Raw genomic sequence first — 43,583 nt, 5'->3', positions numbered from 1 at the left:
CCACAATCCCGCACATCTTCGACTCCCTTGGATCGCCTCACCAAAACGCTAGCACCATCCCGAACACACATCAACTACGAAGAAACAAATATTAAGGATAGGAAAATAATCGGCGCGTGAAGATCGGCGCCCTTCGCAGAGTAAGGCCCGGGCGGAGGACCGCCCGGGCAGGGTGTTTCGGCTGGCTTACGCCAGCTGGAAGATCTGGTTGGCGATCACCACGACGGCGATGCCCGCGGCGATCGTGAGGTAGGGCAGGAAGCCTGCCCTGCGCTTGCCGTGGTCGGGATCGACGCCGCCGACGGTCAGGTCCTCGAGCATCTCGTGCGGGAACTTGCCCTTGTCGATGACCCAGTGCCGCCAGGCGAAGACCGGCACGATCAGGAGGATCGCGAAGATCGCGGTGCGCAGCGTGCCCTCGCCCCAGACGTTGGCCCCGGCGCCGATCAGCAGCGCGTTGAAGAAGGCGAGGATGCCGCCGAGCCACAGCAGGATGTTCGGCGCCTTCCAGGGCCGCTCGACATGGCCGCTGTCGATGCGGTGGATCCAGCCGGAATGCAGGTTGAGGAAGTTGAACACCAGGTAGCAGACGTTCGAGGCGGCGAGGATGAAGAGGTAGTCCGACATCATCAGCAGGATCAGGTTGAAGCCGAGGTCGGTCCACATCGCCTTGGTCGGCGCGCCGTGCTCGTTGACATGGCTGAGGTAGCGCGGCAGCCAGCCGTCGACCGAGCCCTGGTAGAGCGTGCGCGAGGAGCCCGCCATCGAGGTCATGATCGACAAGACGAGCGCGAGGCAGAGCATCACGACCATGATCGCCGCCACCGCCGAGCCGCCGCCGACCATGTGCGCCATCGCGCCGGCGACAGCGGTGCCGTCGACGATGCCCGGCTGGAGGATGCCCTCGACCCCGAGCACGCCCTGGAAGGCCAGGGGCACGAGCGAGAAGATCACGATGCAGACGAGGCCGGCGAAGAAGATCGAGCGGAAGGTGTCGGTCTTCGGGTTGCGGAACTCGCTGGTGTAGCAGACAGCGGTCTCGAAGCCGTAGGTCGACCAGGCGGCGATGAAGAGGCCGCCGAGGAAGAGCGTCCAGCCGTTGGTGTCCCAGGCGCCCGAGCTCGGCAGGAGCGGCATCAGGTTGGCGTTGAGGACGTCACCGGTCAGCAGCGGCACGAGGCCGACGATCAGGAGCGGGATCAGCACCGCGAGGCCGATGAAGGTCTGGATCTTGGCGGCGCGCGAGATGCCGTGGTGCTGCGCGGCGAAGACGGCGAGCAGGATCACCGTGCCGATGATCGAGGTCGCGTTGATCCGCAGCGTCAGCCCCTCGTTGACGAAGCCGAGATCGACCAGCGTGATCTGCCAGGTGCTGATTGCTGCCTCGGCGCCGAAGAAGGAATTGAGGATGTAGCCCGCCGCGAGGCCGGAGCCGATCGCCAGCACCGGGGTCCAGGCGAGCCAGTTGCACCAGACCGACAGGGGCGCGATGATCTTCGAATAGCGCACCCAGGCGGCCGCGCCGTAGACCGAGGCGCCGCCTGACTTGTTGGGGAAGAGCCCGGCGATCTCGGCATAGGTGAAGGCCTGGATGAAGCCGAAGGTCACCGAGAGCATCCAGATCACCCAGGACGGGTTGCCGACCGTCGCGGCGATGCCGCCGATCGAGAAGAGCACCAGCGCCGGAACGCCGGAGGCCATCCAGAAGGCGTCCTTCCAGCCGATCGTGCGAAACAGCATGCCGCCTTCGCCCGCCTTCGCCCCCGTGCCGGAGCTGTCAAAGATTGTGTCGGTCATCGCGTTTTCCTGTCCTGTTGGGTGACTTTGGTCTTCTCGTGGGCCATGTCGCGGCGGTTCGCCGGGACTGATCCGGTCCCCGCAAGCCGAAACCGATTCGCGATGTTTCGGCGGCGATAGGGGCCGGCTTCTTCTCCAGCCGGGGAGGAGGGCGGGATGGGCTGCGGCGCCGCGCCGCATTGACGGCGCGAAGTGATTCGGCGCGCCATAGCGCCCATAAGCGTATGTTTACCCAGTGCAATTTCGCACAACGCGGCGGCAGGGACCCGGAGGGCGATGTCACGCCCGCGCGCCGGCTCACCCTCGCCGAGGGGGGGATTGAGCAACGATTTCAGCCCGGAAGCCGGCATTTGTTGCCTCTTAGGAAAATAATATTCAGTTAAGTGTTGCTTTCGAAACCCGCCTTCTGTCAACATCAATCCATCCGAACCGCCGGCCCATCACTCGGCGGAGCAGCATCAGGGAGTTACGCATGACGGCATCTTGGCGATTCTCGACCCTCGGCGAGCGGCACCGAAAGCTCGGCTCGGGCCTCGAGGACTGGAGCGGAATGGGCACGGCCTGGTCCTATTCCGGCGATCCGGAGCAGGAGTACCTCGCGATCCGCACCAAGGCGGGTCTGATGGACGTGTCGGGGCTGAAGAAGGTGCATCTGACCGGCCCGGCCGCGAGCCATGTCATCGACCGCGCCACCACGCGCAATGTCGAGAAGATCATGCCGGGCCGCTCGGCCTATGCGGCGATGCTCAACGACGCGGGCAAGTTCGTCGACGACTGCGTCATCTACCGGATGGGGCCGAACAGCTGGATGGTCGTGCATGGCTCGGGTCAGGCGCATGAGCAGCTGACGATGGCCGCGACCGGCCGCGACGTCTCGGTCCGCTTCGACGACAATCTCCACGACCTGTCGCTGCAGGGGCCGCTCGCCGTCGAGTACCTGCAGGAGCATGTGCCGGGCATCCGCCAGCTCAACTACTTCAGCCACATGCACACGTCGCTCTTCGGCCTGCCGGTGACGATCTCGCGCACCGGCTATACCGGCGAGCGCGGCTACGAGATCTTCTGCCGCGGCCAGGACGCGCCGGCGATCTGGGACCGCATCCTCGAGGAAGGCGCGTCGATGGGGATCATCCCCTGCCGCTTCACCACGCTCGACCTCCTCAGGACGGAAAGCTACCTCCTGTTCTTCCCCTACGACAACTCCGAGATGTATCCGTTCGACAACGAAGGGCCGGGCGACACGCTCTGGGAACTCGGGCTCGACTTCACCGTCTCGCCGGGCAAGACCGGGTTCCGCGGCGCGGAGGAGCACTACCGGCTGAAGGGCAAGGAGCGGTTCAAGATCTACGGGCTGAAGCTCGAGGGCACGACGGTGCCGGAAAACGGCGCGGCGCTGACGAAGGACGGCAAGCAGGTCGGCGTGGTCACGCAAGGGATGTATTCGAGCCTCAACAAGCACAACATCGCGATCGCGCGGATGCCGGTCGAATGTGCGGTCGACGGCGTGCGGATGACGGTCAAGTGCGAGGCCGGAGAGATTCCCTGTGTCGCCCATTCCATGCCGTTCTACGACCCCGAGAAGAAGCGCCGCACGGCCAAGGGCTGAGACGGCGGCGCGGCGCGGGGCCAAACCCCCGCGCCGCGCTCCGGCCGCACCGACAGGGAGGAGCATCCATCAATGATTGAAACCACGATCACGCCGTCGATCGCCAGCCGACCGGTCTACAGCCGGCTGGAACCGCGGCCGGGCAAGGCGCATCTTCTCATCGCCGATGCCGAGGGCGCCGAGGCGATCCTCGCCCTCGCCGAAGTGGCGCCCAGGGACTTCTTCGCCCAAGCCCACATCATCCATATCCGCAAGACGACCGCCGGCACCTATACCGAGCGCCTGCGCGGCCTGAAGCCCTCGCAGTTCTATTCGGGACCGACCTACGAGGCCGCTGTGCCGCGCATCCGCCGCACGCTTCTCGGCGCGCATATGGGCCTACAGGTCTATCTCGCCGGCACCGAGAGCCTGATGGGCCAGGCGATGCAGGAGGCCGCGCAGGCCGGCATTCCCTATGGTGCGATTCAGGCCGAGCATCGCGGCTCGACCGCGCGGCGCATGCAGTGCGTCCACTGCAAGGGCATCACCGAGGACGTGACCACCGATCCCTTCGTCTGCTCGCATTGCGGCCTGCACCTCTTCGTTCGCGATCACTATTCGCGCCGGCTCGCCGCCTTCCAGGGCGTGCGCGTCGACGCCGAGGATCCCGGCAATATTCCCGAACCGGTGGAGCGTTTCAGATGAGCGCAGGAACAGAAAAGATCGACGTCACCGTGGCCGACGTCACCCCGGTGAACGAGCTTGTCACCCGGTTCCGCTTCGTCCGCAGCGACGGCGGGCCGATGCCGACCTTTTCCGGCGGCGCGCATACCGTTGTCGAGATGCAGGACGGGGGCCGCACCCGGCTCAACCCCTATTCGCTGATGAGCGATCCGGCCGACCGCAGCGGCTTCAGCATCTCGGTCCGGCGCGACGATGCGGGCCGGGGCGGGTCGCTCTACATGCACACCAAGGTCCATCAGGGCATGAAGATGGTGGTGAGCAATCCGGTCAACCTCTTCTCGCTCGATCTCAGGGCGCGCAAGCACCTGATGATCGCGGGCGGCATCGGGATCACGCCGTTCATGGCGCAGATCAAGCAACTCACCGCGATGAACGGCAATTTCGAGTTGCATTACGCCGTGCGCACCGCGGCACTCGCGACCTATGCCGACGAGCTGCACGCCACCCATCCGACGCGCGTGCACATCTACCACGACGACCGCGGCGAGGCGATCAAGCTCGAACGCCTGCTCGACGGCCAGCCCTTGGGCACGCATCTCTATGTCTGCGGGCCGAAGGGGATGATCGCCTGGGTGCGCAAGAGCGCCGAGGAGCTCGGCTGGCCGCGCGAGGCGGTCCATCACGAGGAATTCCTCGCCCCGGCCTCGGGCAAGCCCTTCGAGGTCAAGCTCGCGCTGTCGAACAAGGTGATCAAGGTCGGCGAGAACCAGAGCCTTCTGGAAGCGATCGAGGAGGCCGGCGTCGATGCGCCCTATCTCTGCCGCGGCGGCGCCTGCGGCCAGTGCGAGACCGACGTGATCGGCTATGACGGCAAGTTCCTGCACAACGACCACTGGCTGACCGACGACCAGAAATCCGGCGGCAAGAAGATCATGCCATGCGTGTCGCGGTTCGAGGGCAAGACCCTCGTGCTCGACCGATAGGAGGCGAGGATGACGATCAATTTCAACGACGAGACCTTCTACGGCGACTTCACGTTCCGCAACTCGCCGAAAGCGGTGCAACGGTTCCCGTTCCCGTTCCCCGAGGACAGCTACATGTACTCGGTCAACCTCGAGCCGCACAAATCCTACCGGCCGGGCAGCGTCTACGAGCGCACCTTCGACGTCGACGAGCACTATGTCGCCGAGATGAAGGACCGGGCGCGGGTGCTGGCCGACGATCCCTTGCGCTGCCAGTCGCTGCCGCACATGACGCTGGCGGGCTGGGACCTGGTCGAACTGATCATGACCGCGAAGGCGGAGGAATATCCCGATCTCTTCGAGCTCCATCGCGACGGCGACCGCTGGCGCTGGATCAACCGGCCGCTCGGGATCGACGACACCTTCACCTTCCTCGACGAGACGACGCTGCCCTACGGGCCGATGGAATACATCACCCGTCAGACCCAGGGCGATTTCGCCATCCTCGACCAGCGCGACGACAACCTGTGGATGGACGCCGGCATGGTCACCACCCAGGCCGACTGGTCGCTCGACTTCGACATCGGCATGAACTTCTTCGAATGGCATGCCCCGGTGCCGAAGGCGCATGAGATGGGCGTCTTCGTCCGCGCGCTGAAGTTCCTGCTCAATATCCAGCAGGGCGCGCCGGCACGGCGGCTGAACTGGACGATGACGATCAACCCGCTTCTGGACACCAGCCCCGAGAACTACCACAAGTGGGGCGCGATGAAGCAGGAGCTGACGGCCGAGAACGTGGGCCGGATGATGCATCTCAGGGTCGAGCTGCAGACGCTGTTCCGCCTGCCGCGCTCGAACGCGCTAGTGTTCCCGATCCGCTGCTACCTGATCAGGCTCGAGGACCTGGTGACGGTGCCGAAATGGGGGCGCCGCTTCCACCGCGTGATCCGCGACCTGCCGGTGGAGCTCGCGACCTACAAGGGCTTCGTCAACAACCGGCCGAAGATCGTCGAATGGCTGTCGAAATACGACGACGGCGCGCCGACTTCGCCGGGAATCTGGCCGGACTGAGGCCCGGTCCGCCCTCAGTCCGCCTGCGGATAGGTGATGATCGACAGGTAACGGGCCGGCAGCTTGTTCAAGCCGACCGGCCCGTGCGGCGCGTCGGCGTCGAAGATCAGGCTGTCGCCCGGCTGCAGGAGGTAGGTCTCGTCGCCGTGCAGGTACTCGACCTCGCCCTCGAGCATGTGCAGGAACTCGATCCCGTCGTGCTGGAAGGTCGGGAACACGTCGGACAGCTCGGTGAGCGTAATCAGGTAGGGCTCGACGATCACACCGCTCGCATTCGCGCCGATGTGGCCAAGGAGGTGGTATTGGTGGCCCGCGCGTGTGCCCGCGCGCTCCATCTCGACCGCCTCGCCGGCCTTGACATGCATCGCCTCGCGGTTTTCCTCGTAGCGGCGAAAGAAGGCGGTGAGCGGCACCGAGAGCGCGTGCGACAGCGTCTGCAGCGTCGTCAACGAGGGCGAGGTGACGCCGTTCTCGATCTTCGACAGCATGCCGATCGAGAGCCCGGTGCGCTTCGACAGTTCCGCGACCGTCATCGCCTTCTGGCGCCGGAAACTGCGCACCGCGCGGCCGATCGCCACTTCGAGCACCTTCTCGCGCGGTTCGGAGGTGCGGTGCGGATCCTGCTGCAGGGGCGAGGCGGCGGCGGCCGTCTTCGACTTCGGAGCGTTCACGGTATGACCTCTTCCTTTGGGCTGCGCCGCTGCGCTAGTCTGCCAGAACGACGCCAACGCAGGAAATCGCGGCCTTATATGGGGTAGAAAGATATTCCTGCAAGTGAAACCACCATACTCCGCGATGAAAAAGAATAGCAAGTACCTCGGCTTCCTGATCTTCCCCGGCTTCCCGATGGCCTGCCTGACCTCTGCGATCGAGCCCTTGCGCGCGGCCAACGAGATCGTCGGGCGCGAGGCGTTTTCGTGGACCGTGGTGGGCGAGACCGGCGAACGGGTGGGGTCGAGCGCGCGGGTCGGGTTCGACCCGGATGTGCGGCTCGCCGATCTCGACGGCGTCGACCAGCTGTATTTCCTCAGCGGTCCGGCCGGACGTTTCGTCAACCCGCGCGCCGCGAACGCTGCGGTGCGGAAGCTGGCAAGGCACGGGGTCGCGATCGGCGGCTTCAGCGGCGGGATCTTCCCGCTGGCGCGGAGCGGGCTGATGGACGGCCATACCTGCGCGGTGCATTGGTGCTACGAGGCGGCGTTCAAGGCCGAGTTTCCCGAGATCCGGGCCAGCGCCAACGTCATCACCATCGACCGGGGCAGGGTGACCGCGGCCGGCGCGGCGGCGGTCTTCGACCTGATGCTGGGGCTCATCGACGCCGAACTCGGCGCCGAGACCATGACCGAGGTCGCCTGCTGGTTCCAGCATCCCCTGGTGCGCGGCGAGGACGTGAGCCAGCGGATCCCGACGCATCGGACAGACCGGACCGAGGACATGCTGCCAGAGGCGGTGGCGAAGGCGATCCGGCTCTTTGCCGAACATGTCGAGCAGCCGATCCAGATCGCCGAGGTAGCCGAGGCGGTGGCGCTCTCGGCGCGCCAGCTCGACCGGACGTTCCAGCGCGCGACCGGGCAGAGCCCGCTGAAATACTACCGGATGCTCCGGATGAAGAAGGCGCGCCAACTCGCGCTCTATTCCAACGACACGATGACGCATATCGCGCTGTCGGTCGGCTACGCGAGCTCGACGCCGATGGTGCGCCACTACATCCAGGCCTTCGGCGTGACACCGCAGGAGGACCGCAAGGCGATCAACTCGATCCGCGTCCATGGGAACGCGCCGATCCCCTCGGTCTAGGCCACGATCCGGCCGGGAGATTTCGCGGGGAGTCCGGGCGCCTCCCCTCCCCCTCGTGGGGAGGGGATGGGGGTGGGGGGCTTCGCGGTCAGCCGCCCCCCTCCCTATCCCTCCCCCACGAGGGGGGAGGGAAGCGCCGAGGGGTCATCCGGCCCGTCAGGTCAAGGCCGCCTCAGATCGCGCTTGTCGCCGCCGCGACCAGGGCGTGGTGCAGCGAGGCCGCGGCCGAACGCGGGCCGAGCACGCTGAAGGCCTCGCCCGCGCGGTGGCAGAGGACGAAGGCGCCGAGATGCTCGATCATCGTGCGGTTGGCGCTGCCCGCCGCCATCCGGCGGGTGTCGAGGATGCAGAGCCGCTCGAACATGTCGGGCGCGCGGGCGCCGTCGATGTCGAAGCGCACCCAGGCGTCGGTCTGCTCGGTCACCGAGGCGGCGTCGCCGAGGCCCGCCTTGACGATCCGCGAGATGTCCTCGTGGGTCGCGAAGGGCGCGGTGGCCATCCACTGGCCGGGGCCGGTCCAGAAGAGGGCCCAGTCGCCCTTCGCCGCCATCTGGCCGGGCCCCGGCAGGGCGGCGCCAAAGAGCGCCGCGGCGGCCTTCGCGAGATCGGCGTCGCGGCCCATCCGGCAGGCGACCGAGGCGATCGCGACATCGGGGTTCTCGGTGATCGTGAGGCCGGCGAAGGTGTCGCGGCGCGGGGTGGCGCCGCCGAGCGGCAGCAGGGGGGCGAGGCTGTGATCAGGCACGGAGGCGGTCTCCTTCCGGGTCGATGAAGTGGGCGCTGACCACTTCGACCTCGACCTCTTCGTTGTTCAGCGGGTTGACGGCGCGGAGCGTCTCGCCCTTGCGGGCGCCGCCGCTCTTGAGGAAGCCGAGCCCGACCGAATGGCCGAGGTTCGGCGAGAAGGCGACCGAGGTCATGTAGCCCTGGTCGTTCGCGGCAGTGGCCTCGGCGCCCACATTGATGAAATGCGATCCCGCGACGAGCGGCCGCGACCGGTCCACCGGCCGGAAGCCGACGAGCGCCAGCACGTCGCCGCGGTTCAAGCCTTCGCGTTCGGAAAGCGTCGAGCCGATCGCGTCCTTCTTTTTCGACACCATTCCGGCCATGCCGAGATTGCGCGCGGTCGTGGTGCCGTTGAGCTCGTTGCCGGCGGCATGGCCCTTCTCGATCCGCATCACGCCGAGCGCCTCGGTGCCGTAGACCACCGCGTCGTACTGCTTGCCGGCCTCGACCATGGCGCGGATCAGCCCGTCGCCATAGCGCGTCGGCACCGCGATCTCGTAGGCGAGCTCGCCCGAGAACGAGATCCGGAAAAGCCGCGCCCGCAGGCCGCCGCAGACGGTGATCTCGCCGCAGGCCATGTAGGGGAAGGCCTCGTTCGAGATGTCGTGTTCGGGGTCGACGATCTTCTGCAGGAGCTTGCGGGCGTTGGGTCCGGCGACCGAGAACTGCGCCCAGGCCTCGGTCGTGGAGATGATCTGCACGTCGAGGTCGGGCCAGAGGCACTGGCGGCAGAACTCCATGTGGCGGTAGACGCCGACGGCGTTCGCGGTCGTGGTCGTGGTGACGAAATGATCCTCGGCGAGCCGCGCGGTGGTGCCGTCGTCCATCGCCATCCCGTCTTCGCGCAGCATCAGCCCGTAGCGGACCTTGCCGACGGCGAGCTTGGCGAAGGGGTTGGCGTAGACGCGGTTGAGGAACTCGGCCGCGTCGGTGCCCTGCACGTCGATCTTGCCGAGCGTGGTCACGTCGCAGATCCCGACCGAGTTGCGGGTGGCCAGCACCTCGCGGTCGACCGACTGGCGCCAGTGGGTCTCGCCGGGGCGGGGCAGCCACTGGGTGCGCTTCCACATGCCGACCTCGACGAAGACCGCGCCCTGTTCGGCGGCCCATTTGTGCGAGGGCGTCTGGCGCACCGGGCGGAAGTCCTTGCCCGCCGAGCGGCCGGCGAAGGTGGCGATCGGCACCGGCGTGTAGGGCGGGCGGAAGATCGTCGTGCCGGTCGCCGGGATCGACTTCGAGGTCAGTTCGGCCATGACCGCGAGACCGGCCATGTTCGAGGTCTTGCCCTGGTCGGTCGCCATGCCGAGCGTGGTGTAGCGCTTGAGGTGCTCGACCGAGCGGTAGCCCTCCTGGTGGGCGAGCTTGACGTCCTTCACGGTCACGTCGTTCTGCTGGTCGATCCAGGCGCGGCCCTTGCCGTGCTTGACGTACCAGAAGGGTGTCACGTTCACCGGCGCGTCCTCGGCCTCGGGCAGGTCCGCCGTCTTGGCGGTGATGCCGAGCGCGTCGAGGGCCGCGACCGCGCCCGCGGCACCGGACGCGAGCGCGCCGGAGGTTGTGAGGTCGCCCATCGCCGCGCCGGCGACGCTCATGCCCGGCGGCAGGTCGGCGCCCGGCACGAAGGCGGCGATCTTCGCGTCCCAGACCGGGCGGCCGCGCTGGTGGCAGGTCAGGTGGACGTTGGGGTTCCAGCCGCCCGAGACGCCGAGCGCGGTGCAGGCGATCTGGCGCGTCTCGCCGGTGCCGAGCCGCACGGTGATCCCGGTCAGGCCGAGCCGGCCGGCGCTGTCGATGACCGTGGCGCCCTTGAGATGGGTGGTCCCGGCCAGCGTCTTGCCCTCGGGCCGCGTGTCGATCACCGCGGCGACGCTCACGCCCTTGTCCATCAGGTCGGTCGCGGTCCTGAGGCCGTCGTCGTTGTTGGTGAAGATCGCGACCGTCTTGCCCGGCGTCGCCGCCCAGCGGTTGGCATAGGCGCGTATCGCGCCGGCGAGCAGGATGCCGGGGCGGTCGTTGTTCTCGAACGGGATCGGCCGCTCGATCGCGCCGGCGCAGAGGAGCGTGCGCTTGGCGTAGATCCGCCAGAGTATCTGGCGCGGCTTGCCGGCGGCGGGCTGGGCGAGGTGGTCGGAGACCCGCTCCACCGCGCCGGTGATGCCGTGTTCGAAGGCGCCGATGACGGTGGTGCGCGACATCAGCCGCACGTTCGGCAGCGACGCCAGCTCGGCGATCGCGGCGGCGGCCCAGTCGGCGCCCGAGCCGGCGCCGAGCCGGTAGCTCTCGGCGATCAGGCGGCCGCCGAAGAGGAAGTCCTCCTCGGCGAGGATCACTTGCGCACCCGTCCGTCCGGCGGTCAGCGCGGCGGCGAGGCCGGCGGCGCCGGAGCCGACGACGAGGAGGTCGGCGTGCAGGAAGCCCTTGTCATAGAGGTCGGGGTCGGTCTCCATCGACAGGCTGCCGAGGCCCGCGGCGCGGCGGATGATCGGCTCGTAGAGCTTTTCCCAGAACGCCTTCGGCCACATGAAGGTCTTGTAGTAGAAGCCCGCCGTCAGGAAGGTCGACAGCCGGTCGTTGATCGCCATCGCGTCGAAGGAGAGCGAGGGCCAGCGGTTCTGGCTCGTCGCCTCGAGCCCGTCGAAGAGCTCGGCCACGGTGGCGCGGGTGTTCGGCTCCTGCCGCGCGCCCGAGCGCAGCTCGACCAGCGCGTTCGGCTCCTCGGAGCCCGAGGTCAGGGGGCCGCGCGGGCGGTGGTACTTGAAGGAGCGGCCCATCAGCCGGACGCCGTTGGCCAGAAGTGCCGAGGCGAGCGTGTCGCCGGGGTGGCCCTGGAAGGACTTTCCGTCGAAGCGGAAGGTCAGCGTCTTCGCGTGGTCGATCTGGCCGCCGGCGAGGCGGTTGACCTGGCCCGGGCGGGGCACGCCCGTGCCGTGGGCGCCGCCGAGCGGCTGGCCGTTGATGCGGTTCATCTGGTTCATTTGCTGCGCCCCTTCGACCGGGCCACGTCGCGGGCCAGTTCGACCTTGGAAATCTCGTGGGTGACGGTGTTGCGGGTGACGACGAGCCAGCTGCGGTCGCCCTGTTCGTGGTACCAGAGCTCGCGGTGCTCTCCGGCCGGGTTGTCACGGAGGTAGAGGTAGTCGTGGAACGTCTCGACGGCGTTCGCGGCCTGCCAGTCGGGACGCTCGATCAGGTTCGCGTCGCCGAGATAGATGAACTCCTGGCTGTCGCGCGGGCCGAGCAGGGGGTGGTTGATGATCATGTCGGGACCTGTCAGTGCAAGTTCGGCTGGGCGCCCATGCCCTTTTCGTCGATCATCAGCCCCTTGAGGAACCGGTCGAAGCGATAGGCCTTGGCGGTGGAATGCGGCGTGTCGGTGGAGAGCAGATGCGCGAAGGCCCAGCCCGAGGCGGGCGTCGCCTTGAAGCCGCCGTAACACCAGCCGCCGTTGAAATAGAGCCCCTCGACATGGGTCTTGTCGATGATCGGCGAGCCGTCCATCGACATGTCCATGATGCCGCCCCACATCCGCAGAAGCCGGGCCCGGCCAATCATCGGCATGAGGCTCATGCCACCCTCGCAGACATCCTCGACCACCGGCAGGTTGCCGCGCTGGGCGTAGGAGTTGTAGCCGTCGATGTCGCCGCCGAAGACGAGCCCGCCCTTGTCGGACTGGCTGACGTAGAAATGCCCCGCGCCGTAGGTGATGACGCCGGGCAGGACCGGCTTCAGCCCTTCCGAGACGAAGGCCTGCAGGACGTGGCTCTCGATCGGCAGCCGCATCCCGGCCATGCCCATGACCTTCGAGGAGGAACCCGCGACCGCGACCCCGACCTTGCCCGCGCCGATGAAGCCGCGGGTCGTCTCGACGCCCTTCACGCGGCCGTTCTCGATGCGGAAGCCCGTGACCTCGCAGTTCTGGATGATGTCGACGCCGCGCGCGTCGGCGCCGCGGGCGTAGCCCCAGGCCACCGCGTCGTGGCGCACGGTGCCGCCGCGGCGCTGGAGAAGCCCGCCCTTGATCGGGAAGCGGGCGCTCTCGAAATTGAGGAACGGCGCCATCCGGCGCACGCCCTCGGTGTCAAGAAGCTCGGCATCGACGCCATTGAGCCGCATCGCGTTACCGCGCCGGCGCATCGCGTCGCGCTGGGCGTCGGTGTGGCAGAGGTTGAGCACGCCGCGCTGGCTGACCATCGCGTTGAAGTTGAAGTCCTGCTCCAGCCCCTCCCAGAGCTTCATCGAGAACTTGTAGAAGGGCTCGTTGCCGTCGAGCAGGTAGTTCGAGCGGATGATCGTGGTGTTGCGCCCGACGTTGCCGCCGCCGATCCAGCCCTTCTCCAAGACCGCGACCCGGTGCTGGCCGAACTGCCTGGCAAGGTAATAGGCGGTGGCGAGCCCGTGCCCGCCGCCGCCGATGACGATGATGTCATAGTGCGGCTGCGGCGCGGGATCGCGCCAGGCGGGCTGCCAGCCCTTGTGGCCGGTCAGGGCCTCCTTGATGACTTTGAAGCCGGAATAGCGCATCGCGATCCTCGTTGACGTTTCCGGCACTCTTTCCGATTTCGGGCGCGCGCGCCCCGCGCAATTCGGACGGCGACCCGTTCATTTCGGACATCGGGAAGCGAAGTTTCGGCGCCGCCGCGGAGAGGCGGCGTTCCGGCTCCTTGACGCCATCGGAGCGGTCGACTAAGTAGCAGGTCTCCGAGCGGGCGTTGTGTAATGGTAAGACCCTTGCCTTCCAAGCAAGAGACGCGGGTTCGATTCCCGCCGCCCGCTCCAGTCCCTTCCTGACAGGTCAGATCGCAGCCTTCGGCACCCTCGGTTGCGCGCGCTGCGCATTGAAAGGCCGGGCGGTTTCCCGCCCGGCCCTGTTCTTGTCGCTCTTTCCGCGCCGTCAGGCGAACTTGCGGATCTCGCCCGAGCGCAGGCGGCCGAGGTAGCTGTCGACCTCGCGCTTGACGATCGGCATCAGGACGTAGAGCCCTATGATGTTCACGACGGCCATCGCGAAGATCGCGGCATCGGAGAAGTCGATGACCGGGCCGAGGCTCGCCGCCGCGCCGACGATCACGAAGAAGCAGAAGAGCAGCTTGAAGACCAGCTCCTGCGTCTTGCCCTCGCCGAAGAGGTAGGTCCAGGCCTTGAGCCCGTAGTAGGACCACGAGATCATCGTCGAGAAGGCGAAGAGCACCACCGCGATCACCAGGAGATACGGGAACCACGAGAAGGCCGAGGCGAAGGCGGCCGAGGTGAGGCCGACGCCGGAATTCCCGTCGATGGTCGCGATGCGGCCGGTGGCCTCGTCCATCACATAGCGCCCGGTTTCGGGGTCGACGATGAGCTGCTGGGTGAAGATGATCACCAGCGCGGTCATGGTGCAGATCACGACGGTGTCGATGAAGGGCTCGAGCAGCGAGACGAAGCCCTCGGTGATCGGTTCCTTGGTGCGCACGGCCGAATGGGCGATCGCGGCCGAACCGACGCCCGCCTCGTTGGAGAAGGCCGCCCGCTTGAAGCCCTGGATCAGCGCGCCGACCGCGCCGCCGGCGATGCCCATGTCGGTGAAGGCGCCGGCGAAGATTTGGCCGAAGGCCCAGCCGATATTGCCGATGTTCATCAGGATGATGATGAGCGCGGTGCCGCAGTAGAGGATCGCCATGAAGGGCACGACCTTCTCGGTCACCTGGGCGATCGACTTGATGCCGCCGACGATGACGACGAAGACGACGATCGCGAAGATCACGCCGGTGATCCAGCCGGGATACTCGCCGACCACGCCAGAGATCTGCTGATGCGCCTGGTTGGCCTGGAACATGTTGCCGCCGCCGAAAGATCCGAGGATGCAGAACACCGCGAAAAGTGCCGCAAGGAACTTGCCGCCCGGCATGCCGCGTTCGGCGAAACCCTTGGTGATGTAGTACATCGGGCCGCCGGAAACGGTGCCGTCCGGGTATTCATTGCGGTATTTCACGCCGAGTGTGCATTCGGTGAACTTCGAGGCCATGCCGAGCAGGCCCGCGAGTATCATCCAGAACGTCGCTCCGGGGCCGCCGATGCCGATAGCGACCGCCACGCCGGCGATGTTGCCGAGTCCGACCGTGCCCGAAAGCGCGGTCGCCAGCGCCTGGAAGTGGCTGACTTCGCCCGCATCATCGGGGTCGGAGTAGTCGCCCTTCACGAGCTCGATCGAGTGCCTGATCACCCGAAACTGGATGAAGCCGAAATAGAGGGTGAAGACCGAGGCCGCGACAACCAGCCATGCCACGATCCAGGGAAACGAGGTTCCCGGGAACGGTGCGAAGATGAAGTTGACGAACCAGCCCGTGGCGCTGGCGAAGGTCGCGTTGATGGTCTCGTCGAGCGTCTGCGCGCCGGCAGCGCCCGCCAGAACCGATAGCCCCGCCGCGGAGGCCGCGATGCGCGTTTCCCTGATGTTTTTCATGTGTTGATCCCTGTTTCTTTGCGTCAAGGCACGATGGTGCAGGGCACCGGCGCGATCTGCGCGAGCGTGCCCGCGACCGAGCCGAAGAGCCGCTCTACAACCGTGGAATGGCCGGTCCGGCCGATGAAGATCTGCAATGCGCCATGCTCTTTTGCGATCTCGCAGAGCGTTTCGGCGACATGGCCATAGCGGATCTCGGTCGAGATCTTGACGCCCGTGCCGGACAGATCGGCCGCGAGCGGGCCGGTCACGGCGCTTTCGGCGCGCTTCAGCTCCTCGGTGCGGCGTTTGTGCCGCTCGGCGATCTCCTCCGGCGTGAGGAAGGAATAGGGGGACCATTCAAGCACATGCGCGACGAGCAGTTCGGCGCCCGCCGCTTTGGCCCGGGCGACGGCATAATCGACGGCCCGTCGGCCGGCGGTACTGCCGTCGTAACCGGCAACATATATGTTTGCCATTTCTCTCTCCCTTGTTATGTCCCGTTTCCTCGGGTGGGTCAGTGTCGCCCGATCCACGCCGAAATCCGTCCCTCATTTTCAGGATGACGCAATTTTCTTCGGAGTATCTGCGGAATATCTTGCCGGACTTCGAAGATTATTGCGGGTTTAACATGTTTGCGCTCGTTCGTTGCGCGCCTGTGGTGGCGAGGCCTGCGACCTTCGCGCCGCTTGCCCCGCGCGCGGGACCGGCCTAAACCCTCGGGCAGGGATCGGAGGCGCCATGGCACGACACAAACCCACAGCGGTCGAGGACCGCGCCGCGTCGAAGCGCGTCGGCGCGCTTGGCGGGCTCTGGCCCTTCGTCGCGCCCTACCGGATGCTGGTCGTTCTCGCCGGGCTCGCGCTCACGCTGACGGCCTCGGTCTCGCTTCTGTTGCCGCAGGCGGTGCGCCGGGTCATCGACGAGTTCGGCAACGGGGCGGCGCTGCTCGACGGCTATTTCGGCGCCGCGATCGGCATTGCGGCGCTGCTCGCGCTCGGCACCGGGGCGCGCTACTACCTCGTCACCCGGCTCGGCGAGCGGGTCGTGGCCGACATCCGCCGCGCGGTCTTCGACCGGGTGATCGGGATGAGCCCCGCCTTCTACGAAAAGACCATGACCGGCGAGGTCGTCAGCCGGATCACCACCGACACGACGCTGATCCTTTCGGTGATCGGGTCTTCGGTCTCGGTCGCGCTGAGGAACGTGCTGATCCTCGTCGGCGGGCTGGTGCTGATGATGCTGACCTCGGCCAAGCTCACTGGGCTCGTCTTCCTGATCGTGCCGGCGGTGATCGTGCCGATCATCACCCAAGGACGGCGGCTGCGCCGGCTGAGCCGCGAGAACCAGGACTGGATCGCGGCCTCGTCCGGCGCGGCCTCCGAGGCGCTGGGCGCGGTGCAGACGGTCCAGGCCTTCACCCACGAGGACCACGCGCGCAAGGATTTCGGACGGGTGACGGAGGAGGCCTTCAGCTCCGCCAAGGCCCGGATCCGTACCCGCGCGGTGATGACGATCATCGTCATCTTCCTCGTCTTCGCGGGGGTCGTCGGTGTGCTCTGGATCGGCGCGCGCGATGTGCGCGAGGGCGCGATGAGTGCGGGCGCGCTGGTGCAATTCGTGATCTACGCGGTGATGGCGGCCGGATCGGTGGCCGCGCTATCCGAGATCTGGGGCGAATTGCAGCGGGCCGCCGGCGCGACCGAGCGCCTGATGGAGCTTCTCGGCGCCACCGACAGCGTGGTCGACCCGGCCGCGCCGCGGGCGCTGCCGCGTCCGGCCCGGGGCGAGATCGCCTTCGAGAGCGTGACCTTCCACTACCCGACCCGGCCCGACCAGTCGGCACTCGAGGCGGTCGATCTGCATGTGAAACCCGGAGAGACGGTGGCGCTTGTGGGGCCCTCGGGCGCGGGCAAGACGACCGTGATCCAGCTTCTCCTGCGCTTCTACGACCCCGACCGTGGCCGCATCACGCTCGACGGGGTGCCGATCGACACGATGGCGCGGGCCGACTTTCGCCGCGCGATCGCGCTCGTGCCGCAGGATCCGGTGATCTTCGCCGCCTCGGCGCGCGAGAACATCCGCTACGGCCGGCCCGAGGCGAGCGACGCCGAGGTCGAGGCCGCCGCCCGCGCCGCCGCCGCGCATGACTTCATCGCCGCACTTCCCGACGGCTACGGCACCTGGCTCGGCGAGCGCGGCGTGATGCTCTCGGGCGGGCAGAAGCAGCGCATCGCCATCGCCCGCGCGATCCTGCGCGACGCGGCGGTGCTGCTCCTCGACGAAGCGACCTCGGCGCTTGACGCGGAAAGCGAGCGCGCGGTGCAGAAGGCGGTCGAGGTCGTGTCGAGGGACCGCACGACGATCATCGTCGCGCACCGGCTAGCGACCGTGAAGAAGGCCGACCGGATCGTGGTCTTCGACCATGGCCGGATCGTCGCGACCGGCACCCATGACCGGCTCGTTGCCGAGGGCGGGCTTTACGCGCGCCTCGCGCGGCTGCAGTTCACTGAAGGGATGGCGGCGGAGTAGCGGCACCGCCGCGACGTCAACCCACTGGACGGTTGTCATGGCCGGGGCCGACCCGAATAGTAAGAGGGCCGCGCCATGCGGCTTTTTTACAGCAATCCGGTTCAGGAGGTGATTATGGGGGTCTGGAGTTTCGTCAAGGATGCAGGCAAGAGCCTGTTCGGCATGTCCGCAGAGGCCAAGGAGGCGCCCGCCGACGAGGCGCTCAAGAAGGAAGTCCGCGATCTCGGGCTTGATGCCAGCGGTCTCGACATTACCGTCGAGGGCGACAAGGTAAAGGTCAAGGGCAACGCCGTCAGCCAGGAGATGAAGGAGAAGGTGATCCTGGCGGTCGGCAATGTCGAAGGCGTGGCCGAGGTCGAGGACGATGTACCGGGCGAAGAGCCGGTCTTCCATACGGTGGCGAAGGGCGACACGCTGTCGGCCATCGCCAAGAAGACGCTCGGCAACGCCAACCGCTACATGGAGATCTTCGAGGCCAACAAGCCGATGCTGACCGATCCCGACAAGATCTATCCCGGCCAGGTTCTGCGCATCCCGAAGGGCTGAGCGCGCTTGACCGCCCGGCCCGGGCCGGGCGGTCTTACGCAGCGTCGCAATCTGCCCACCGCTCTTGCCCCACGCGCACTTTGCCCGCATCTTCGGATCAAAGACGGACCCGCCAAGCGGGCGATAGGGGAGAAATCAGATGGGCAAGTTTTCGGGCGTCGCCGACCGCGATGCGGTCGAACGGGAAATGCCGTATGAGAAGCGCGACCTTCCGGTCACGCTCTACCAGTTCCTGACGGGAACCCGCGACGCCCATGGCACGCGCAAGGCGATCAGCTTCCAGATCTTTTCCGAACCGCAATCGAAGGCCGAGACCTGGAGCTGGGCCACGCTCCACGGCCGCGTCACCCAGGCCGCGAACCTCTTTCGCAGCCTCGGTGTGGGGGAGAAGGATGTCGTCGCCTATCTCCTGCCGAACTGCCTGGAGACCGGGGCGACGCTTCTTGGCGGTGCGGTCGCAGGCATCGTCAATCCGATCAACCCGCTGCTGGAACCCGAGCAGATCGCCGCGATCCTGCGCGAGACCAAGGCCAGGGTGCTGGTGACGCTTAAGGCCTTCCCCAAGACCGACGTGCCGCAGAAGGCCGCCGCCGCGCTGAAGCTCGCGCCCGGTGTCCAGACCGTGCTCGAGGTAGATCTCAACCGCTACCTCACGCCGCCGAAGTCCTGGATCGTGCCCCTCGTCCGGCCGAAGAATCCGGTGGAGCACAAGGCCACCGTCAAGGACTTCAACGCCGAATGCGCGAAGATGCCCGCCGACCGGCTGACCTTCGAGGATGCGACGGCCGACCGCGTCGCGGCCTATTTCCATACCGGTGGCACGACCGGCATGCCCAAGGTCGCGCAGCACCGCTATTCCGGCATGATCTACAACGGCTGGCTTGGCGGCACGCTGCTTTTCGATGAGTCCGACGTGCTGATCTGTCCCTTGCCGCTCTTTCATGTCTTCGCGGCCTATCCGGTCTTCATGTCGGTGATCGCGGCGGGCGCCCATATGGTGCTGCCGACGCCCGCCGGCTATCGCGGCGATGGCGTCTTCGACAACTTCTGGAAGCTCATCGAGCGCTGGCAGGTCACGTTCCTGATCTCCGTCCCGACCGCCATCTCCGCGCTGATGCAGCGGCCCGTGAACGCGGATGTCTCGTCCCTGAAGATCGCGCTCTCGGGCTCGGCGCCCCTGCCGCTGGAGTTGTTCAACCGGTTCGAGAAGGCGACCGGCGTGCAGATCGCGGAAGGCTACGGCCTGACCGAGGCGACCTGTCTGGTCTCCTGCAACCCCGTCGACGGCGCCAAGAAGGTGGGGTCCGTCGGACTGCCCTTGCCCTACACCCATGTGCGGATCCTGCACACGGACGCCGAGGGCGGCGTCATCAGGGAATGCGGCACCGACGAGGTCGGCGAGATCTGCATCACCAATCCCGGCGTTTTCGAGGGCTCGACCTATACCGAGGTCGACAAGAACCGCGCGCTTTTTGCCGAGGGGCGTTATCTCAGGACCGGCGACCTCGGCCGGATCGACGCGGACGGCTACCTCTGGATCACCGGGCGCGCGAAGGATCTGATCATCCGCGGCGGCCACAACATCGACCCCGCCGAGATCGAGGAGGCGCTGATGGGCCATCCGGCGGTCGCCTTTGCCGGCGCCATAGGCCAGCCCGACGCCTTCGCGGGCGAGTTGCCCTGCGCCTATGTCGAACTGGTCTCGGGTGCCACGGTCACGACGGAGGAGCTTCTGGAGCACGCGCGCGCGCGCATCCGCGAGCGCGCGGCGGTTCCGAAGCATATCGAGATCATGGCGGAGCTGCCAAAGACCGCGGTGGGCAAGATCTTCAAGCCCGATCTCAGGAAGCGCGCGATCGGGCGGGTCTATGACGCGGCGCTGGCCGAGGCGGGGTTCGCGGTGCGCGTGAAGGAGGTCGTCGAGGACAAGAAGCGCGGCCTCGTGGCACGGCTTGAAAAGACCGGAGAGGTCGATGCCGAGGCATTGCGCCAGAAGCTCGGCGAATTCACCCGGCCCTGGGACTGGGTGTAGCGGCGGCGGGGCGGGCCGCCGCGCGAGTGCTTGCGATCGGGCGGCCCCTGCCGCAACTCGCCCGTGCCGGGATTCGTCCTTCGCCCATTGGGCGGAATCCTGCTTGGTCACACAAATGCCATTTTCATAAGCAAATAGATAACGCGGGGGAAGGGGTTGCCTGAAGGAATCGGGCGACGAATTGAGAGCGGTTATTATGAGCTGCCACGCCAAGTTGTCCGCGTTCGCGGCCCGCTTCGCCAAGCGCGATGATGGGGCCGCAACGGTCGAAGCCGTGATCTGGCTTCCGTTTTTCTTCATCCTGTTCGGTTTGCTCGCCGATGTCTCGATGGTCTTTCACGGCCAGTCGAAGCTCTTGGCGATCGTTCAGGCCGCCAATCGAAACATGTCGATCGGCAGGCTGAAGGACGTGACTGCAACACAGAACTTCGTGCTTGCGGAAACCGCGAAATTCACCCCGAACGCCAGGGTGTTGACCACCGATGTCGCCGGCCTGATCACGACCACGGTCAGCGTTCCGATGGCGGATCTCGACCTCTTCGGCGTCGCCAGCGTCTTCCAGAGTGGATGGATGAACGTAACCGCCGAGCATCTAAAGGAGATCTGAGTCATGATCCGTCGCCGGTTCGATATCTCCCGCTTCACTTCCTCTGAAGAGGGTGGAATCACCGCCCTCAGCCTGTACATGTTCCTCGCAACGCTCGTCGTCGGCGGGCTGGCGGTGGACTACGCCAGTGGCGTGGCCGCCAAGACCGAACTTCAGGTCGCCGCGGACGCTGCGGCCCACGCCGCGCTATACACGCGCGAGCTTAACACCGCGGATACCGCAAAGGCGAAGGCGATCCAGATCGCCGCCGCCACGCTGCCGCCCGGCAAGTACGGTACCGTCCTCACGCCCGAGGATATCGTCTTCGGCAGTTGGGACGGCACAAAGTTCATCCCGGATGCCGGATCTGATCGCGCGGTCGCGGTCACCACGCGGCGCCTCAAGTCGGGCGGCAACGGTGTCGCAACCTATATGCTCGGCCTGGTGGGTATCAACGCATGGGACGTCGTCTCCACCTCGGTGTTCGAGACCTACATGTCGGACTGCGAAGATGAGGGGATCATCTCGCGGCTGCGGTTGGAGATGCAGTCGAACGGCTGGTTCACCAACGGGATCTGCCTGCATTCGCAGGACTATGTGAAGGTCAGTTCCAACAACATCTACGATCCGGGTGTCATCGTCTCGATGCCGGACAAGCGCAGACTCGAACTGCCGAGTTCGGGATTCGACTCGAATGTGGGTCTGAAGGAGGCTTTGCGCGACAGCTCCTACCAGATCCGGATCCTCAACCGCATCGACACGATCATCAAGAGCGTGAACGCGCCGAACGATCCGGTGGTCGGGATCATGACGTCCCGGACTCCGCAAACCGAATACTACCGGAGCTACATCACGAGTCCTACCCAGATCACGATCAAGGCCAACGGTCCGACCGCGCTCGACCCGACCAAGTTCAAGACCGGGCGCATCCATTACATGGACTGCAAGAACGACAACACGCACAAACAAATCGGATTGGGTTTCAACCTCGTGAAGATGGTGATCATCACCGATTGCCGGCTTCAATTAGCCTCCGGCGCGGTCTTGCAGGACGCGGTGATCATCACCACCAATACCGACGCGAAGTCGATCTATGCCTCCTCGGACATCGACATCGGCAAGAACGACCATTGCGTGTCGGGCGGCGACGTACAGATCGTGACCAAGGGCGGGGTCGAGTTTGCGGCAAAAGCCAGCATCTTCGGCAGCCAGATCCTCGCAGCGGGCGACGTGTCGTTGACCGCCAAGGCGGACGGGTTCGAAGGCGTGTCGATCGTCGCGGGCGGGAAGGCCGATGTGACGTCGAACGGCAGGTTCGGGTTCTGCGACGGCCAGGGCATGGCGAACAGCTACGCGGCCCGCTATTTCCGGCTCGTCTACTGACTGGGTGCGATCTAGGCGACTGCCGCTCTCAACGACTTGCTGGCCGGTACCGCAAGGTGCCGGCCGGAATGTTTTTCCACCGAAGGTGGAGTTGCGACATGACCTTGTCGTGAAACGGCGCGGAAATCCTCCGAAGGCATTGAATTCTCCGCCGCATGCCGGTTCAGTGGAACCGGACAGGGAGGGATGTCATGCGCTATTCCGGGCTCAGGGTCTTCACCGAGGGGCTGTTCGGCAACAAGGGCTGGAAACCGGCCTGGCGTGACCCCGAACCGAAGCGCGAATACGACACGATCATCATCGGCGGCGGCGGGCACGGGCTCTCGACCGCCTACTATCTCGCCAAGAACCACGGGCTGACCAATATCGCGGTGCTGGAGAAGGGCTATCTCGGCGGCGGCAACGTAGGCCGCAACACCACGATCGTGCGCGCGAACTACTTCCTGCCCGGAAACCAGGAGTTCTACTCGCACTCGCTGAAGCTCTGGGAGGGGCTTGAGGCCGAGCTCAACTACAACGTCATGCATTCGCAAAGGGGGCTCATCAACCTCTTCCACTCCGACGGCCAGCGCGACGCCTTCGCGCGGCGCGGCAATGCGATGATCAACCAGGGCGACGATGCCGAGCTTCTCGACCGCGAGGGGGTGCGGAGGCATCTGCCCTATCTCGACTTCGAGCAGACCCGGTTCCCGATCTATGGCGGGCTTCTGCATCGCCGCGGCGGCACCGCGCGGCATGACGCGGTGGCCTGGGGCTATGCGCGGGGGGCGGACCAGCGCGGGGTGGACCTGATCCAGAACTGCGAGGTCACCGGCATCGACATCAAGGACGGGCGCGTCACCGGGGTCCAGACCACGCGGGGGGCGATCAAGGCGAAGAAGGTCGGCATCATCGTCGCCGGCCGCTCGGGCCAGGTCGCGGCGATGGCGGGGATGCGGCTGCCGATCGAGAGCCACATCCTGCAGGCCTTCGTCACCGAGGGGCTAAAGCCGGTGATCGACCATGTCGTCTCGTTCGGGATGGGGCATTTCTATATCAGCCAGTCCGACAAGGGCGGGCTCGTCTTCGGCGGCGACCTCGATTTCTACGCCTCCTATGCCGCGCGCGGCAACCTGCCGATGGTCGAGCACGTGATGGAGGCCGGCATGACGCTGATGCCGATGATCGGCAAGGCGAAGGTGCTGCGGTCGTGGGGCGGGATCATGGACATGACCCCGGACGGCTCGCCGATCATCGACAAGACCGATGTCGGCGGGCTCTACATCGACTGCGGCTGGAACTACGGCGGCTTCAAGGCGGTGCCGGCAAGCGGATGGTGCATGGCGCATTTGATGGCCACCGGGGAAAGCCACGAGGTCGCCCGCCGCTACCGGCTCGACCGTTTCGCGACCGGCCGCCTCCTCGACGAGGAAGGCACCGGCAGCCAGCACAACCTGCATTGAGGGGACGATGATGCCGAGCGAGAGATCCCCCCACGCCATCCCTCCCCACGAGGGGGAGGGAGCAGCAAGCGGAACCGTCGGCACGAGAGTGCTTCCCTCCCCCTCGTGGGGAGGGAGAGGGTGGGGCGCGCCGGACGTCGTCGCCATCGACAGTGGAGATCAATCATGCGCATAACCTGCCCCCTATGCGGAGAGCGCGATCGGCGCGAGTTCTACTACTACGGCGATGCCGTCTATGCCGACCGTCCGGCCGCGGACGCCGCCCCGGAAGCCTGGGACGACTACCTGCATCTGCGCGACAATCCGGCCGGGGAGACGCGCGACCTCTGGTATCACGAGATGGGCTGCACGGCCTGGATCGAGGTCACGCGCAACACCGTGACCCACGAGATCCTCGCGACCCGGCTGGTTGCCGGGCGAGAGGGCAAGAAGGCGGCCGCGAAGGGCAGGGGGAAGAAGGCATGAGGATCGAGGGCAAGGGCCTCGTCGACAGGTCGGCTCCGGTCGGCTTCCGCTTCGACGGCAAGGACTACACCGGCTTTCAGGGCGACACGCTGGCCTCGGCGCTTCTGGCCTCGGGCGTCCGGGTTTTCGGCCGGTCGTTCAAGTACCACCGCCCGCGCGGGGTGATGACCGCGGGCTCGGAGGAGCCGAACGCGCTCGTCACCGTCGGGCGCGGCGCAGGCCAGGTGCCGAACGTGCGCGCCACCCTGCAGGAGATCCATGCCGGGCTCGAGGCGCGCGGCCAGAACTGCTGGCCCTCGCTCGGCTTCGACGTGATGGAGGTCAACGACCTCTTCTCGAACTACCTGAGCGCCGGGTTCTACTACAAGACCTTCATGTGGCCGCGGAAGTTCTGGGAATCGGTCTATGAGCCGGCGATCCGCCGCGCGGCCGGGCTCGGCGCGCTGTCGCGCCAGTCGAACGACGAGCATTACGAGAAGGCCCATGCCTTCTGCGACCTTCTCGTGATCGGCTCCGGCCCCGCCGGGCTGATGGCGGCGCGGGAGGCGGCGCGGGGCGGCGCCGAGGTCATCCTCGCCGAGGAAGACAGCCGGATGGGCGGGCGGCTTCTGGCCGAGACGCACGAGGTCGACGGGCAGTCCGGTGCGGACTGGGCGGCCGCGACGGTGGCCGAGCTGGCGGCGATGCCGAACGTGCGGCTGATGACCCGCACGAGCGTCATCGGCGCCTATGACCACGGCACCTACGGCGCGCTGGAGCGGGTGGGCCTGCACCTCGCCAAGCCCCCGGCGGCGCTGCCGCGCGAGTGTTTCTGGCGCATCGTCGCGAAGCGCGCGGTGCTCGCCACGGGCGCACATGAACGTCAGATCGCGTTTTCCAACAACGACCGTCCGGGGGTGATCACAGCGGGCGCGGTGCGCAGCTATCTCAACCGATGGGGCGTGGCGGCGGGGCAGAACGTCACGATCCTCGCCAACAACGATGACGCCTACCGCACCGCGCGTGACCTGATCGCGGCGGGGCTGCATGTCGCCGCGGTGATCGATTCGCGCGACGAGGCGCCGGCGGCGGACGACCTGCCGGTCCGTACCGGCGTGCGGGTGATCGACACTGGAGGCCGCATGTCGTTGCGCGAGGTCGTGGTGGCCGACCGCGATGGCAAGGTCTCGCGCATCGTCACTGACTGCCTCGCGGTCTCTGGCGGCTGGAACCCGGCGCTGCATCTGACCTGCCACATGAACGGCCGCCCGGCCTGGCGCGAGGACATCGCGGCCTTCGTGCCGAAGCCGGGGATGATCCCGGGCCTGACGGCGGCGGGGGCGGCGAACGGCACGTTCTCGACGCGGGCCTGTCTCGTGGAGGGCGCGGCGGCGGCGGCCGAGGCGCTCGAGGCGCTGGGATGCGGCGCGGCGCCGGCCGACCTGCCCGAGGCCGAGGACGGCGCGGTGCGGATCCGCGCCTATTGGGAGGTGCCGGGCGGCAAGCACCGGGCCTGGCTCGACTTCGCCAACGATGTCACGACCAAGGATGTGCGGCTCGCGGCGCAGGAGAACTTCGCCTCGGTCGAGCACATGAAACGCTACACGACGCAAGGAATGGCGCCCGATCAGGGCAAGAACTCCAATGTCGCGGCGCTGGCGGTGCTTGCGGACGCGACCGGCCGGGGCATCCCCGAGACCGGAACCACGACGTTCCGGCCGCCCTATGTGCCGGTCTCGATCGCCGCGATGGGCGCGGGCGGGCAGGGCAAGGGCTTCGCGCCGCAACGCTTCACCACCTCGCACAAGGCGGCGATCGAACGCGGTGCGCCGATGATCGAGGCCGGGCTCTGGTACCGGCCGTCGTATTTCCCGCGGCCCGGTGAGCCGACCTGGCGCGAGTCGTGCGACCGCGAGGTGCTGATGGTGCGCGACCGGGTCGGGGTCTGCGATGTCTCGACGCTCGGCAAGATCGACATCCAGGGGCCGGATGCGGCCCGGTTCCTCGACTTCGTCTACACCAACACCTTCTCGACCCTGAAACCGGGCCGGGTGCGCTACGGGCTGATGCTGCGCGAGGACGGGATGGTGCTCGACGACGGCACGACGGCCTGCTGGGGCGAGAACCATTACCTGATGACGACGACGACCGCGGCGGCGGGGCTCGTGATGAAGCATCTGGAATTCGTCCACCAGGCGCATTGTCCGGGCTGGGACCTGCGCATGATCTCGGTCACCGAGGCCTGGGCGCAGTTCGCCGTCGCCGGACCGCTCGCGCGCGAACTTCTCAACTCGGTCCTCGAAAGCCCGATCGACGGCGAGGCGTTCCCGTTCCTCTCCTGTGGAACGGTGCGGATCATGGGGATCGAGGCGCGGCTCTTCCGGATCTCGTTCTCGGGCGAACTCGGCTACGAGATTGCGGTGCCGGCGCGCTACGGCGGAGCGCTTTACCGTGACCTCGTTGCGCGGGCCGAGAACCTTGGCGGCGGCGCCTACGGGATGGAGGCCCTGAACGTGCTAAGGATCGAGAAGGGCTTCATCACCCATGCCGAGATCCACGGCCGCACCACGGCCTTCGATATCGGCCTTCAGGGCATGGTCTCGGCCAGGAAGGACTGCATCGGCAAGGCGGCGAGCGAGCGCGTGGGGTTGGTCGGGCCGGAGCGCGAGCAGCTCGTCGGTCTGAGACCGATCCCGATGTCACGCCAGATCGGCGCCGGGGCGCATCTCTTCGACGACGGCGCGGAGCCGATCTCGGCCAATGACCGGGGCTATGTCACCTCGGTCTGCTATTCGCCGACGATGAAGACCCATCTCGCACTCGCCTTCCTGAAGGACGGCCGCGCCCGGCATGGGCAGCGGGTCCGGCTGGTGGACCAACTGCGCGGGACAGATGTCGTCTGCGAAGTCATGAACCCCATCTTCTTCGACCCGGAAGGAGGCCGTGCCCGTGCCTAGCCTGATCGAGATATTCCCCTGCGACGGCCTGCTGCCGGTTTCGGAGGGCGGCGTTACGCTGAGCGAACTTGCGCAGGAACGGATCACCTCCGTCGCGCCCTTCGCCGGCAAGGAGGTCGCCGTTGGCAAGGCGCTGAAGGCGCTTGGCCTCGGCTGGCCCGGACCCGGCAAGGCCGTCGCGGGCGAGGGGCGGCTCTGCCTATGGACCGGGCGCGACCAGGCCTTCCTGATCGGCGCCGAGCCCGAGGGGCTTGCCGGCATCGCCGCGCTCACTGACCAGAGCGACGCCTGGGCGCGGATGCGGCTCGAGGGCGAGGGGGCGGCGGCGGTGCTGACGCGGCTGGTGCCGCTCGACCTCGGGGCGGCGGCGTTCCCGGTCGGGCACGCGGCGCGTTCCGGGCTTGGACACATGGCGATGATCCTTCACCGGAGCGGCGCGCAGAGCTTCGAGATCATGGTCTTCCGCTCGATGGCGGCGAGCGCGGTGCATGAGCTGCATCAGGCGATGACGGCGCTCGCGGCCCGCGCCGCGCTCTGAGACGGGCTGTGTCCCACCGCGCACGACCGGGGGATGGCATGCGTTCGGATGCTTGAGGCGCAAGCCCGGCGACTGTATTGGGGGCGGTATCGAGGAGTGCCGCCATGCCAGTCTTTCTGACCACCGCCGAGCCGGATTTCGAAACCGCATTCGCCACGCTCCTGTTGGCCAAGCGCGAGGATGCGCCGGATGTCGACGCGGCGGTCGCGGCGATCATCGACGACGTGCGGACGCGCGGCGACGCGGCGGTGATCGGGCTAACCTCGAAGTTCGACCGGCTCGACCTCAGCCCGGAGACGCTGGCCTTCTCGCAGGACGAGATCGCCGCGGAATGCGCCAAGGTGTCCGCCGAGGACCGCGCGGCGCTCGAACTCGCGGCGGAGCGGGTTCGGGCCTATCACGAACGCCAGATGCCCGAGGATGCGCGCTGGACCGATGCGGCGGGGGCCGAGCTTGGCTGGCGCTGGTCGCCGGTCTCGGCGGCGGGGCTCTATGTGCCGGGGGGGCTCGCCTCCTACCCGTCCTCGGTCCTGATGAACGCGATCCCCGCCAAGGTCGCGGGGGTGGAGAGGCTGGTGATCGCCTGTCCGACGCCGGGCGGTGCGGTCAACCCGCTGGTGCTTCTGGCCGCGCGGCTCGCGGGCGTCGATACCGTCTACCGGATCGGCGGTGCGCAGGCGATTGCCGCGCTTGCCTACGGCACGGCGACGATCCGGCCGGTGGACAAGATCACCGGGCCGGGCAACGCCTATGTCGCGGCCGCCAAGCGGCGGGTCTTCGGGCGGGTCGGCATCGACATGATCGCGGGGCCCTCGGAGATCCTCGTGATCGCCGACAAGGACAACGATCCCGACTGGATCGCGCTCGATCTTCTCAGTCAGGCCGAGCATGACGAGAGCGCGCAGTCGATCCTCGTGACCGACGACGCCGGGTTCGGCCGGGCGGTGGCGGCGGCGGTCGAGAAGCGGCTTGAGACGCTGGAGCGGCGGGCGATCGCCGGGGCGAGCTGGCGCGACTACGGCGCGGTGATCGTGACTCGCGATCTTCACGAGGCGGCGGCGCTGTCGAACCGGGTGGCGCCCGAGCATCTGGAGCTGTGCGTGGCCGACCCGGACGGGCTCGCGGAGCGGATCACCCATGCCGGGGCGATCTTCCTCGGACGCTGGACGCCGGAGGCGATCGGTGATTACGTCGGCGGGCCGAACCATGTGCTGCCGACAGCACGGTCGGCGAGGTTTTCGAGCGGGCTATCGGTGATGGATTTCCTCAAGCGCACGACCCTTGCCCGGATGACGCCCGAGGCGCTCGCCGCGATCGGCCCCGCCGCCGAGCGTCTGGCAATTTCGGAAAGCCTCGAGGCACACGGGCTTTCGGTGCGGGCCCGGCTCGACCGGCTGAACCGGAGGGAGGCGCAATGAGCCGCATCTGCCATATCGAGATCGACGACCGCGGGCTGGCGGCGCCGACACCGGAGGTCGAACAGGAACGCAAGGTCGCGATCTTCGACCTCCTGGAGGACAATTCCTTCGCCCTGCCGGCGAAGGACGGCGTGTCGCCCGAGGGGCCGTTCCGGCTTGCCCTCGCGATCCGCGAGAAGCGGCTGGTCTTCGACGTCGAGGCCGAGGGCGGCGGCAAGGTGGCGGAGTTCCATCTGTCGCTCGGGCCGTTCCGGCAGGTGGTGAAGGACTATTTCCAGATCTGCGAGAGCTATTTCGAGGCGGTGAAGCGTCTGCCGCCGAGCCAGATCGAGGCGATCGACATGGCCCGGCGCGGCATCCACAACGAGGGCGCGCGGGTGTTGCAGGAACGGCTTGAGGGAAAGGCGGAGCTTGATATCGACACGGCGCGGCGGCTCTTCACCCTCATCTGCGTGCTGCATTTCGGAGGGTGAGCTTGGATCGTACGCTGCCGCACTCGGTGCTCTTCTGCTGCGATCACAATGCCGTCCGTTCGCCCATGGCGGAAGGGATGATGAAGAAGTTCTACGGCCATGCCTGCTATGTGCAGTCGGCCGGGGTCCACAACGATCTCGAGATCGACGGTTTCGCGGTCGCGGTCTGCCAGGAGATCGGCGTGGAACTGTCGCGCCACCGGTCGCGCAGCTTCGATGAGATGCAGCAATGGGGCGACGACCTGTCGGGCTTCGACCTCGTCGTGGCGCTCTCGCCGGCGAGTCAACGCCAGGCGCTTGAATTCACCCGTTTCTTCCATCTCGAGGTTGAATACTGGCCGGTGATGGACGCAACCGGAATCGGCGAGACACGCGAGGCCAAGCTCGCCTCCTACCGGCAGGCGCGCGACCAGATCAAGGCCCAGATGATCCGCCGCTTCGGCCCGCCGACGGAACCGCAATAGCCGCAAAGCGGCCCGAAACTGACGCAACGGGGATGGGAAGTCCCGCTCCCTCGCCCTATGGTGCGCGCCGCAGCCAACGGAGTGAGACATGACCCGCGCCACGATCGAAGCCTATTACGCCGCCTTCAACCGGGGCGACACCGACGCCATGCTCAACACGCTCCATGACGATTTCGCCCATAATGTGAACGAGGGCGCGACCCGGCTCGGCAAGGACGCCTTCGCCGACTTCTGCCGCCACATGAGCGAGACCTACAAGGAAGAGCTGACCGACATGGTCGTCTTCTCGAACGAGGTCGGAACGCGCGGCGCTGCGGAATTCGTGGTGAACGGCACCTATCTCAAGACCGATCCCGGCCTTCCCGAGGCGCGCGGCCAGAAATACGTCCTGCCGGCGGGCGGGTTCTTTTCGCTCAAGGACGGCAAGATCACCCGCGTCACGACTTATTACAACCTCCAGGACTGGATCCGGCAGGTCTCCGCATGACGATTGAGGTTCTTGTCCTCGAGGACGACGCGCTCGAGGCGGCGCTCGACGACGTGGCGAAGCTCCGTATCGCGGTCTTCCGCGACTGGCCGTATCTCTATGACGGCGACATCGGCTACGAGAAGCGGTATCTCAAGACGTATCGCCACAGCCCGAACGCGATCCTCGTCGGCGCCTTCGACGGCAGCCGGCTGGTCGGCGCCTCCACCGGCACGCCGATGGAGGAGCATGGCGACGAGTTCGGCGCGGCCTTCGCCGGGACCGGGATTCCGCTGAGCGACATCTTCTACTGCGCCGAATCTGTGCTTCTGCCGGACTATCGCGGCCGCGGGCTCGGCCACGCGTTCTTCGATGCGCGCGAGGCGCATGCCCGCAAGCTCGGCCGCAGCCACTCGGCCTTCTGCCGGGTCGTGCGGCCTGAGGATCACCCGCTCCATCCGGCGAGCTACCGGCCGCTCGACGCCTTCTGGCGCAAGCGCGGCTACGCGCCGCTCGAAGGGGCGGTGACCGAGTATTCCTGGAAGGACATCGGCGAGGCGGAAGAGACTGCCAAGCCCATGCAATTCTGGATCCGCAAGCTCTGAGACCGACTGGAGAACACCGATGAAAGTCGCCGCCGCCGCCTATCCGCTCGACTGGTTCGACGATTGGTCAGCCTACGAGGCAAAGGTCACCGCCTGGGTCGCCGAAGCGGCGGGGCAGGGGGCGGAGCTTCTGGTCTTCCCCGAATACGCGGCGATGGAGCTTGCCTCGCTCGGCGGACAGGCGGTCGCGGGCGATATCGCCGGCGCGCTGATCGAGGCCGACCGGCACCGGCCGGCGGCCGAGGCGCTCCATGCCCGCCTTGCCGTCGCGCATCGCGTCCACATCCTCGCGGCTTCCGGCCCGGCCTTCGGCCTTGCCCATGCGGGCGGGCGCCCGGTCAACCGCGCCAGCTTCTTCGGTCCGAATGGCCTTCTCGGTCATCAGGACAAGGCGATGATGACCCGCTGGGAACGCGACGGCTGGCATGTCGTGCCGGGTGACGGCCTGCAGGTCTTCGACACCCCGCTCGGCCGCATCGGCATCCTCATCTGCTACGACAGCGAATTCCCGCTACTGGGCCGGGCGCTTGCCGAGGCGGGTGTCGAGATCCTGCTCGTGCCCTCCGCGACGGAAACGCTCGCGGGCTTTACCCGTGTCCGGGTCGGCGCCATGGCCCGCGCGCTCGAAAACCAGCTCGTCGCGGTGCATGCGCCGATCGTCGGTCTCGCGCATTGGTGCTACGGGATGGAGGAAAACACCGGCGCCGCCTCGATCTACGGCCCGCCCGATCACGGCTTTCCCGCAACCGGCATCCTCGCCGAAGGCACGCTCGGCCAGCCGGGCTGGACCTATGCCGAGGTCTCGCGCGAGGCCATCGCGGCGGTCCGCGCCGATGGCGGCGTTCTGAACCTCAGCCACTGGCCCGAGCAGCTTTCCCAGCTACACAAGGTTGCAGTCCGGGCCGAAACCTGAGATTGCGCTTGAAATCGCGCGCCATCGGGCGCAATTAGTGCGCGCCCGGCGCGGACCCGGGTGGAACAACTATGGAGTGACCATGGCCAAGGAAGAAGGTCTCGAATTCCCGGGCGTCGTGAAGGAACTCCTGCCGAACGCGACGTTCAGGGTCGAGCTGGAAAACGGCCATGAGATCATCGCGACGATGGCAGGCAAGATGCGCAAGAATCGCATCCGCGTTCTCGCCGGCGACAAGGTTCAGGTGACGATGACGCCATACGACCTGAGCAAGGGGCGGATCAATTACCGCTTCAAGTAAGGTGCGCCCGCGCCTCATCCTCGGCTCGGCCAGCCCGCGCCGGAAGGATCTTCTGGCGCAACTCGGCCTCGAGCCCGACGAGATCCGCGCGCCCGACATCGACGAAACCCCCTTGAACGGCGAATTGCCGCGTCCCTATTGCGCCAGGATGGCGCGGGAGAAGGCCGAGGCGCTTCCCCTCGGCGCCGACGAGGTCGTGCTCTGCGCCGACACCACGGTAGCCCTCGGCCGCCGCATCCTCGGCAAGCCCCAGAGCGCGGGCGAGGCGGCGGAGTTCCTGCTGAAGCTCTCCGGCCGGCGCCACCGGGTTATCAGCGCCGTCGCGGTGCGCCGCGGCGACCGGCTCTGGGAGCGTGCGGTGGAGACCGTCGTGAAGGTCAAGCCGCTGTCGGACATGGAGATCAACGCCTACCTCGCCTCCGGCGAATGGCAGGGCAAGGCCGGCGCCTATGGCATACAGGGCCGGTTCGGCGCTTTCATTCCCTGGCTTCAGGGCTCGTTTACCGGGGTGGTCGGACTGCCGGTCGCCGAGACCGCGCATCTCCTGGAAGCCGCCGGGATCGACATACACGGAGTAGACGCATGAAGGGCCGGGTCGTCGTTCTCGGAGCATATCGTGGCCGCGAGGCCGCGGCGCTGGTCGTCGACGGGCGGCTCGAGGACCTGCTCGTCGAGGCCGCCGACGAGGCGGATTTTGCGCCCGGCGCGATCCTGCGCGGCACCGTGGACCGGCAGATGAAGGGGCAGGGCGGGGTCTTCGTGCGCCTGCCGGGCACCCGAGGCTTTCTGCGCGAGACCGGGGGCCTGTCCTCCGGGCAGCAGATCCTCGTCCAGGTCGCGGGCCATGCCGAGCCGGGCAAGGCCCTGCCGGTGTCGACACGGCTTCTGTTCAAGAGCCGGCTCGCTATCGTCACGCCCGCCGCGCCCGGCCTCAACGTCTCGAGGCGGATCCGCGACACCGAGGAACGCGCGCGGCTCGAGGCGATCGCGGCCGAGGCGATGGCCGGATCGGCATCGGGCCTGATCCTGCGTTCGGCCGCCGAGGGGACGGAGACAGAGGAAATAGCCGCCGATATCGCCGCAATGCGGGAACTGGCCGAAGCCGTACTGGCCGACGTGAACGGCGCGCCGGAGCTTCTGGTCGATGCGCCGGGCCCGCATGAGGAGGCCTGGCGCGACTGGTCCGACCCGGCGCCGGACGAGATCGCCGAGGGTGCGGACGCCTTCGCGCGCCACGGGGTCGAGGAGATGATCGACGCGCTTCTGACGCCCGTCGTGGCCCTGTCGGGCAGCGCGCACATGGCGATCGAGCCGACCCGGGCGCTGATCGCGGTCGACGTGAACACCGGCGCCGACACCTCGCCCGCGGCCGGCCTCAAGGCCAATATCGCCGCCGCCCGCGAGCTGCCGCGGCAGTTGCGGCTGCGCGGGCTTGGCGGCCAGGTCACGGTTGATTTCGCGCCGATGCCCAAGCGCGACCGCGCCACGCTCGACCAGCAGCTGCGCGCGGCCTTCAAGGGCGAAGCGGCCGAGACGAGCCTCGCGGGCTGGACGCCGCTCGGAAATTTCGAAATCCAGCGCAAGCGAGATCGGCGCCCCCTGGCGGCGCTTCTCGGGGAAGGCTCGGAATGAGCTGCCCGATCTGCGGCAAGGAGACGGACCCGAAGTACCGGCCGTTCTGCTCAAAGCGCTGCGCCGACGTCGATCTCGGCCGGTGGCTGACGGGGGCCTATGCGATTCCCTCCGAAGATGACGATGTTCCGGGCGACGAAGAACTGCCGGAACGGCGACCGCATTGACTTGCAGTCGCCGCTTGCTCCGTCGCTGGGGGAGAGTCGAAAGGCGCCGGACACATGCCTTGCCGACGGTCACATTTTTAGGTGAATCCCTCTGGACAGCCACGCGGCACTCGCCTAAGAACGCCGGGCCGGGCGGTAACGCCCCCGGTGCCCAGATAGCTCAGTTGGTAGAGCAGCGGATTGAAAATCCGCGTGTCGCTGGTTCGATTCCGGCTCTGGGCACCACTTAAATCCCTCTGAATACTAAGAAAATTTTCGCCTTATCTACGGCGTGCCCAGGTCTCGGGGTTGTGGGGCTACACATGGGCTACATTTGCATTCTCGCTAGTGATCCGGCCGCGTATTCGTCACCACTAAACACGTCTCGCGACGGTGAAGTAGCGCGGTGACAGAGGTAAGCCGATATGCTTCAAGCGCGCTCAACGTAAGCTATTGAAAGAAATAGGTAAAAATAATCCTCTAGAATCCTCAGGAAACCCCTGTTGACTTTTGCTATATTGGAGGTACGGCCCGGGAAACACCCGGGCTTTTCCGTCTTCGCTGATAGGAGCCCTAATGGAGCAGATTCTCCAAACGATACCGCTCTTTCTGACTGTCGATCAGGTTGCGAACCGCTTCGGCGTTTCAACTGACACGATCTGGCGCTGGAAGCGCAACGGCGACTTCCCAAAGGCCATCAAGGTTGGGCCGGGCACCACGCGCTGGCGCTTGGCCGATATCGAAGAACATGAACGCAGCCTTCAGTGCTGCTTCGCGACGTCGTTCTAAGCTAGCCCTTCAAGAGAAAGCAATGATGCAAGATAACTCTGTAACGGCCGTCAAGGCCGAAGTGTTAAGTGTTGTCGATCGCCAGGTTCCGGAAGGCCTTCCGTTAGGCTTCTTGGGCCTGTCGGGTGGAATCTATGAAGCCAGTGCCGATGAAGAAGCCGAGCCTTGTTGGTTGTGCTCGCCGCTCGCCGTGGTCGCTCGATTTCGGGATTGCTCGGGTAAGGGCTAGGGACGCATCGCCGAGATCGAGGATCCCGATGGCCGGGTGCAGCGCATCTCGCTGTTCGACAAAGATCTCGTGGCCAAACCGGGTGCCGTTCGCGCTGATCTCGTCAGTCGTGGATTGCAGACGCACAGCAGCCCTAAATCCCGAGAAGCGCTTACGCGTCTGATCCAAGAGTGGCAGCCGATCAAGATACTGACCTCGACCGATAAGCTCGGATGGGCTGATGGTTCATGTGCAGCCTTCGTGCGCGCCGATGGGAGCGTCCTCGGAACAGGCGCATTCCACTTTATCGGAAATGGCTCGGATGGGGCCCTTGAACTCTCTATGGCTGCCGGGAGCGTCGAACAATGGCGCGACAGTGTGGCTTCGCTATGCGTCGGCAACCCACTAATGATCGTATCAGTGTCTCGCGCCTTTGTCGGGCCGCTGTTGGAAATCCTGAACGAGGAGGGCGGTGGCCTGCACCTGCGCGGTGCGTCGTCGTGCGGGAAGAAGTCGCTCAACAAGAAGAGGGCTCAGGGAACCGCCCTCGGAAATGTGACCACGGTTTCGAAGGCCAACCGGGCTTCTGCGAAATCACGGGCAACAGTGTCGCATATGACGGTTCTCGATATCCGGGATTATCTTCTTCGGCATGCCGAACTACGGGATAAGACCATTGCCGAGATTGCAGCCGCTCTGAATGCAAATGGAATGCAGTCCGGTCGTGGTCTTCCTTGGAACAAGAACTCTTTGCGCCGACAGCTCCGTTCTGCGCGCCAGGAACTGGAATTGCTGGATGTGCCCGACGATGACTTTTGTTGATTTTGTCGGCACTGCATTCCCAGAATTCTCGGTGGTGCCTTGTCGGCTTCCGTATCGCGAACAGCGGCCGGGAAGGTGCCACTGGTCAAGGGTGCAAAGCGGCTGTGTCGGGTGGCCTTAGGTGTCTGCACTCGGCCATTGCAGTGATCGTTACAGGAGTCAGAAAGCGAGTCCCGATAACCGGGCTGGGCTTATGGGAACGCGTGGCAGAACACATAGCATTTCATAGAGCAAGTTGGCGCCGATGAGAGCGGTATTGCCACTGGGATCATATGGCGGCGAGATCTCCACGACATCGCCGCCAACTATGTTCAACCCGACGCATCCGCGGATGATTTCTAGGGCCTGCCAGGTCGATAGGCCACCCGGCTCCACTGTCCCGGTTCCGGGCGCGAATGCGGGGTCGAGGCTATCGATGTCGTAGCTGACATAGACCTTTGCTCCGCCTATCCGGTCGCGCACGATCTGCATCAGTCCCGCAAGCGACTTGCCCCAGCACTCCTCTGCCTGAACCACGGTCCAACCTTGGTCCCGAGCCCAGTCGAAATCCTCCGGCGCGTAGCCGGTGCCGCGCAGGCCGATCTGGAATACCTTGTCGTTGATCAGGCAGCCGTCCTCCCACGCGCGCCGGAACGGGCAGCCATGGGCGACGGTTTCGCCGAACATCGCCTCGTTGATGTCGGCATGGGCGTCGATGTGGATAAGCGCCACGGGGCCGTGACGTTCCTTCACGGCCCGGAGGATCGGCCAGGTCAGCGTGTGGTCCCCGCCAAGCGTCAGCGGGATCGTGCCATGCGATAGAACCTCGCGGTAGAAGCTCGTGATGATGTCCACCGTCTTCTTCAGGTCAAAGGTGTTGATCGGCACGTCTCCCAGATCGGCCACTTGCAGGTGATCGAACGGGGCCGCGCCGGTCGCCATGTTGTAGGGGCGCAGCATCCGGCTTTCGTCACGAATCTGCCGCGGCCCGAGCCGCGTGCCTGACCGGTTGGACGTGCCATGGTCCATCGGGACACCGACGAAGGCCACATCCAACCCCTCGGCCGTGCCTGCTGCCGGCAGGCGCATCATTGTCGCAGGGCCGCCGAAGCGGGGCATCTCGTTGCCGCCGAGGGGCTGGTTGAACCGCGTCATGTGGTTTCCTTTTTCCTGAGCCATTCGCCGATGATCGCGCGATGGCGTTGCCGTCCGTAGCTGGGGAAATGCCCGCCGTGAACGATGCGCACGGGCATGTCGTAGAGCCGGACCATGCTGCGGTAATAATCCGAGGCGTTGGCATGATAGGTATCCTCGATCAAATCGCCGTCATAGACGATGTCGCCGGAGAACAGGATGCCCGTCTTCGCCTCCCATAGCGCGATGCCACCTGGGGAATGACCCGGTGTATGAATCACCTCGAAATGCCGGTCGCCCAGATCGACGATGTCGCCATCAGCCAGAAGCCGTGTCGCTGGGGCGGAGGTAACGCTGTAGCTGGCCGACGTGTAGGGCTCTGGCGGCAAACGGGTGAAGATCTCGTCCGTCACGTAGGGGTCGGCGAGTGTCGTCGCCCGGTTCGGATCGGCAAGGATATCGGCCTCGGCCGCGTGGCACAGGCGGCAGTCGAATTCGTGATGGCAGCCGATGTGGTCGAAGTGAGTGTGACTTGCCACAGCCTGAACCGGGCGCTCGGTGACCAAGGCCACGCGCTCGCGCAGGGAAACCACCCCCATTCCGCTGTCCACCAGCATGTCGCCGTCGCGCCCTCGGACGTGCCACAGGTTGCAGCGGTAGAACTCCCGGATATGGGGTTCGTCGATCCAGGTTACGCCGTCTCCAACGTTACGGATGCGCCACCAGTCGTCGGGCTTTGCGCGGTCCATTCTCACTCCTTCAAAAGGACATAGGCTTCGGCTCCAAGATCGAGCACGGCGCCTAAGGCGGGGGCGGCGGCCTGAGGCAGGTTCACGACAAGCCGCATGTCCGGCGCGGCGATGGGGATAACATGCGCTCGCACGTGGCTGCCGAAGAAGGCAGCATCCTCGATCCGACAGGGACCAATCCTGAGCTTGCCCGCTTCGCTGATCGCCTCGGGTCTGAGGCACAGAGTGCCGTCACCGACCGACACCGGGCCGAAGGCGGCCCTGCCGTCGGCGACCCTGATCCGGTTCACCTCGCCCATGAACGACGCGGAAAACAGTGTCTTCGGTTTGAGGTAGATGTCGCGGGGCGAACCCTCGTCCTCGATCCGTCCGCCATTCATCACGACAATCCGGTCGGCGATCGCCATCGCTTCTTCCTGATCGTGGGTAACGTGGACAAATGTCGTTCCCACCCGGCGCTGGATGTCCTTCAGCTCGTCCTGCATCGAACGGCGCAGCTTGAGATCCAGCGCGCCGAGTGGTTCGTCGAGGAGAAGCACGTCAGGCTCGACTGCCAGTGCCCGCGCAAGCGCGACGCGCTGGCGCTGTCCGCCGGAAAGTTCGTGCGGACGATGGCCGCCGCGCCCGGCGAGCCCCACGAGCGCAAGCATCTCTTCGGCCTTTTCCGACCGAGCAGTCCGGGCCTGGCCACGCATTCGCAAGCCGAAAGCCACATTGTCGCGAAGCGTCATGTGTGGAAAGAGTGCGTAGTCCTGAAACACGGTCGTCGTCGGGCGGTCTTTCGATCCAATCCCGGCCATGTCGCGCCCGCCGATCAACACCTGACCCGAAGTTGGCTCGGCGAAGCCACCGATGATATTAAGAAGCGTGGTTTTCCCACAGCCCGAGGGTCCAAGCAGAACGACAAATTCACCCGCCGCGATATCGAGACTCACCCGGTTCAGCGCGAGCGTCTGGCCATAGCGTTGCGTTACCTCGCGGATCGCCACCTCGGCAGTCATTTCGTCCTCCGGAACACAAATGTCTCTAATACCACCACCATCGCGATGGATACGAGGAACACGATTGAGCCGACCGCGTTGGTAGCGGGCGAAAGACCGGATCTCAGCATCGACCAGATTTCCACGGGAAGGGTAACGTCAAATCGCGTAAGCAGAAACGCGATGATAAATTCGTCCCAGCTGAAGGTGACAGACAGGAAGAAAGCCGCCGCGAGCGGTGCCGATAGCATCGGCGCGGAGATTAGGAGCAGCACCTTCCATTCCGGAGCACCTAGGTCGCGCGCGGCACGTTCGGCGTTCTTCTGATGGTCGCCCATCGCCGCATAGGTGATGGCGAAGCAGAGCGGCAAGTTGATCACGACATGGCCCACTCCCGCGGTCCAGAGAGACACCCGGATGCCAGCCTGATTGAAAACGTTCAGTAGCCCCAGCGCGATGATCAGGTAGCTGACCGTCATGGGCGCGATCAGAAGGCCGCGCATGAGCGCCGAGCCCGGAAGGCGCACTCGTGCCAGCGCATGCGCAGCAAGAAAACCGAGGACAAGTGCGACGGTGGATGAGATGACCGCGACGATGAGTGAATTCAGAAGCGCGTCCATCAAATCCCGGCTACCCAGAACCTTCACATACCAATCAAGCGTGATGCCGTGGAACGGCGGCACTGGCAGCCGTCCGTCCTGGAACGAGAACACCACCAGAACAACGACGGGCAGGAAGACGAAGATGTAGGCGGCCGACAGATATATCCAAGACAAGACCCGCATGCAGTCAAACCCTGTCTAGCCGGAGCCAGCGGCTCGAGAAGGCGTAGGCGATTGTCACCACTGCCATCAGCACCACCGACAGCGCGGAGGCCAAAGGAAAATTCCCGCTCCGCCCCAACTGGAGCATGATCAGTTGCGGGAGTGTGAGTTCGGTATTGCCGCCAAGGATCTGTGGAGTGATGTAGTCGCCGATGCAAAGCACGAAGGTTAGAAACGCCCCGGTGGCAATGCCGGGAAGTGTCAGGGGCAGGATGACATGGCGAAAGGTCTGCCATCTGCTCGCACCGAGGTCGGCCGCTGCCCTCGTGTAGTTGGGTGAGAGCTGGATAAGGTTTGCATAGATCGTCAGCGTCAGGAGCATCACGAAGAAATGGACGAAGCCGATCACGGTCGCAGCCCGTGTCGAGGCGATGGAGAGTGGCTCTCCGATAAGGCCGAGCCCGAGAAGCGCATTGTTAACCACTCCGTTTTGGCCCAGGACCAAAAGCCAAGAGTAGGACCGCACGACGTATGACGTCCAGAATGGCAGCACCGCCAGGAGAAGCGCGAGGCGTTGCCAGCGCGACGGCACGCGGAAAGCGATGATCGCGGCCAAAGGCCAGGCCAACACGACCGAGATGATCGTTACCACGACGGTGATCTCAAGGCTGTTCAGCAACGCCTTAAGCATCGTCCACTCCGTGAAGATTCTGATGTAGTTGCCGGGGTCGAAGCCCTGCACGACAGTGCGATTTTCCATATGGCCGAACGAAAGCAGTAGCATCGCCAGGAAAGGCAGGACGAAGAAGGCAACGGTCCAGAGAAGGGCTGGGGCCAAAAGGCACCAGCCAAGTCGGCGTTCTTCCGACGCGAGGGTCACGGCGTCACTGGTTCAGCATTTCGGTCCAGAGATCCTGCATTGCCGTATCAAGCTCCGCGTCCGGGATGGGATAAAGCTGGGCGCGGGAAAGATAGTCCGCCTGCTGGTCCCAGCGCAGAACTGCCTTCTGCTCTGCGGAAAGGCTGTCGCCCGCCTTGGCGTTGGCCGGCATCCCCCAGTAGCAGGAAGAGGTCGCGAGCCGCGCCTGACCCTCAGGCGATACGATATATTTTACGAACTCCAACGCGAGGTCGGGCTGCGTGCTTCCTTCTACCACGCCGATCGACTGCGCCCATCTGAGGCCACCCTGCTTCGGGATTGTCCAGTCGAGGTTGGCATTGTCGGCCGCCAGGACTGCTGTCAGCCATTCGCCGCCGCCGACAACGATGTCGACCTCGCCGGTTGCCAACGCGGTCTGTGCAGATACGACATCCGATACCTGTCTCGAGGCCTTACGCAGCCCAAAGAGCGGCTCCTTAAGGGTCGGCAGGTTCTCCGATGTTATATCGGCGGTCTTGATCCCCTGTTGCAGCGCAACAAGGCCGATGACAGGCAGGTAGTAGTCATAAATCGCAATGCGGCCGTCATACTTGCCTGAGGTCAGCGCCGCCATGTCATCCATGTCGGCCGGATCAACCTTGGACTTGTCATAAGAGATAGTGTTGTAACCGAACTTCTCGGTGACCGCATAGACCTTACCGTCGACGGAGTTGTTGTCTTCCATCACGACTTCGGGGAAATAATCCGCCGTCGGCATCTCACCGGCGGGCAGCTCCGCGAGATAGCCACCCTCGACGGCGCGGTGCACGTCGACGCCGTCAATAACAAGAACGTCCCAATCGCCCGGTTGGGACTGGTCGAGAATGGTAAGCCCCGCGGCCGTGCCTTCGTATTCCTTGAGATTCACCTTGATGCCGTGTTGCTGTTCAAACGGCTCAATCAGCGCAGGATCGGTGTGGTCGCACCATACAAGAGCGTTCAACTCTTGCGGCAGAGCAGGGTTCGTAACCGCAAGAAGTGAGACTGCGGCGACGGGAAAGGTGGTTTTCTTGGCCATGTCCATCTCCATGTCGGGAATTTTCGGCGCTTCTTGCGGCGCCGCCGAGAAAAAAAATTGAATCCATTCAATTTTAAAGTCAATGTCAAAATTCCGGAGCGACGAGAGCTGTTCGTGACAGGCTTGAGGGAAAGACAGAAAGCTGACCGCACTCAGCGCATACTGGCTGCGGCGTCCCGGCTGTTTCGCGACAAGGGCTACGATGCGGTTCGAATCGAGGACATCGCTCAACTGGCGGATGTGTCTGTCGGCACCTGCTACAACTACTTCTGGACCAAGGGGGATCTTCTATTGGCCATCGTGTCGATGGAAGTCGAGGAGGTGATACTGGCGGGCAAGTCGGTTGTTGCCGATCCGCCAGTAGAGGTGGCGCTGGCGCTAGACAGCCTTATTAACATCTACTTCGGGCACTCGCTGCATTACCTGTCGAAGGAGATGTGGCGCACCGCGATGGCTCTATCAATTGGCGCGCCAGAAACACCTTTCTCCTCCCGCTATACTGAACTCGACGGATTGCTCGTTCTGCAGGTCTCCGATCTCTTAAGCGAGCTTCAGAGGCGTGGCTACGCGTGTTTGGACTTCGACCCTCAGACAATGGGACAAGTCGTCTTCAACAATCTTAACCAGATGTTCATCGAATTTGTGAAACAGGAATCGATGTCTCTGGAAACGTTGATCGCAGCAACCAGCCGCCAGAACTCCGCACTTGCGCGTTTGATCGCTCAGGATCCTGCAGAGAACCAGCGCTGACTGCCGATCGCCTCAGAGATCGCGTCGCACGCGCGTTAGCTCCCTCAATGTCCCCGACAGCCCGTCGCTATAGCTGAAGCAAGCAACACGATCTGCGAGCGATGAGAAAGGCGACGCGAATGGCAAGAAGACCCTACGAACACTCCCGGCTGGCAAAATACCTTGAGAAGCGCGTGCTTCAACTCCGGCCCCGAAAGACCCAGGCCGAGATCGCCGAGCAGGCCGGCTTCATCAATCCCAACATGATCGCAATGCTCAAGAGCGGTGCGACGAGGCTGCCGCTCGACCGGGTGCCGAGCCTGGCAGCCGCTTTGGTGTGCGATCCCCGGTTGCTCTTCAACCTGGCAATCAATCAGCTCGGCGGTGACACCACCGCGCGCGCGATCGAGCAGATCTTCGGCGTCGTTGTCACCAACAAAGAGGTGGCGTGGATCGAAGAGATCCGCGATGCCTCGGGGCACGCTGACCCGACCCTGACATCACGTGGGCGGTCCGCAATCCGGGGGATCTTCGGGAAATGAGCGAGCATGGCAGGCTGGGTTTCGGCGGTGCAACCGAAGGCATGCATGACCTCACCGAGAACGAGCGGGCCTGGATCGAGTTCCTGCGCCTGATTTCGAATGGGTGCGATCCCGCACTGAGGTTGGGGGATGTGCAACTGCTCCGGCGGTTGATTCAACGCAGGCACCGGTATGTCGAGCGACACGGAAGCTGACATATCCTAACTGTCAATCTTCCTTCTACGGCGCTATGGATGCTTGGTGATTGCTCCGGATATCGTGCGGACCCTTGGCATCCGTTTGCTTTTCGGAGGATGCTTGCTGTGTCAATCCCGGCGCAAAGTTGGTCGGCGTAGCGGCGGAATAGTCCCCAACGGTTGGGACTATCGCGCGTCTTGACGCGTGTGCTCCCCACAAAGCTGACGCGCGGCAAGGCGCACTGGCCGAAGGCCAGTCCGGGCAGCATCGATCGTTGTGAGATCAGGTTTGGGCCTTGCGGCTCTGGCGCAGCCTGAAGCTGTCGCCGTTCATCTCGAGAATGTGGACATTGTGGGTCAGGGAATGGCGCGCGTGGATGCGATCCGCGAAGTGCGGGTAACCGAGCAGACCTACTACCGCTGGGGCAAGCAGTATGGCGGGATGGGAACCGACCAGCTGAGGGAGCTGAAGCGGCTGCAGAAGGAGAACGAGCCATTGCGGCGCCATTGGTTCGAGCCCAATGGCGAGGGAGCGGCTGAGGAAGGCCGTCTCGGACTTGACCTTGGACAAACTAATCCTCACCGAGGCCGCCCGGGGAAACTTCTGAGCCCTTCGCGTCGTCGCGCCTGCATCGATCATGTCCGCACGCGGCTGGCAGTATCGGAGCGTCGGACTTGTCAGGCCCTTTGCCAGCATCGATCCACTCAGCGACATCGACCGAGGGGTCGTGCCGATGAGGAGCTTCTGGTGGCCGACATGATCGAACTGGCGCGCCAATACGGACGTTACGGATAC

At 65.6% G+C, this 43,583-nt stretch carries 43 protein-coding genes, 2 tRNA genes and 1 pseudogene; 32 read left to right on the top strand and 14 right to left on the bottom strand.

The features are described 5' to 3' along the window. Positions 1-186: 186 nt before the first annotated feature. On the bottom strand, positions 187-1,797 hold the full coding sequence (locus tag R5H32_RS18810) for an APC family permease (RefSeq protein ID WP_318340224.1): 1,611 nt from the start codon (positions 1,795-1,797) through the stop codon (positions 187-189). A 472-nt stretch (positions 1,798-2,269) separates the two neighbouring features. On the opposite strand from R5H32_RS18810, the gene R5H32_RS18805 reads away from it, so the two are divergent. The 4 genes from R5H32_RS18805 (at position 2,270) to R5H32_RS18790 (ending at position 6,099) form a co-directional block, all read left to right on the top strand. Further along, the gene (locus R5H32_RS18805; RefSeq protein WP_318340223.1) at positions 2,270-3,403 is read left to right on the top strand and encodes an aminomethyltransferase family protein; all 1,134 of its coding nucleotides are present in this window, start codon (positions 2,270-2,272) and stop codon (positions 3,401-3,403) included. 72 nt (positions 3,404-3,475) lie between these two features. Then, entirely contained in the window at positions 3,476-4,087 is a 612-nt protein-coding gene (locus tag R5H32_RS18800) for a dimethylamine monooxygenase subunit DmmA family protein (protein WP_318340222.1), read from the top strand. Beyond that, positions 4,084-5,049: a PDR/VanB family oxidoreductase gene (locus R5H32_RS18795; RefSeq protein WP_318340221.1), complete on the top strand. Its 966-nt coding sequence runs from the start codon at positions 4,084-4,086 to the stop codon at positions 5,047-5,049. Before R5H32_RS18800 ends, R5H32_RS18795 begins: the two co-directional genes overlap by 4 nt. 9 nt (positions 5,050-5,058) lie before the next feature. Further along, positions 5,059-6,099 carry a DUF3445 domain-containing protein gene (locus R5H32_RS18790; RefSeq protein ID WP_318340220.1) on the top strand — a complete coding sequence of 347 codons (1,041 nt, stop codon included), beginning with the start codon at positions 5,059-5,061 and terminating at the stop codon, positions 6,097-6,099. Positions 6,100-6,113: 14 nt separating this feature from the next. On the opposite strand, the gene R5H32_RS18785 is transcribed toward R5H32_RS18790, so the two are convergent. Next, positions 6,114-6,770: a helix-turn-helix domain-containing protein gene (locus R5H32_RS18785; protein ID WP_318340219.1), complete on the bottom strand. Its 657-nt coding sequence runs from the start codon at positions 6,768-6,770 to the stop codon at positions 6,114-6,116. A 124-nt stretch (positions 6,771-6,894) separates the two neighbouring features. Here R5H32_RS18785 and R5H32_RS18780 point away from each other — a divergent pair, with 124 nt between their 5' ends. Next, complete coding sequence (locus R5H32_RS18780) at positions 6,895-7,896, top strand: GlxA family transcriptional regulator (protein ID WP_318340218.1); 1,002 nt, start codon at positions 6,895-6,897, stop codon at positions 7,894-7,896. A 172-nt stretch (positions 7,897-8,068) separates the two neighbouring features. On the opposite strand, the gene R5H32_RS18775 is transcribed toward R5H32_RS18780, so the two are convergent. The 4 genes from R5H32_RS18775 to R5H32_RS18760 are packed head-to-tail and all read right to left on the bottom strand — an operon-like array spanning position 8,069 to position 13,203. Beyond that, entirely contained in the window at positions 8,069-8,641 is a 573-nt protein-coding gene (locus tag R5H32_RS18775; RefSeq protein WP_318340217.1) for a sarcosine oxidase subunit gamma, read from the bottom strand. Further along, the gene (locus R5H32_RS18770) at positions 8,634-11,657 is read right to left on the bottom strand and encodes a sarcosine oxidase subunit alpha family protein (protein ID WP_412099047.1); all 3,024 of its coding nucleotides are present in this window, start codon (positions 11,655-11,657) and stop codon (positions 8,634-8,636) included. The genes R5H32_RS18775 and R5H32_RS18770 overlap by 8 nt, the downstream gene beginning before the upstream one ends. Beyond that, entirely contained in the window at positions 11,654-11,941 is a 288-nt protein-coding gene (locus R5H32_RS18765; RefSeq protein ID WP_263340156.1) for a sarcosine oxidase subunit delta, read from the bottom strand. Before R5H32_RS18765 ends, R5H32_RS18770 begins: the two co-directional genes overlap by 4 nt. 11 nt (positions 11,942-11,952) lie before the next feature. Beyond that, entirely contained in the window at positions 11,953-13,203 is a 1,251-nt protein-coding gene (locus tag R5H32_RS18760; protein WP_318340216.1) for a sarcosine oxidase subunit beta family protein, read from the bottom strand. Between the two features lie 181 nt (positions 13,204-13,384). Here R5H32_RS18760 and R5H32_RS18755 point away from each other — a divergent pair. After that, a tRNA-Gly gene (locus R5H32_RS18755) sits at positions 13,385-13,458 on the top strand. 115 nt (positions 13,459-13,573) lie between these two features. On the opposite strand, the gene R5H32_RS18750 is transcribed toward R5H32_RS18755, so the two are convergent. After that, on the bottom strand, positions 13,574-15,121 hold the full coding sequence (locus R5H32_RS18750) for an alanine/glycine:cation symporter family protein (protein WP_318340215.1): 1,548 nt from the start codon (positions 15,119-15,121) through the stop codon (positions 13,574-13,576). Between the two features lie 23 nt (positions 15,122-15,144). Next, the gene (locus R5H32_RS18745; RefSeq protein WP_318340214.1) at positions 15,145-15,579 is read right to left on the bottom strand and encodes a universal stress protein; all 435 of its coding nucleotides are present in this window, start codon (positions 15,577-15,579) and stop codon (positions 15,145-15,147) included. A gap of 262 nt (positions 15,580-15,841) precedes the next feature. On the opposite strand from R5H32_RS18745, the gene R5H32_RS18740 reads away from it, so the two are divergent. From R5H32_RS18740 to R5H32_RS18635, 22 genes are all read left to right on the top strand, one after another. Next, complete coding sequence (locus R5H32_RS18740) at positions 15,842-17,632, top strand: ABC transporter transmembrane domain-containing protein (protein ID WP_318340213.1); 1,791 nt, start codon at positions 15,842-15,844, stop codon at positions 17,630-17,632. Positions 17,633-17,746: 114 nt separating this feature from the next. After that, complete coding sequence (lysM, locus tag R5H32_RS18735) at positions 17,747-18,178, top strand: peptidoglycan-binding protein LysM (RefSeq protein ID WP_318340226.1); 432 nt, start codon at positions 17,747-17,749, stop codon at positions 18,176-18,178. A 139-nt stretch (positions 18,179-18,317) separates the two neighbouring features. Next, entirely contained in the window at positions 18,318-20,210 is a 1,893-nt protein-coding gene (locus tag R5H32_RS18730) for an acyl-CoA synthetase (RefSeq protein WP_318340212.1), read from the top strand. Positions 20,211-20,406: 196 nt separating this feature from the next. Beyond that, a complete protein-coding gene (locus tag R5H32_RS18725) occupies positions 20,407-20,817 on the top strand; it encodes a TadE/TadG family type IV pilus assembly protein (RefSeq protein WP_318340211.1) in 411 nt (136 codons plus the stop codon). Between the two features lie 3 nt (positions 20,818-20,820). Then, on the top strand, positions 20,821-22,179 hold the full coding sequence (locus tag R5H32_RS18720; protein WP_318340210.1) for a pilus assembly protein TadG-related protein: 1,359 nt from the start codon (positions 20,821-20,823) through the stop codon (positions 22,177-22,179). Between the two features lie 191 nt (positions 22,180-22,370). Continuing rightward, on the top strand, positions 22,371-23,621 hold the full coding sequence (locus R5H32_RS18715; protein ID WP_263340176.1) for a sarcosine oxidase subunit beta family protein: 1,251 nt from the start codon (positions 22,371-22,373) through the stop codon (positions 23,619-23,621). 165 nt (positions 23,622-23,786) lie between these two features. Beyond that, positions 23,787-24,086 carry a sarcosine oxidase subunit delta gene (locus R5H32_RS18710; RefSeq protein WP_318340209.1) on the top strand — a complete coding sequence of 100 codons (300 nt, stop codon included), beginning with the start codon at positions 23,787-23,789 and terminating at the stop codon, positions 24,084-24,086. Continuing rightward, positions 24,083-27,022 (top strand): sarcosine oxidase subunit alpha family protein, encoded by a 2,940-nt coding sequence (locus tag R5H32_RS18705; protein WP_318340208.1) that lies wholly within the window; start codon positions 24,083-24,085, stop codon positions 27,020-27,022. Before R5H32_RS18710 ends, R5H32_RS18705 begins: the two co-directional genes overlap by 4 nt. Continuing rightward, complete coding sequence (locus R5H32_RS18700) at positions 27,015-27,560, top strand: sarcosine oxidase subunit gamma (protein WP_318340207.1); 546 nt, start codon at positions 27,015-27,017, stop codon at positions 27,558-27,560. The genes R5H32_RS18705 and R5H32_RS18700 overlap by 8 nt, the downstream gene beginning before the upstream one ends. 104 nt (positions 27,561-27,664) lie before the next feature. Continuing rightward, positions 27,665-28,978, top strand: coding sequence for a histidinol dehydrogenase (gene hisD, locus R5H32_RS18695; RefSeq protein ID WP_318340206.1), 1,314 nt, complete (start codon positions 27,665-27,667; stop codon positions 28,976-28,978). Continuing rightward, on the top strand, positions 28,975-29,451 hold the full coding sequence (locus R5H32_RS18690) for a UPF0262 family protein (protein ID WP_318340205.1): 477 nt from the start codon (positions 28,975-28,977) through the stop codon (positions 29,449-29,451). The genes hisD and R5H32_RS18690 overlap by 4 nt, the downstream gene beginning before the upstream one ends. A 2-nt stretch (positions 29,452-29,453) precedes the next feature. After that, a complete protein-coding gene (locus tag R5H32_RS18685; RefSeq protein WP_318340204.1) occupies positions 29,454-29,915 on the top strand; it encodes a low molecular weight phosphatase family protein in 462 nt (153 codons plus the stop codon). Between the two features lie 88 nt (positions 29,916-30,003). Further along, positions 30,004-30,402: a ketosteroid isomerase-related protein gene (locus R5H32_RS18680; protein WP_318340203.1), complete on the top strand. Its 399-nt coding sequence runs from the start codon at positions 30,004-30,006 to the stop codon at positions 30,400-30,402. Further along, the gene (locus R5H32_RS18675) at positions 30,399-30,986 is read left to right on the top strand and encodes a GNAT family N-acetyltransferase (protein WP_318340202.1); all 588 of its coding nucleotides are present in this window, start codon (positions 30,399-30,401) and stop codon (positions 30,984-30,986) included. Before R5H32_RS18680 ends, R5H32_RS18675 begins: the two co-directional genes overlap by 4 nt. Before the next feature lie 19 nt (positions 30,987-31,005). Next, complete coding sequence (locus tag R5H32_RS18670; RefSeq protein WP_318340201.1) at positions 31,006-31,899, top strand: carbon-nitrogen hydrolase family protein; 894 nt, start codon at positions 31,006-31,008, stop codon at positions 31,897-31,899. 82 nt (positions 31,900-31,981) lie between these two features. Further along, on the top strand, positions 31,982-32,200 hold the full coding sequence (gene infA / locus R5H32_RS18665) for a translation initiation factor IF-1 (RefSeq protein ID WP_263340199.1): 219 nt from the start codon (positions 31,982-31,984) through the stop codon (positions 32,198-32,200). A 1-nt stretch (position 32,201) separates the two neighbouring features. Then, positions 32,202-32,786, top strand: coding sequence for a nucleoside triphosphate pyrophosphatase (locus R5H32_RS18660; protein WP_318340200.1), 585 nt, complete (start codon positions 32,202-32,204; stop codon positions 32,784-32,786). Further along, positions 32,783-33,832: a ribonuclease E/G gene (locus tag R5H32_RS18655; RefSeq protein ID WP_318340199.1), complete on the top strand. Its 1,050-nt coding sequence runs from the start codon at positions 32,783-32,785 to the stop codon at positions 33,830-33,832. The genes R5H32_RS18660 and R5H32_RS18655 overlap by 4 nt, the downstream gene beginning before the upstream one ends. Continuing rightward, positions 33,829-33,999, top strand: a complete 171-nt coding sequence (locus R5H32_RS18650) for a DNA gyrase inhibitor YacG (RefSeq protein ID WP_318340198.1) — start codon at positions 33,829-33,831, stop codon at positions 33,997-33,999. Before R5H32_RS18655 ends, R5H32_RS18650 begins: the two co-directional genes overlap by 4 nt. Before the next feature lie 149 nt (positions 34,000-34,148). Then, positions 34,149-34,224, top strand: a tRNA-Phe gene (locus R5H32_RS18645). A gap of 330 nt (positions 34,225-34,554) precedes the next feature. Continuing rightward, a complete protein-coding gene (locus tag R5H32_RS18640; protein WP_318340197.1) occupies positions 34,555-34,767 on the top strand; it encodes a helix-turn-helix transcriptional regulator in 213 nt (70 codons plus the stop codon). Positions 34,768-35,002: 235 nt separating this feature from the next. Further along, positions 35,003-35,797, top strand: a complete 795-nt coding sequence (locus R5H32_RS18635; protein ID WP_318340225.1) for a DUF927 domain-containing protein — start codon at positions 35,003-35,005, stop codon at positions 35,795-35,797. Between the two features lie 159 nt (positions 35,798-35,956). Here R5H32_RS18635 and speB read toward each other — a convergent pair whose 3' ends face one another. Genes speB through R5H32_RS18605 form a run of 6 tightly spaced genes read right to left on the bottom strand, consistent with a single transcriptional unit; the run spans position 35,957 to position 41,340 of the window. Continuing rightward, positions 35,957-36,931, bottom strand: a complete 975-nt coding sequence (gene speB, locus R5H32_RS18630) for an agmatinase (protein ID WP_318340196.1) — start codon at positions 36,929-36,931, stop codon at positions 35,957-35,959. Then, positions 36,928-37,659: an MBL fold metallo-hydrolase gene (locus R5H32_RS18625; RefSeq protein ID WP_318340195.1), complete on the bottom strand. Its 732-nt coding sequence runs from the start codon at positions 37,657-37,659 to the stop codon at positions 36,928-36,930. Before R5H32_RS18625 ends, speB begins: the two co-directional genes overlap by 4 nt. A gap of 2 nt (positions 37,660-37,661) precedes the next feature. Beyond that, positions 37,662-38,648 (bottom strand): ABC transporter ATP-binding protein, encoded by a 987-nt coding sequence (locus tag R5H32_RS21005; RefSeq protein ID WP_412099045.1) that lies wholly within the window; start codon positions 38,646-38,648, stop codon positions 37,662-37,664. An 8-nt stretch (positions 38,649-38,656) separates the two neighbouring features. Beyond that, positions 38,657-39,424 (bottom strand): ABC transporter permease, encoded by a 768-nt coding sequence (locus R5H32_RS18615; protein ID WP_318340194.1) that lies wholly within the window; start codon positions 39,422-39,424, stop codon positions 38,657-38,659. A gap of 4 nt (positions 39,425-39,428) precedes the next feature. Beyond that, complete coding sequence (locus R5H32_RS18610) at positions 39,429-40,283, bottom strand: ABC transporter permease (RefSeq protein ID WP_318340193.1); 855 nt, start codon at positions 40,281-40,283, stop codon at positions 39,429-39,431. A 4-nt stretch (positions 40,284-40,287) separates the two neighbouring features. Then, positions 40,288-41,340, bottom strand: a complete 1,053-nt coding sequence (locus R5H32_RS18605) for an extracellular solute-binding protein (protein WP_318340192.1) — start codon at positions 41,338-41,340, stop codon at positions 40,288-40,290. Between the two features lie 57 nt (positions 41,341-41,397). On the opposite strand from R5H32_RS18605, the gene R5H32_RS18600 reads away from it, so the two are divergent. The 4 genes and pseudogenes from R5H32_RS18600 to R5H32_RS18585 form a co-directional block, all read left to right on the top strand. Next, on the top strand, positions 41,398-42,090 hold the full coding sequence (locus R5H32_RS18600) for a helix-turn-helix domain-containing protein (protein ID WP_318340191.1): 693 nt from the start codon (positions 41,398-41,400) through the stop codon (positions 42,088-42,090). Between the two features lie 119 nt (positions 42,091-42,209). Then, positions 42,210-42,611, top strand: coding sequence for an XRE family transcriptional regulator (locus R5H32_RS18595; protein ID WP_318340190.1), 402 nt, complete (start codon positions 42,210-42,212; stop codon positions 42,609-42,611). After that, positions 42,608-42,805, top strand: coding sequence for a hypothetical protein (locus R5H32_RS18590; RefSeq protein ID WP_318340189.1), 198 nt, complete (start codon positions 42,608-42,610; stop codon positions 42,803-42,805). The genes R5H32_RS18595 and R5H32_RS18590 overlap by 4 nt, the downstream gene beginning before the upstream one ends. A gap of 286 nt (positions 42,806-43,091) precedes the next feature. After that, positions 43,092-43,583 (top strand): annotated as a pseudogene (locus R5H32_RS18585) (transposase); the annotation flags it as partial.

This window comes from Defluviimonas sp. D31 (assembly GCF_033436765.1).
Classification (GTDB): Bacteria; Pseudomonadota; Alphaproteobacteria; order Rhodobacterales; family Rhodobacteraceae; genus Albidovulum.
This window is presented reverse-complemented; position numbering and strand designations above follow the sequence as displayed.

Bases quoted from the DNA above. Each gene is read 5' to 3' on its own strand.
- R5H32_RS18590 (WP_318340189.1), top strand. From the start codon at position 42,608: ATGAGCGAGCATGGCAGGCTGGGTTTCGGCGGTGCAACCGAAGGCATG.
- R5H32_RS18795 (WP_318340221.1), top strand. From the start codon at position 4,084: ATGAGCGCAGGAACAGAAAAGATCGACGTCACCGTGGCCGACGTCACC.
- R5H32_RS18805 (WP_318340223.1), top strand. From the start codon at position 2,270: ATGACGGCATCTTGGCGATTCTCGACCCTCGGCGAGCGGCACCGAAAG.
- R5H32_RS18595 (WP_318340190.1), top strand. From the start codon at position 42,210: ATGGCAAGAAGACCCTACGAACACTCCCGGCTGGCAAAATACCTTGAG.
- R5H32_RS18725 (WP_318340211.1), top strand. From the start codon at position 20,407: ATGAGCTGCCACGCCAAGTTGTCCGCGTTCGCGGCCCGCTTCGCCAAG.
- hisD (WP_318340206.1), top strand. From the start codon at position 27,665: ATGCCAGTCTTTCTGACCACCGCCGAGCCGGATTTCGAAACCGCATTC.
- R5H32_RS18625 (WP_318340195.1), bottom strand. From the start codon at position 37,659: ATGGACCGCGCAAAGCCCGACGACTGGTGGCGCATCCGTAACGTTGGA.
- R5H32_RS18710 (WP_318340209.1), top strand. From the start codon at position 23,787: ATGCGCATAACCTGCCCCCTATGCGGAGAGCGCGATCGGCGCGAGTTC.
- R5H32_RS18810 (WP_318340224.1), bottom strand. From the start codon at position 1,797: ATGACCGACACAATCTTTGACAGCTCCGGCACGGGGGCGAAGGCGGGC.
- speB (WP_318340196.1), bottom strand. From the start codon at position 36,931: ATGACGCGGTTCAACCAGCCCCTCGGCGGCAACGAGATGCCCCGCTTC.
- R5H32_RS18680 (WP_318340203.1), top strand. From the start codon at position 30,004: ATGACCCGCGCCACGATCGAAGCCTATTACGCCGCCTTCAACCGGGGC.
- R5H32_RS18640 (WP_318340197.1), top strand. From the start codon at position 34,555: ATGGAGCAGATTCTCCAAACGATACCGCTCTTTCTGACTGTCGATCAG.
- R5H32_RS18705 (WP_318340208.1), top strand. From the start codon at position 24,083: ATGAGGATCGAGGGCAAGGGCCTCGTCGACAGGTCGGCTCCGGTCGGC.
- R5H32_RS18800 (WP_318340222.1), top strand. From the start codon at position 3,476: ATGATTGAAACCACGATCACGCCGTCGATCGCCAGCCGACCGGTCTAC.
- R5H32_RS18750 (WP_318340215.1), bottom strand. From the start codon at position 15,121: ATGAAAAACATCAGGGAAACGCGCATCGCGGCCTCCGCGGCGGGGCTA.
- R5H32_RS18765 (WP_263340156.1), bottom strand. From the start codon at position 11,941: ATGATCATCAACCACCCCCTGCTCGGCCCGCGCGACAGCCAGGAGTTC.
- R5H32_RS18790 (WP_318340220.1), top strand. From the start codon at position 5,059: ATGACGATCAATTTCAACGACGAGACCTTCTACGGCGACTTCACGTTC.
- R5H32_RS18730 (WP_318340212.1), top strand. From the start codon at position 18,318: ATGGGCAAGTTTTCGGGCGTCGCCGACCGCGATGCGGTCGAACGGGAA.
- R5H32_RS18650 (WP_318340198.1), top strand. From the start codon at position 33,829: ATGAGCTGCCCGATCTGCGGCAAGGAGACGGACCCGAAGTACCGGCCG.
- R5H32_RS18675 (WP_318340202.1), top strand. From the start codon at position 30,399: ATGACGATTGAGGTTCTTGTCCTCGAGGACGACGCGCTCGAGGCGGCG.
- R5H32_RS18690 (WP_318340205.1), top strand. From the start codon at position 28,975: ATGAGCCGCATCTGCCATATCGAGATCGACGACCGCGGGCTGGCGGCG.
- R5H32_RS18740 (WP_318340213.1), top strand. From the start codon at position 15,842: ATGGCACGACACAAACCCACAGCGGTCGAGGACCGCGCCGCGTCGAAG.
- R5H32_RS18670 (WP_318340201.1), top strand. From the start codon at position 31,006: ATGAAAGTCGCCGCCGCCGCCTATCCGCTCGACTGGTTCGACGATTGG.
- R5H32_RS18605 (WP_318340192.1), bottom strand. From the start codon at position 41,340: ATGGCCAAGAAAACCACCTTTCCCGTCGCCGCAGTCTCACTTCTTGCG.
- infA (WP_263340199.1), top strand. From the start codon at position 31,982: ATGGCCAAGGAAGAAGGTCTCGAATTCCCGGGCGTCGTGAAGGAACTC.
- R5H32_RS18760 (WP_318340216.1), bottom strand. From the start codon at position 13,203: ATGCGCTATTCCGGCTTCAAAGTCATCAAGGAGGCCCTGACCGGCCAC.
- R5H32_RS18715 (WP_263340176.1), top strand. From the start codon at position 22,371: ATGCGCTATTCCGGGCTCAGGGTCTTCACCGAGGGGCTGTTCGGCAAC.
- R5H32_RS18615 (WP_318340194.1), bottom strand. From the start codon at position 39,424: ATGCGGGTCTTGTCTTGGATATATCTGTCGGCCGCCTACATCTTCGTC.
- R5H32_RS18720 (WP_318340210.1), top strand. From the start codon at position 20,821: ATGATCCGTCGCCGGTTCGATATCTCCCGCTTCACTTCCTCTGAAGAG.
- lysM (WP_318340226.1), top strand. From the start codon at position 17,747: ATGGGGGTCTGGAGTTTCGTCAAGGATGCAGGCAAGAGCCTGTTCGGC.
- R5H32_RS18745 (WP_318340214.1), bottom strand. From the start codon at position 15,579: ATGGCAAACATATATGTTGCCGGTTACGACGGCAGTACCGCCGGCCGA.
- R5H32_RS18770 (WP_412099047.1), bottom strand. From the start codon at position 11,657: ATGAACCAGATGAACCGCATCAACGGCCAGCCGCTCGGCGGCGCCCAC.
- R5H32_RS18780 (WP_318340218.1), top strand. From the start codon at position 6,895: ATGAAAAAGAATAGCAAGTACCTCGGCTTCCTGATCTTCCCCGGCTTC.
- R5H32_RS18655 (WP_318340199.1), top strand. From the start codon at position 32,783: ATGAAGGGCCGGGTCGTCGTTCTCGGAGCATATCGTGGCCGCGAGGCC.